Origin of the sequence: Mycobacterium sp. 852002-51163_SCH5372311 (assembly GCF_001667115.1) — a bacterium.
Lineage (GTDB): Bacteria > Actinomycetota > Actinomycetes > Mycobacteriales > Mycobacteriaceae > Mycobacterium.
The window spans coordinates 54,578-99,388 of sequence record NZ_LZIJ01000188.1; the positions used below are offsets into that span (position 1 = coordinate 54,578).

The 44,811-nt window shown below is 66.0% G+C and carries 36 protein-coding genes and 2 riboswitches (1 of these 38 running past the window's edge); of the genes, 16 read left to right on the top strand and 20 right to left on the bottom strand.

Annotated elements, in window-relative coordinates; all coding sequences use genetic code 11:
• From A5791_RS22695 to A5791_RS22715, 5 genes are all read right to left on the bottom strand, one after another.
• A protein-coding gene (locus tag A5791_RS22695) for a YoaK family protein (RefSeq protein WP_067241703.1) crosses the window boundary here: on the bottom strand, positions 1-531 show its 5' portion. 177 nt of this gene lie to the left of the window's left edge; only the first 531 of its 708 coding nucleotides appear in the window; the start codon lies at positions 529-531; its stop codon lies off the left edge, out of view.
• A gap of 9 nt (positions 532-540) precedes the next feature.
• A complete protein-coding gene (locus A5791_RS22700) occupies positions 541-1,902 on the bottom strand; it encodes a maltokinase (protein ID WP_067241706.1) in 1,362 nt (453 codons plus the stop codon).
• Positions 1,903-2,035: 133 nt separating this feature from the next.
• Entirely contained in the window at positions 2,036-3,835 is a 1,800-nt protein-coding gene (treS, locus tag A5791_RS22705) for a maltose alpha-D-glucosyltransferase (RefSeq protein ID WP_156661556.1), read from the bottom strand.
• A 102-nt stretch (positions 3,836-3,937) separates the two neighbouring features.
• Entirely contained in the window at positions 3,938-4,999 is a 1,062-nt protein-coding gene (locus A5791_RS22710; RefSeq protein ID WP_067241710.1) for a S1C family serine protease, read from the bottom strand.
• A gap of 130 nt (positions 5,000-5,129) precedes the next feature.
• Entirely contained in the window at positions 5,130-5,591 is a 462-nt protein-coding gene (locus A5791_RS22715; protein WP_067241712.1) for a nuclear transport factor 2 family protein, read from the bottom strand.
• Positions 5,592-5,720: 129 nt separating this feature from the next.
• On the opposite strand from A5791_RS22715, the gene A5791_RS22720 reads away from it, so the two are divergent.
• Positions 5,721-6,128, top strand: a complete 408-nt coding sequence (locus A5791_RS22720; protein WP_067241714.1) for a TIGR03668 family PPOX class F420-dependent oxidoreductase — start codon at positions 5,721-5,723, stop codon at positions 6,126-6,128.
• A gap of 237 nt (positions 6,129-6,365) precedes the next feature.
• Positions 6,366-8,525, top strand: a complete 2,160-nt coding sequence (locus tag A5791_RS22725) for an elongation factor G-like protein EF-G2 (protein WP_067241716.1) — start codon at positions 6,366-6,368, stop codon at positions 8,523-8,525.
• Between the two features lie 17 nt (positions 8,526-8,542).
• Here the strand turns inward: A5791_RS22725 and A5791_RS22730 are convergent, their stop codons facing one another.
• On the bottom strand, positions 8,543-10,087 hold the full coding sequence (locus A5791_RS22730) for a FadD7 family fatty acid--CoA ligase (RefSeq protein ID WP_067241718.1): 1,545 nt from the start codon (positions 10,085-10,087) through the stop codon (positions 8,543-8,545).
• 180 nt (positions 10,088-10,267) lie between these two features.
• On the opposite strand from A5791_RS22730, the gene oxc reads away from it, so the two are divergent.
• Together oxc and A5791_RS22740 are read left to right on the top strand one after the other, a co-directional pair.
• Positions 10,268-12,016: an oxalyl-CoA decarboxylase gene (gene oxc / locus A5791_RS22735; RefSeq protein ID WP_067241720.1), complete on the top strand. Its 1,749-nt coding sequence runs from the start codon at positions 10,268-10,270 to the stop codon at positions 12,014-12,016.
• A 173-nt stretch (positions 12,017-12,189) separates the two neighbouring features.
• Positions 12,190-12,945 (top strand): L,D-transpeptidase family protein, encoded by a 756-nt coding sequence (locus A5791_RS22740; protein WP_067241722.1) that lies wholly within the window; start codon positions 12,190-12,192, stop codon positions 12,943-12,945.
• Between the two features lie 112 nt (positions 12,946-13,057).
• Here the strand turns inward: A5791_RS22740 and A5791_RS22745 are convergent, their stop codons facing one another.
• Complete coding sequence (locus A5791_RS22745; RefSeq protein WP_067241724.1) at positions 13,058-13,648, bottom strand: hypothetical protein; 591 nt, start codon at positions 13,646-13,648, stop codon at positions 13,058-13,060.
• A 138-nt stretch (positions 13,649-13,786) separates the two neighbouring features.
• On the opposite strand from A5791_RS22745, the gene A5791_RS22750 reads away from it, so the two are divergent.
• Positions 13,787-14,725: an NADP-dependent oxidoreductase gene (locus tag A5791_RS22750; protein WP_067241727.1), complete on the top strand. Its 939-nt coding sequence runs from the start codon at positions 13,787-13,789 to the stop codon at positions 14,723-14,725.
• A 15-nt stretch (positions 14,726-14,740) separates the two neighbouring features.
• Here A5791_RS22750 and A5791_RS22755 read toward each other — a convergent pair whose 3' ends face one another.
• Entirely contained in the window at positions 14,741-14,962 is a 222-nt protein-coding gene (locus tag A5791_RS22755) for a hypothetical protein (protein WP_156661557.1), read from the bottom strand.
• Positions 14,963-15,224: 262 nt separating this feature from the next.
• A riboswitch (M-box (ykoK) riboswitch) is annotated at positions 15,225-15,398 on the bottom strand.
• A gap of 135 nt (positions 15,399-15,533) precedes the next feature.
• On the opposite strand from A5791_RS22755, the gene A5791_RS22760 reads away from it, so the two are divergent.
• Positions 15,534-16,193: an O-methyltransferase gene (locus A5791_RS22760; protein WP_067241732.1), complete on the top strand. Its 660-nt coding sequence runs from the start codon at positions 15,534-15,536 to the stop codon at positions 16,191-16,193.
• Between the two features lie 3 nt (positions 16,194-16,196).
• Here the strand turns inward: A5791_RS22760 and A5791_RS22765 are convergent, their stop codons facing one another.
• From A5791_RS22765 to A5791_RS22795, 7 genes are all read right to left on the bottom strand, one after another.
• On the bottom strand, positions 16,197-18,296 hold the full coding sequence (locus A5791_RS22765; RefSeq protein ID WP_082967080.1) for an acyltransferase family protein: 2,100 nt from the start codon (positions 18,294-18,296) through the stop codon (positions 16,197-16,199).
• A 266-nt stretch (positions 18,297-18,562) separates the two neighbouring features.
• Positions 18,563-19,732: a CaiB/BaiF CoA-transferase family protein gene (locus tag A5791_RS22770; protein WP_067241740.1), complete on the bottom strand. Its 1,170-nt coding sequence runs from the start codon at positions 19,730-19,732 to the stop codon at positions 18,563-18,565.
• A complete protein-coding gene (locus A5791_RS22775; protein WP_067241742.1) occupies positions 19,725-20,660 on the bottom strand; it encodes an SDR family NAD(P)-dependent oxidoreductase in 936 nt (311 codons plus the stop codon). The genes A5791_RS22770 and A5791_RS22775 overlap by 8 nt, the downstream gene beginning before the upstream one ends.
• Positions 20,660-22,501 carry an NAD(P)/FAD-dependent oxidoreductase gene (locus tag A5791_RS22780; protein ID WP_067241744.1) on the bottom strand — a complete coding sequence of 614 codons (1,842 nt, stop codon included), beginning with the start codon at positions 22,499-22,501 and terminating at the stop codon, positions 20,660-20,662. The genes A5791_RS22775 and A5791_RS22780 overlap by 1 nt, the downstream gene beginning before the upstream one ends.
• Complete coding sequence (locus A5791_RS22785) at positions 22,498-23,685, bottom strand: LLM class flavin-dependent oxidoreductase (protein ID WP_067241746.1); 1,188 nt, start codon at positions 23,683-23,685, stop codon at positions 22,498-22,500. The genes A5791_RS22780 and A5791_RS22785 overlap by 4 nt, the downstream gene beginning before the upstream one ends.
• Positions 23,682-25,049: an SRPBCC family protein gene (locus tag A5791_RS22790; RefSeq protein ID WP_197504759.1), complete on the bottom strand. Its 1,368-nt coding sequence runs from the start codon at positions 25,047-25,049 to the stop codon at positions 23,682-23,684. The genes A5791_RS22785 and A5791_RS22790 overlap by 4 nt, the downstream gene beginning before the upstream one ends.
• Positions 25,050-25,062: 13 nt before the next feature.
• Complete coding sequence (locus A5791_RS22795; protein ID WP_067241750.1) at positions 25,063-25,929, bottom strand: SDR family NAD(P)-dependent oxidoreductase; 867 nt, start codon at positions 25,927-25,929, stop codon at positions 25,063-25,065.
• 121 nt (positions 25,930-26,050) lie between these two features.
• On the opposite strand from A5791_RS22795, the gene A5791_RS22800 reads away from it, so the two are divergent.
• Genes A5791_RS22800 through A5791_RS22815 form a run of 4 tightly spaced genes read left to right on the top strand, consistent with a single transcriptional unit; the run spans position 26,051 to position 30,872 of the window.
• On the top strand, positions 26,051-27,688 hold the full coding sequence (locus tag A5791_RS22800; protein ID WP_067241753.1) for an SMP-30/gluconolactonase/LRE family protein: 1,638 nt from the start codon (positions 26,051-26,053) through the stop codon (positions 27,686-27,688).
• 13 nt (positions 27,689-27,701) lie between these two features.
• Positions 27,702-28,457 (top strand): GntR family transcriptional regulator, encoded by a 756-nt coding sequence (locus A5791_RS22805; RefSeq protein WP_067241755.1) that lies wholly within the window; start codon positions 27,702-27,704, stop codon positions 28,455-28,457.
• Between the two features lie 14 nt (positions 28,458-28,471).
• A complete protein-coding gene (locus A5791_RS22810; protein ID WP_067241757.1) occupies positions 28,472-30,088 on the top strand; it encodes an AMP-binding protein in 1,617 nt (538 codons plus the stop codon).
• A gap of 1 nt (position 30,089) precedes the next feature.
• On the top strand, positions 30,090-30,872 hold the full coding sequence (locus A5791_RS22815) for an SDR family NAD(P)-dependent oxidoreductase (protein WP_067241759.1): 783 nt from the start codon (positions 30,090-30,092) through the stop codon (positions 30,870-30,872).
• Positions 30,873-31,005: 133 nt separating this feature from the next.
• On the opposite strand, the gene A5791_RS22820 is transcribed toward A5791_RS22815, so the two are convergent.
• Positions 31,006-31,470: an SRPBCC family protein gene (locus A5791_RS22820; protein ID WP_067241762.1), complete on the bottom strand. Its 465-nt coding sequence runs from the start codon at positions 31,468-31,470 to the stop codon at positions 31,006-31,008.
• Positions 31,471-31,569: 99 nt separating this feature from the next.
• The gene (locus A5791_RS22825; protein WP_082967081.1) at positions 31,570-32,430 is read right to left on the bottom strand and encodes a rhomboid family intramembrane serine protease; all 861 of its coding nucleotides are present in this window, start codon (positions 32,428-32,430) and stop codon (positions 31,570-31,572) included.
• An 85-nt stretch (positions 32,431-32,515) separates the two neighbouring features.
• Here A5791_RS22825 and A5791_RS22830 point away from each other — a divergent pair, with 85 nt between their 5' ends.
• The 3 genes from A5791_RS22830 (at position 32,516) to A5791_RS22840 (ending at position 35,336) form a co-directional block, all read left to right on the top strand.
• Positions 32,516-32,923, top strand: coding sequence for a nuclear transport factor 2 family protein (locus A5791_RS22830; RefSeq protein WP_067241766.1), 408 nt, complete (start codon positions 32,516-32,518; stop codon positions 32,921-32,923).
• Between the two features lie 51 nt (positions 32,924-32,974).
• A complete protein-coding gene (locus A5791_RS22835) occupies positions 32,975-33,199 on the top strand; it encodes a hypothetical protein (protein ID WP_067241768.1) in 225 nt (74 codons plus the stop codon).
• Between the two features lie 161 nt (positions 33,200-33,360).
• A riboswitch (cobalamin riboswitch) is annotated at positions 33,361-33,542 on the top strand.
• Positions 33,543-33,665: 123 nt separating this feature from the next.
• Complete coding sequence (locus tag A5791_RS22840; protein ID WP_067241770.1) at positions 33,666-35,336, top strand: PPE domain-containing protein; 1,671 nt, start codon at positions 33,666-33,668, stop codon at positions 35,334-35,336.
• A 184-nt stretch (positions 35,337-35,520) separates the two neighbouring features.
• Here A5791_RS22840 and A5791_RS22845 read toward each other — a convergent pair whose 3' ends face one another.
• Together A5791_RS22845 and A5791_RS22850 are read right to left on the bottom strand one after the other, a co-directional pair.
• Complete coding sequence (locus A5791_RS22845; protein ID WP_067241772.1) at positions 35,521-36,261, bottom strand: DUF899 domain-containing protein; 741 nt, start codon at positions 36,259-36,261, stop codon at positions 35,521-35,523.
• Positions 36,262-36,277: 16 nt separating this feature from the next.
• Positions 36,278-37,045 carry an SDR family oxidoreductase gene (locus A5791_RS22850; protein WP_067241775.1) on the bottom strand — a complete coding sequence of 256 codons (768 nt, stop codon included), beginning with the start codon at positions 37,043-37,045 and terminating at the stop codon, positions 36,278-36,280.
• Between the two features lie 80 nt (positions 37,046-37,125).
• On the opposite strand from A5791_RS22850, the gene A5791_RS22855 reads away from it, so the two are divergent.
• From A5791_RS22855 to A5791_RS26195, 3 genes are all read left to right on the top strand, one after another.
• Positions 37,126-38,142 (top strand): sigma-70 family RNA polymerase sigma factor, encoded by a 1,017-nt coding sequence (locus A5791_RS22855; protein ID WP_082967083.1) that lies wholly within the window; start codon positions 37,126-37,128, stop codon positions 38,140-38,142.
• A 105-nt stretch (positions 38,143-38,247) separates the two neighbouring features.
• Complete coding sequence (locus A5791_RS22860; protein ID WP_067241780.1) at positions 38,248-43,059, top strand: cation-translocating P-type ATPase; 4,812 nt, start codon at positions 38,248-38,250, stop codon at positions 43,057-43,059.
• Positions 43,060-43,289: 230 nt separating this feature from the next.
• A complete protein-coding gene (locus tag A5791_RS26195) occupies positions 43,290-43,757 on the top strand; it encodes a hypothetical protein (RefSeq protein WP_082967082.1) in 468 nt (155 codons plus the stop codon).
• 8 nt (positions 43,758-43,765) lie between these two features.
• Here A5791_RS26195 and A5791_RS22865 read toward each other — a convergent pair whose 3' ends face one another.
• Positions 43,766-44,569, bottom strand: a complete 804-nt coding sequence (locus A5791_RS22865) for a L,D-transpeptidase (RefSeq protein WP_067241782.1) — start codon at positions 44,567-44,569, stop codon at positions 43,766-43,768.
• Positions 44,570-44,811: the final 242 nt, after the last annotated feature.

Consider the following 44,811-nt stretch of genomic DNA (forward strand, 5'->3'; position numbering starts at 1 on the left):
CAGCAGAAAGTAGCCGAGCCAGTCCGCCGCCTGTCCGCCGGCGATGTGACGTTCGATGCCTTGGCCCATTTTCACCAGCGTGCCGGTGACATAGCTGAGCGGCACCGAGACCTCGCCGTTCTTGACGAACGACGTGTTCAAGGCGCCAACCCCGAAGACCACGACCATGATCGGGATGAAATCAAGCTGAGTCTGGCTCCACTTGCCGACGATGATGTCGATCGCGGTGGCGAGCAGCAGGCTGAAGGTGGTCAACACCGTCGGGCCGTGCGGGTGCGCCACCCAGAAATGGCGCCGGCACACCGAGGCGACCACGACGCCGGAGACGAAGCACAGCAGCAACAGCCCCGCCGTCACCGACAACACCACGTCGTTCCGGAAGTAGCCGAGGATGGCGCGTTGCGCGTTGCCCGTCATGAACGTCACGAAATAGCCGGCGGAGTGGGTGAACGCGGTGGCCCCGAGTACCCCCGCCAGGGCTGCCAGCACCCAGGACAGCCGCGACTCGCTGTTGAAAATCTCGTTAGCCACCCTGCCACCCTAAGCAGCGGTGAGGCGTGCGATCGACCGCAGCGGGATCGGCAGCCATCCGGGCCGGTGCCGCGCCTCGTAACCGGTCTCGTAAACCGCCTTGTCCAACTCGTAGGCGGCCAGCAGCAACGCCGAATCGCGTGGGTCGACGCCGGAGGCCGCCGCGTAGCCGTCGCAGAACGCGGCGTGGTTGCGCTGGACCCATTCCCGGGCGCGCGCGGCGCGCTGTTTGTCGCCAGTGTGGTCGACCAGGGGGCCATAAGCGGCGTACTCATAGGAGCGCAAGACACCGGCTACGTCGCGCAACGGTGAATCCGGCGCCCGCCGCTCGTCCAGCGGCTGACCGGGTTCGCCTTCGAAGTCGATCAACAGCCAACTCTCCGGGGTGCGCAGCACCTGCCCCAGGTGCAGATCACCGTGCACCCGCTGGACCATGATCCGCTCACCCGCGAGCTTGCGGAATTGCTCTTCGATCGTGGCCGCGTACTGGCCCAGATCCGGGACCGCCGCGACCGTCGACGACAGGCGCGCGAGCATGGTGTCCACCGGAAAGTCCGCCTGAGCGGTTCCGAGGCGATCGGCGAGGGTGGCGTGGACAGAGGCGACGGCTTCGCCGAGCCGGTACGACTCGCCGGCGAAATCGCCACCGACCTCGTGGGCATACAGGTCGCCTTCCGCAAACAGGTCACGGACACTGGCGGTTGCCATCGCCCAGCCCTCGGCGGCGTTGGGTTCGTATTCGGTCACCATGCCCAGCGGGCAAGCGTCCTGATCCGATGGGCCCGGTGCGGTGAGCTCATAGATGCCGAGCAGACGCGCCACATGCGGATTGCCGGCGCGGCCCAGCACCCTGCTCAGTTCGATATCGGGGTTGATGCCGTGGCTGACCCGGCGGAACACCTTGAGGATCGCCTGGGGGTCGAAGATCACGCTGGTGTTGCTCTGCTCGGCATCCAGCACGCGCGGATATGCCTCCACCGGGAGCTCGACGTCGGGTTCCGGGGCAAACCGCACTTCGATGCCCGACGACTCTCGCACGGCCGACGAATCGATCAGCGACAACAGATATTGCGGCGCGCTCACGTCATACAGCGCGTCGAAGCCGGTGCGATCGTCGGCCGCGCCAATCGTGGCCACCGTGCTGAACTCGAAGATGGGCGCGGAATCCCAGCCCACGATTACCTGGTAGCGCTCGGACGATCCGTCGGTATAGGCGACGTCGACCAGTACCAAGTCGAGGTTCTCCCGCAGTGGGACGACCACGGCCGCCTCGGCGGTCTTCAGTTCGCGACTGCGGCCGGCATACCAACGTTGCTGCGGAAGCCACTCTGACCAGGGCAGCTTCGCCGCCAACTGGACTGCAGAAGTCATTTGACGCTGCTCCTCATCGCTACGCCCAGCATCGTCGCCAGCGGAGCCATATGGCGCTGCTCCTCCGCATCGCTAACGTCCCCCTCGCCGCTGCGCGGCTGGGGGCGCCCCCACTGCATCGTCGCCAGCGCGGTCACGGGTGCTGCTCCTCATCGGATTCTGACAACTGGAACCAATAAAACCCATGTCCCGGCAGCGTAAGCAGATAGGGCAGGTGCCCAATGCGCGGGAAATTCACCTGTCCGGTCAGCTCGACGGGCGTGTAGTTGTTCCAATGCTGCAGGTTCAGTTCGATGGGCTGCGGAAACCGCGACAAGTTGTTGACGCACAGGACCGTGTCGCCGTGCTCACCCGGCGCTTGCCGCACGAAAGCAAGCACCGACGGGTTGGATCCGCCCAACTCCTGGAACGCCCCGACGGCGAACGCCTCATGCCTGCGGCGCACCGCCAGCATCGTCCGGGTGAAGTTGAGCAGCGACGTCGACGTGTCGCGCTGCGCCTCGACGTTGACGGCCTGGTAGCCGTACACCGGGTCCTGGCTGGGCGGCAGGTACACGCGACCGGGGTTGGCGGTGGAGAAGCCGGCGTTGCGGTCGGGCGTCCACTGCATCGGCGTGCGGACGCCGTCGCGGTCCCCCAGCCAGATCACGTCGCCCATGCCGATCTCATCGCCGTAATAGAGCACCGGCGAACCGGGCAGCGACAACAGCAACGCCGTGAACAGCTCGATCTGGTTGCGGTCGTTGTCCAGCAGCGGGGCCAACCGGCGGCGGATGCCGACATTCGCCTTCATCCGCGGATCCTTGGCGTACTCGGAGTACATGTAGTCGCGTTCTTCGTCGGTGACCATTTCCAGCGTCAACTCGTCGTGGTTGCGCAGGAAGATCCCCCACTGGGCCATGTCCGGGATGGGTGGCGTCTGGGCCAGGATCTCCGATATCGGAAAGCGCGACTCGCGGCGGACCGCCATGAAGATTCGTGGCATCAGCGGGAAGTGAAACGCCATGTGGCACTCGTCGCCGCCGGTGGTCGCATCGCCGAAGTACTCGACCACATCGGCGGGCCACTGATTGGCCTCGGCGAGCAGCACCCGGCCGGGGAATTCGTCGTCGACCACTTTGCGGACCCGCTTGAGGAACGCATGCGTCTCGGGCAGGTTCTCGCAGTTGGTGCCTTCGCGTTCGAACAGGTAGGGCACCGCGTCCAGCCGGAAGCCGTCGATGCCCAGGCCCAGCCAGAACCGGATGACGTCGATCATGGCTTCCTGCACAGCCGGGTTTTCGTAGTTCAGGTCCGGCTGGTGGGAGAAGAACCGATGCCAGTAGAACTGGCGGCGCACCGGGTCGAAGGTCCAGTTCGACTCTTCGCTGTCGACGAAGATGATCCGGGCGTCGGTGTACTTCTCGCTGGTGTCGCTCCAAACGTAGTAGTCACCGTATGGACCGTCGGGGTCACGGCGTGACTCCTGAAACCACGGATGCGACTCCGATGTGTGATTCATCACCAAATCGGTGATTACCCGGATTCCGCGCTGGTGCGCGGCATCGAGCAGGGCCACGAAGTCGTCGACGGTGCCGAACTCGTCCAGCACCTTGTAGAAGTCCCGGATGTCATAGCCGCCGTCGCGTAGCGGCGAGTCGTAGAACGGCGGCAACCAGATGCAGTCGATGCCGAGCCACTGCAGGTAGTCCAGCCGCTCGATCAGTCCACGCAAGTCCCCGGAACCGTCCGCGCTGGCGTCGAAAAACGCGCGGACCAACACCTCGTAGAAGACCGCGTGCTTGAACCACGTGGGGTCGGCAGGCAGCTTGGTGGCGTTGCCGAAGTCCTCCACATTGGGGTGCTCGACGACGCCACCCTCAACGTGACTGCCCTCTCCGGAATGGTGGGAATGGTGCTCGACAACGTGGACAGCGCGGTTTGCGTCGTTCATCAATTCCACGATGCCACGTGTACCCGACGGGCGGCCTCGGGAATCACGCCGGGAATCATGTGCGGCCACAATCGAATTGGGCGGCCGGCCAGTATAGCGACGTCAGGCTGGCGGCCCATCAGCCAACGCGACGGTCACCGTGCGGTTCTCGCCGGTCTTGGTGCGCAGCGTCACAGCGATGGTGTCCCCGGGGTGATGCGGGACGAGCACATCCGTCATCGCGGTGGCCGAGTTGATCCGGACACCGTCGACCGCGGTGATGACGTCGCCGACGGAAATTCCGGCTCCCGCGGCGGGGCCGGTGCCGACCACGCGTTCGACCCGCGCACCGCCGTTACTGTCCACCACACCGATCCCGAGGAAGGCCGTCGGGCCGATGTGCACGGTGTTGGAGCCGGCGCCGCCGCGGATCGCGTTGGCCGCGCCCATCGCCTGACCGATCGGAATCGCGAAGCCCTGCCCCCCGGACATCTTGTAGCTCTCGGTGGCCGCGGTGTTCACGCCGACTACTTGCCCGCCCTGGTTGACCAGAGGCCCACCGGAGTCACCGGGCTTGATCGGCGCGTCGACCTGGATCAACCCGCCCAGCGTCTCGGTGGCGCCGGTCAGCGTGTCGGTGGCCTGCACGGTCTGGTTGAGCGCGACGACGCGCCCGGACACCGCCGTGGGCGCTCCGCCGGCACCACCGGCATTGCCCAGCGCGACCAACGGCTCACCGACGGTGACGCCGCCGCCGATCGCGGCAGCCGGAAGGCCGCCGGCCCCGCGCAGCTGCAGCACCGCGACATCCTGGGTGCGGTCGTAGCCGACGACGTCGACGCCGTAGGTGCGGCCGTCGGCGACGCTGAACGCGCTGATGTCGGTGGCGCCGGAGATCACGTGATTGTTGGTCAGCACGACGCCGTTGGGGTCGATGACGATGCCGGTTCCGGCGCCCACCGCGTTGTTGTAGCCAAACCTGGTGCTGATGTCGACAACCTGCGGCGCGACCATCGACGCTGCGTCGAGCGGTAGCGGAGGTCGGTCGCCGAACCGGTCGAGCGCCAGCGTCCCAGGGGTCCCGGCGTGGGCCGGCGCGGTGATCAGGCCGAGGCCCAGCCCCACCGCGGCCAGCAGGCTGACCCGCCATGACCACCTGAGGGAGCGGTGGTGCGCTTTGCTCATGCCGTAACCTCCTGCGTCGGGGAAAGAATCAAAATTGTCTCAGCCTTTGGTTCTGGGCCTTCAGCCTGGGCCGGACACCGTCTAGTTCACCGTAGTCCAGGTAGCCAACTCGTCGGTTCTAATCCCAGCGTCAGCCGGCCGTGGGCGCAATCGGACGAGTGAGGTGGTGACTCACGTCACCGACCATGTCGATGAGCGTGAGGTCGCGGTAGGAGTACCGCCATTGGCCTTCTACGCGTTCGAAGCGGTCGTGGTAGCGGCCGGTGACGATGGTCTGCAACGGTAACTCGTCGGTTTGCTGCAGCACCGTGTAGTAGCTGCGGCAGTCGGCCGTACCGGCGTGCTCGTCGACGTGGATGATCGGGTTGCTGACCACGTGCTTGGTCCGGGGCGTCCCGTCCGGATAGAGCCGGATCAGCGACTTCCAGATACCCAGCAGTTGGGTGGCATCGACCGTGTCGCGGCCGGGGTCGGGGCCGCCGACGCGGATGCGGGCGTGCTCGAACAGCTCGGCCGCTGCCGCCAGGTCGCCGGTGTCGATGCATTCGGCATAGCGGTAGAGAAGGTTTGCGATCTGCGCCTCGGCCTGCATGCAGTTAAGTTAGCGCGGCACCACTTGTGCGGGTTGTGCGCGAGCAGACGCGGAATCGCACAAATCGCGGCCGCCCAGTGCGATTCTGCGTCTGCTCGCGTCCGCACGACGGGCTTCTAAGCTGGTCCGGTGAGCCAATTCGACCCGGCGGTCAGGTTCGCACAGTCCCCGGTGGCGCGGCTGGCCACCGTCACTCCCGAAGGCACACCGCACGTCGTTCCGGTGGTGTTCGCGGTCGATCAAAATCGGATCTATACCGCCGTCGACGCGAAGCCCAAGACCACGCAACGGCTGCGCCGCCTGACCAACATCGAGCACAACCCGCACGTCAGCCTGCTCGTCGACCACTACACCGACGATTGGGCGCAGCTGTGGTGGGTCCGCGCCGACGGTGTCGCCACGATCCACACCGACGACGAGGCGATGCGCACCGGATACTGGCTGTTGCGCGCCAAATATGCTCAGTATCAAGAGGTTTCGTTAGATGGGCCGGTAATCGTGGTCACGGTGCGCCGCTGGGCCGGCTGGCAGGCCTGAGCATTTCTCGGCCCGCCGTGTTCGCCGAGACTTCAGCCACTGCGACTCCCGTCGGCGCGTCATGTGCGTGGAGTAAGTGTCGCGACGCGGTCTACCCGCGATACGAGCCGACCGACCCTTGTGCTGAGCCGCTGTTCGGGGAAAAGTTGCTTACTGCCTTCTGTGGTCTGGGACACACCGGAGGGACCCTGCACGCTCGCGGGCCGAGCGACTACCTGGGAGAACTGGAGGACAGCCATGGCGGACAGAGCGGGTGCTTCCCAGGGAGCGGGAGCTGCTCCCACTGCGGACAGCCCAGCGGGCGTTCGCAACGTGGTTCTGGTGGGGCCCTCGGGGGGCGGCAAGACGACCCTTGTCGAGGCCTTGCTGGTCGCGGCCGGTGTGCTGAACCGCCCCGGTTCGGTCACCGAGGGCACCACGGTCTGCGACTTCGACGACGCCGAGATCCGGCAACAGCGTTCGGTCGGGCTCGCGGTGGCCTCGCTGTCGCATGACGGCACCAAGATCAACCTCGTCGACACCCCCGGGTACGCCGACTTCGTCGGTGAGCTGCGGGCCGGGCTGCGCGCCGCGGATTGCGCGCTGTTCGTCATCGCCGCCAACGAAGGAGTCGACGAGCCGACCAAATCCCTGTGGCAGGAATGCAGCCAGGTAGGCATGCCCCGCGCGGTGGTGATCACCAAGCTCGACCACGCCCGCGCGAATTACGCCGAGGCGCTGGACGCGGCGCAGGACGCCTTCGGCGACAAAGTCTTACCCCTCTATCTGCCGACCTCCCAAACCAACCCCGACGGCCTGATCGGACTGCTGTCGCAGACCCGCTACACGTATTCGGGCGGCAAGCGGACCGTGGGCCCGCCGGACCCCGCGGATGCCGACCGCATCGAAGAGGCCCGCGGCACCCTGATCGAAGGGATCATCGAGGAATCCGAGGACGAGTCGCTGATGGAGCGCTACCTCGGCGGCGAAACCATCGACGAATCGGTGCTCATCGAAGACTTGGAGAGGGCCGTTGCCCGTGGTTCGTTCTTCCCCGTCATTCCGGTATGCAGCGGCACCGGTGTCGGCACTCTGGAACTGCTCGAGGTGGCCACCCGCGGCTTCCCCTCGCCGATGGAACATCCGCTGCCGGAGGTCTTTACGCCGGCGGGCGCTACGCATGCCGAGCTGGCCTGTGACCCGGGTGCGCCATTGCTGGCAGAGGTGGTGAAGACGACGTCGGATCCCTACGTCGGCAGGGTCAGTCTGGTCCGGGTGTTCTCCGGGACCATCAGGCCCGACGCGACGGTTCACGTGTCGGGCCATTTTGCGTCGTTCTTCGGAGGATCCAACGGCTCGGGCAGCACCCACCCCGACCACGACGAAGACGAACGCATCGGCGTCCTGTCCTTCCCGCTCGGCAAGCAGCAACGCCCCGCACCTGCCGTGGTGGCCGGCGACATCTGCGCGATCGGCAAGCTGAGCCGGGCCGAAACCGGTGACACGCTGTCCGACAAGTCCGAGCCCTTGGTGCTGAAGCCCTGGACCATGCCCGAGCCGCTGCTGCCGGTCGCCATTCAGGCCCACGCCAAGGCCGACGAGGACAAGCTGTCGGTCGGCTTGGGCCGGTTGGCCGCCGAAGATCCGACGCTGCGGATCGAGCAGAACCAGGAAACGCACCAGATCGTGCTGTGGTGCATGGGTGAAGCCCATGCCGGGGTAGTGCTCGACGCGCTCGCCAACCGCTACGGGGTAAGCGTGGACACGGTGGACCTTCGGGTTCCGTTGCGAGAAACCTTCGCGGGCAAGGCAAAAGGCCACGGCCGCCACATCAAGCAGTCCGGTGGTCATGGCCAGTACGGAGTCTGCGACATCGAGGTGGAGCCGCTGCCGGAGGGTTCCGGATTCGAGTTCGTCGACAAGGTGGTCGGCGGGGCGGTGCCGCGCAACTACATCCCCAGCGTGGAAAAGGGCATTCGCGCGCAGATGGAGAAGGGGGTACACGCCGGCTACCCGGTGGTCGACCTGCGCGTCACGCTGTTCGACGGCAAGGCCCACAGCGTCGACTCCTCGGACTTCGCGTTCCAGATGGCCGGCGCGCTGGCACTGCGGGAGGCTGCCGCCGCGACGAAGGTTGTCCTGCTGGAGCCGATCGACGAGATCTCGGTGCTGGTTCCCGACGACTACGTCGGCGCGGTCATGGGTGACCTGTCCAGTCGTCGCGGCCGGGTGCTCGGCACCGAGACCGCCGGCCACGAGCGCACGGTGGTGAAGGCCGAAGTGCCTCAGGTCGAGTTGACCCGGTACGCCATCGACTTGCGCTCACTGGCGCACGGGGCCGCGTCGTTCACCCGTTCGTTCGTCCGCTATGAGCCGATGCCGGAGTCCGCCGCGGCGAAGGTGAAAAGCACTGCGTGAGGGCGCAATTCGCCCGCTCATACCGACCGGAACTGCTCGGCGACGGCACGTCGGTCCAGTGAGCCTTTGGCCGTGTGCGGCAATTCGCTGACCTCCTGGAAGCTGGCCGGCACCTCGAAGGGCGCCAGCCGATCGCGGCAGAACTCGGCGAGCTCGGCGGGCGCCGGCGCGGGCGATACGCGCGGCACAACCACTGCTGCCACGGTCTCCCCGTACATCTTGTCCGGCATACCGAAGACCGCTACCTCCAACACATTTGGATGACAGGCCAGCACACCCTCGACGCGTTCGGGCGAGATTTTCTCGCCGCCGCGGTTGATCAGTTCTTTGATCCTTCCGCGGATGCTCAGGTCGCCGGCCGCCGACAGCGTCCCCAGGTCGCCGGTGCGCAGCCATCCGTCGGTGAAGTTGGCGGCGGTTATCTCCGGATCGCCGAGATAGCCGCGCACTACCGTGGGGCCGCGCAACCAGACTTCTCCGACGGCGTCCACAGGCAGCGGGTTCCCGTCCGGCCCGGCGATACGGATCTGCGGGCCGGTGGACCTGCCGACCAGACCAGTTGCCCCAGAAGAACTTTCGTTCTGATCGATGCGGGTGGTGGTCACTTGGTGGGTGGCCTCGGTCATCCCGAACGCGCACACCACCGGCGCCGAAAACTCGTCGTGCAACGCTTGCGCGGTTTCCGGTGTGAGTGGCGCACTGCAACTGCGGATGAAGCGCAGCGCGGCTCTCCCATTCGGTGATGAATCGCTGCCGGCCCGCTCCAACAGGATCTGGTGAATCGTGGGCACCGCGGTGTACCAGGTGGCTCCGACCGCGTCGACGTCGTCCCAGAACGTGTGGGCCGAGAACCGCCCCCCGGCGGGCAGCAACACCGTCCCCCCGGATGCGAGGCTGGACAGCAGTGCGGCGACCAGCCCGTGACCGTGGTAGAGCGGCATCACCGCGACGGTCGCGTCCTGCGGACCGAGGCGATACCCGGCGATGATGGCCCGGATCGAGGTGGCGAGGTTTTCGTGGGTCCACGGGACCATCTTCGGCAGTCCCGTCGTCCCGCCGGTGAACATGATCATCGCGTCGTCGTCGCGCAACCCGGTAGGCGGCGGCGTCACCTGGCCGGGGGCCGTCTCAGCGTCGAGTTGGACCGCCGGGCCGTTTTCGTTGTGGCCGGTGTCCACTGAGACCCGCCAGCAGGGCAGCATCGGTTCGCGCTGGTCGCCGGCCACGCCTGCGTCGGCCAGCACTACCCGTACGCCGGCCGCCTCGGCCCGGGCGTCCTGGTCGCTGACGGGCAACGCGGGGTCGAGGGGAACGACGACCATGCCTGCCTGAGACGCCGCCAACAAGCTGACGACGAACTCGGCGTTGCTGCCGGCGCGCAACGCAATCCGGTCACCCGGCTGTAGGCCACGCCGCTGGAACTGGCCGGCCAGGTCGTCGACCACACCGGCCAGGTCGGCGTAGCTGATGGCGCTGCGCTCGGAGGTGACGACGAGCGCCGCAGCGTCCGGCAACCGGCTTGCTGTCACCTGGACCAGGTCGGCTATGCGCGGGTGTTGCATTCCGTGGGCACCTCCGCCTTCTTGCTCGCTGTCATCGACCGTGCCTCTTTTACTCCCCTATGAAAAGCACTTCTCCGCACCCTGCCCGAAGGACGGCCCTGCGGTCCAATATCGGTTGAACTTGGACACCGGCGAGAACCCGGGCCAGAGTGAGGACGAACGATCAGAAGGAGCCGGCCCATGTCCAGCAGTTCGGCACCTCCCGGTGCAGCGTTGACCGACGGCTTTCACCTCGTCGTCGACGCACTCAAGGCCAACGATGTCGGGACCATTTACGGCCTGGTCGGCATCCCGATCACCGACCTCGCCCGAATCGCCCAGGCATCCGGCATCCGGTACATCGGTTTCCGGCACGAGACTTCCGCCGGCAACGCTGCCGCCGCCGCCGGTTTTCTGAACCGCCGCCCGGGTGTTTGCCTGACGACGTCCGGCCCGGGTTTTCTCAACGGCCTGCCCGCACTGGCCAACGCCACCACCAACTGCTTCCCGATGATCCAGATCTCCGGTTCGAGCCGGCGGTCGATGGTGGACCTGCAGCAAGGCGACTACCAGGACCTCGATCAGCTCAGCGCCGCAAGGCCGTTCGCCAAGGCGGCTTATCGCATCGGCCGCGTCGAGGATATCGGGCGCGGTGTCGCGCGAGCCATCCGTACCGCGAGCTCCGGCCGTCCGGGTGGTGTGTACCTCGACATCCCGGGCGAAGTCCTCAGTCAAGCGCTGGAGGCCACGGCCGCCGCCGACACGATCTGGCGCGTCGTCGACCCGGCCCCGCGGCAGCCGCCTGCCCCGGAGGCGGTTGAGCGCGCGCTGGAACTGTTGGCGCGAGCACAGCGGCCGCTGATCGTGCTCGGCAAGGGCGCTGCGTACGCGCACACCGACGGGGTCGTTCGGGAATTCGTGGAGGCCACCAAGATTCCGTTTCTGCCGATGTCGATGGCAAAGGGCCTGCTGCCCGATTCGCACCCGCAGTCCGCGGCCGCGGCGCGCTCGCTGGCGATAGCCCGCGCGGACACTGTCTTGCTGGTCGGCGCCCGGCTCAACTGGCTGCTCGGCCACGGCGAGCCACCGCAATGGTCGGCCGACGCCAAGTTCGTCCAAATCGACCTCGCCGCTGCGGAATTCGACAGCAACCGGCCTATTGCCGCGCCGCTGAGCGGCGATATCGGCTCGGTGATGTCCGCGCTGCTCGACGGCGTGCACGCGCGTTCCGTCGTCGCGTCCACAGAATGGGTCACCGAGCTCGCCGACCGCAGGGCAGAAAACGATGCCAAGATGCGCAGGCGGCTGGCCGAGGATCCACAGCCGATGCGGTTCTACAACGCGCTCGGAGCCATTCGCTCTGTGCTGCAAGATAATCCGGACATATATGTGGTGAACGAGGGGGCCAACGCGCTGGACCTCGCGCGAAATGTCATCGACATCGAGCTACCGCGGCATCGGCTGGACACGGGGACGTGGGGCGTGATGGGCATCGGTATGGGCTACGCCATCGCCGCCGCGGTCGAGACCGGCAGACCGGTCGTCGCAATCGAGGGCGACAGCGCATTTGGCTTCAGCGGCATGGAGATTGAGACCATCTGCCGCTACCGGCTCCCGGTGACCGTCGTCATCCTCAACAACGGCGGGGTTTATCGCGGTGACGAAGTCGCGGCCACCGGGGGGGTCTCGGCCGGCGACCCAGCGCCCACCGTTTTGAACGCGCGGGCTCGACACGAGCTGCTCGCAGAAGCATTCGGCGGCAAGGGATACCACGTCACGACCCCGTCCGAACTGCGTTCGGCGCTGTCCGAGGCGCTCGCTTCGCAGGGACCGGCGATCGTCGACTGCGTACTCGACCCGGCCGCCGGGGTGGAAAGCGGCCACCTGGCAGGCCTCAACCCGGCCAGTACGGTCAGGCCTGCGCCTGCAGCGGCCAGCTCCGCCGGGTAAGCAACGCGCTTTCGTTCAGCGCATGTCAAGTGAGAATTTTCGCGGCGAAGAGCAGGCGGAAACCGCTAATATGGCGGCCAAGCTAACGGACGAGTGTTTGCTGGAGATATCTATAGAGTGGAGCCGACTAGAATGGCTTCATGTTGATCGCACCATCTCGAAGGGCGGACCCGATGCGTCGAGCAGTTCGTTATCTGTTCGTTATGGTCGCGATCTCGGCGCTGAGCATGGCAGTATCGGTCACCCGCAGCGTCGCGGCTGTTCCGGTGGACCAGCCGGTTCCCGGCGTGGAGTCCGTTTTGCCGGCCAACGGTGCGGTGGTCGGGGTGGCCCATCCGGTCGTGGTGACGTTCACCGCGCCGGTTGCCGATCGTGCCGCGGCCGAGCGCTCTATTCGCGTGGTCTCCCCCAGCAACCTGACCGGACACTTCGAGTGGGTCGAGAACAACGTCGTGAAATGGGTTCCGAGCCACTACTGGCCCAGCCACACCCGCGTCTCAGTCGAGGTACAGGGCATGGGGACCGGCTTCGAAACCGGCGACGCGTTGCTGGGTGTTGCCAGCATCTCCGCGCACACCTTCACCGTCAGCAGGAACGGGGAAATACTGCGCACCATGCCGGCTTCGATGGGTAAGCCCAGCCGTCCGACGCCGACCGGTAACTTCACCGCATTATCGAAAGAGCGCACCGTCGTGATGGACTCGCGGACCATCGGAATCCCGCTGAGCTCTCCGGACGGATACAAGATCACCGCTTCTTACGCGGTCCGTGTCACCTGGAGCGGTGTGTACGTGCACTCGGCCCCCTGGTCGGTTGACTCGCAGGGCTATGCCAATGTCAGTCACGGCTGCATCAACCTGAGCCCGGACAACGCCGCGTGGTACTTCAACACGGTGACCATCGGCGACCCGATCAACGTGGTGGCGTGACGATCACACGTCGAATGTTTTGAACCCTAACGGCCACAAGCGATTCCGCGATCCCGCTTAGCCGCGACTTTCCGCGTAGAGCCTAGCCAGAGCCAAAAGTGTTGCAGCCGTGTCAGTTTGGCAATCGGCCCTTCAGCGCCGCGTCTTGTTTGCGGCCGATGTCCTTTGCGAACTCGGGATCCGTCGGGTCATTGGGCGCGCTGTCGAATTCCAGGCTGACCAGAGCTTTGCCCTCGGTGAACAACAAGACGGTCACCGCTTGGGAATTGTCCGGCGCAGTACCGGAAATGATCGCCCCGCCGTCGCCGACGTCGACCGGCTGCCAAGTACCGGTGACCTTGCTGCCGTAGTTGTTCTTGGTGTTGTCGAGGCCCACCTTTGCCGTCTTGGCTTCGTTGACGAGCATGATCATGTCGCCGATCCGTCGGCTGTTGTCCCCGTTGGTGAACAGCTGCGACACACCGGGGGCACCATTGGGATTCTGCACGGGGGCCGAAGCGGTGAAATCCGGCCCGATGTCAGTCGCCTGGATCAGCAAATTCGTATAGTCGGCAAGCGGCGGATACGGCGGTCCGGCCGAAGTGCTCGGGCCGACAGACGGCAACGACCCCGGGCTCTCACCGGGGCCGCAACCGGTGGTCGCGGCGCCCACCACCACAGTCGCGACCGCCCAGCCGGCAACTGTTTTCCGAGAAAGCTTCATAGCATTCCTTCCGCCACTTCCACCAGTGTGCCGCGGCGCCTGACGCTACTGGCAATTGCGGACGGGAACAAGGGCAACGTTCACGGTGTTGCGCACCAGCATGGGCTGCGGTAGCAGGATTCACCGGAGGAGTTCGAAATGACAACTGCAGCGGCGCGCGCCGTGCGGTTCGACCGCTACGGGGGCCGTGAGGTGTTGTATGTGGCGGACATAGACATGCCGACGCCAGAGCCGGGTGAAGTGGTGGTCGAAGTTCGCGCCGCCGGGATCAACCCGGGCGAGGCGGGCATCCGGGTCGGGGCGATGCACGAGATGTTCCCCGCCACGTTCCCGTCCGGCGAAGGCAGCGACCTGGCCGGCGTCGTGACCGCGGTGGGCCCCGGGGTCAGCGAGTTCTCGGTCGGCGACGAGGTGCTCGGGTTCAGCCTGCGCCGGTCCAGCCACGCCACCCACACCGCCGTGCCAGTGGGCCAGCTGATCCGCAAACCACCTCAATTGAGTTGGGAGGTAGCGGGTTCGCTGTACGTGGTGGGTGCGACGGCTTACGCGGCGGTGCGTGCCGTCGCGCCCCGGCCGGGTGAGACCGTCGCCGTCTCGGCGGCTGCCGGCGGAGTCGGCAGTCTTGTCGTGCAGCTGCTGGTTCTGCGCAAGGCAGTGGTGCTGGGCATCGCGGGGCCGGACAACGCGGACTGGCTGCGCGCGCACGGCGTGACCCCGATCGCCTACGGGGACGGGCTGGCGGAACGGCTGCGCGAGGCGGCGCCGGACGGAATCGACGCGTTCATCGACCTATTCGGCCCGGACTACGTTCAGCTGGCCGTCGACCTCGGGGTGCCGCCCGAGCGGATCGACACCATCATCTCGTTCCAGAAGGCCGGCGAGGTCGGCGCCAAAACTGAAGGCAGCATGGACGCGTCGACACCGGAAGTGCTCGCCGAAATCGCCGACCTGATCGCCGGCGGTGCCGTCGACTTCGACATCGCAGCGACCTACCCGCTCGACCGGGTCGCCGACGCGTTCGAAGAACTCGAACGCCGGCACACGCACGGCAAAATTGTTCTGCTGCCGAACAGTTGACCCGGCGAGCAGACGCTACCCGAACGCGTCGGGGTCAAACGGGTGCCCGCCGAGCGACGCGGTGATCACCGCGATCGGCATCCGCGACACATACAGGTTGGCCCGCTGCTCGGGAGTCGGTGTGTGCCATCCACACAACCTGTTCGCCAGCAGCCGACCCGTCCGCAGCAGCGCGCGGCGGGGCGTCCGGACAACCCTTTCGACATCGGTAACACGGTGTGCGACAACAAAAGCCATGATCTTCTCCTGCCTGAACGCCGACCGGTTCATGGCATCTCACAACGCATACCGGAGCGCACCCGCACGAGCGGGCAGGTAAGCATTCGAGGAAGCTCAGCCGTTGGCAAGAATGCCGGAACCGGATCGGAACAAGATGGATTGCGGATAGGGACAATCGCTAGGACTCATCTCGCCCTCACCTCCTCACGGCCAGGACACACGCGGGTGTCACCACATTCGGCTGCACGGAAGAGGCAGAAGAACCGGCTATTCCGCCGGACCTACACCTCTCTCATCGGAGCTTCGGCACTGCACGGCGTATCTGGACCACCGCCCAGAAGCCACTTGGGCTCGACCCTTGGTCCGGGAAGAGCTGTCCTGACCCGGGGCGTCTCTCGACGTTCGAGGTCAGTGGCCTATATCCATGCAGACGCCTCACCTAACGAGGTGCATGCAAAGGCCATGCTCGCACCATGACCCGCTGCTCGTCAAACGCCGTATGCGGGCAGGCCGATCGGCGTGTCGCGACTTGCCGCTCGGGAAGTTCCGGTCACGGCCCACTGAGCCGCAAGGCTTACGCTTCCAGATCATGGCGATTACTTTGCAACACCCGAAAGTCGCGACCACCCTCGACCGGATGTACAGCGAGGCGAAGAACCAGATGTCGCTGTTGCGCGATAGACGCGACGAGCTGGGCCGGCCGATGACAGCTCAAGAACGCAGCGAGGCGATGAGCGAGTTCTACATCCCGGTGACCCCCGAAGCCGGCCGGTTACTGTACGCGCTGGTGCGTGCCACCCGCCCTGCCACCGTCGTCGAATTCGGGATGTCCTTCGGCATCTCCGCCATTCACCTGGCCGCGGCGGTGCGCGACAACGGCAACGGCCGGGTGGTGACCACCGAGCTCAGCCAGGCCAAGATAGCCGCTGCCAGAAAGACATTCGCCGAGACCGGTTTGGATGATGTGATCACCATTCTCGAAGGAGACGCGCTCTCCACGCTCGCCGATCTGGACGGCCCGGTCGACTTCGTCCTGCTGGACGGTTGGAAGGACTTGTATCTGCCGGTGATCGAGCTGCTCGAACCGCGACTGTCGACGGGCGCGCTGGTAGTGGCCGACAACACGAGCGCAACGGACACCCAACCCTATCTCGATCTGGTGCGCAACCCCGACAACGGTTACGTCGGCTTCAACTTTCTAGTCCGCGACAGCGACAGCATGGAAGTCAGTTGTCGCGCAGGCGTTTAACCGCTATCGCAGCGATTCCTCCAGCCAGGGCGTAAGCCATTTCACGCCTTCCGGAGTGAGGTGGACGCCGTCACTGCGCACCTTGATGCCGTCGACCTTTGCGGTGTAAACACCGTCCGGGCAGAGCTTTTTGTTCAGGTCGAGAATCTGGACATTCGGGTGATGGCCAACCGTGTTGCGCAGCATCGTGTTCCACTGGTTGACGCGATCGGGTTGGTCCTCCGGATACAGGCGGCCGTCCGGCTTCTCACCACCCCGGCTGTAGGGGACGGTGGCAACCATCACGCGAACACCGGTGGAGCTCACGATATTCAGCGCCCGCTCCAGCTCGGCGTTGAGGTATCCGTCGAAGGTAGGGTCGCCGATGTGGGTCCATTTCCCTTCGTTGACGCGGTCCACGGTCTCCCAGCGGCCGATGATCAGCAGCGCGACATCAGGCTGGTCGGTGTTGATCTGCGTGGACCACCGACCCGGCCAGGTGTCGCATTCCGGTCGCTGCTCCAACGTTTGGCCGATGTAGCGATACGGAGTGCCGCGCACCAGACTGCATCCGATGACCGTGTGGTCGAGGAACGTGAATCCCGGTGTCGGCGGCAGATAGTGCATCCAGGTCCACCCGATCGAATCACCGAATACCGAAACGGTGAACGGGCGGTTGGGATCCCGGGGCCGGGGCGCAGGCTGAACGGCTTTCGGCGGCGACGGCGAGACGGCCGCGACGGCCGAAACGCCGGGCGGCAGGCCAATCTCCCGTAGGCCGGTGCCCGTTCCAACCGGAACGACCAGGATGGTCGCCGCCGCGGCGGAAGCCACAGTGGCCGCGGCCAGCGGCAGCAATTGCACCCGAGCCGGGCGCCAACGGCGGATGGGTTGTTCGAGCAACCACCACGACGCGGTGGCCACTGCCACCGTCGCGGCGCACCGGACGGTGAACAATCCGGCTCCGGACCATCCGGTGCGTTCGCCGTTGAGCGCCAAGAAGATCGGCCAATGCCACAAGTAGACGCCGTAGGAAATGCTGCCCAGCCCCACCAGCGGACGCCAGGCCAGAGCCCGGGCGATGATGCCGCGCTGCTCCATCGCCACCGGGGCGATCACGATGACAGCCGCGACGGCCACCCCGAGCAGCAGGCCATGCCGGAACTCGCTCGCGCTGCCCGTGGCGTAATGAGCCGCCGCTGCCAACCCGGCCAGGCCGAGGATAGGCAGTATCCGGGCGATGCGCCGCCCCCAGCGGGTCCGGATGAGGCACCAGCCTCGGTTCAGCGACGACCAATCCCGTACCACCAGAGCCGCTGCGGCCGAGCCCGTCAGCAATGCCTGCGCACGGGTATCGGTCCCGAAATAGATCCGGTCGCGGGTGGTGTCGTGGGCTTGGAGAACGGCGACAGCTGCCGACGCAAGTGCCCCAAGCGTGGCAATCAAGAAGGTGGCGAACCGAACTCCGCCCACGGTGGCCCGTCGGAAGTAGCGCCTGGCGCGCGCCGCGAGCAGCAGGGTCACCCCGATCAGCAGGACGGGCCAGACAAAGTAGTACTGCTCCTCCACGCCGAGTGACCAGGTGTGCTGCAGCGGAGAGGGCGGGGCGCCCTGCGTGAAATAGTCTGTCTTCTGAGCCACGAACCGCCAGTTCGCCATCCACATGAACGCGGCGATCGCGTCACCGCGCAATCCGGCGAGAGACTGCGCCGGAAGGAGCTCTCGGGCCGCGCCCACGGTGAGGACCATCAGCACCAGTGCCGGCAGCAGCCGTCGGGCCCGTCGAACCCAGAACCCGGTCAACTCGATACGACCGGTGCGGGCGAGTTCGTCGAGCAGCAGTGAGGTGATCAGGAATCCGCTGAGGACGAAGAAGATGTCGACGCCGATGAACCCGCCGCCGACCCCGGGGATGCCGCCGTGCCCGACGAGCACCAGCGCGACCGCTATGGCACGGATGCCGTCCAGCGCGGGAATGCCGTCGCGGCGCTCGGGCCGATCGCAGACAGAACGCCGTCCAACCCGGCGTACCGGGGCGACCCACCGGCGCCGCGGAGCGGAACGTGCCGGCGCGGGGTGACTCCCGCCCGGCTCAGTGCTCGCTGTTAGCGCGCCCTGACCAATTTGTCGTCCGGCGCCGTCGTTGCTGCCGATACGTCGCTGCCCCTCCTCGTGATATCAGCCAGCTTAGGTGCGACGCAGCCGGATTCACGGGAGACACGCGCAGGCGTGCGAAGTGACGCCTTTGCCGTCCGGCCGTATCGGGTGTGAAGCGACGGCTTTGAGTGTGAAGCGACGGCTTTGAGTGTGAGGCTAGGGCGGTGAATCGGCGCGGACGTCCGCCCAGGATTCATGCGCAAAGCCCAGGATTCACGCGCAAAGGTTGGGAATCAGCGCGGCTCGACCGCGACATCCGCGGCGGCGAGCCCGAGCTCTTCGAGCACGTCCGCGGTGTCGGCGCCCAGCTCCGGAGCGGGTCCGGCGACCCTGCCCGGCGTCCGCGAAAACCAGGTCGGCACCCCGGGGAAGCGCACCGGGCCGTGGGGGGTGTCGACCGTCTCGAAGAAGCCGACCGCGTTGAGGTGCTGATCGTCGAATAATGTTGCGGGACTGGACAGCGATGCAGCAGGAATTTCCAGCTCACGGAACAGTGCGAGCCATTCCTGCGTGGTTCGCTGCGACAGGGTTTCGGCCAGCAACGCGTACACGGTGTCGATCTGGCGCGCGCGACGCTCGAGGGTGGCGTACAGGTCGCTGGCCCAGGGCGGCCGGACCGCGTCGACGAAAGCGGCCCAATGCTTGTCGTTGTAGATCAGTGCGGCGATGTAGCCGTCGCTGGTCCGGTAGGGCCGCCGATTGGGCGCCACCGTGCGGGGATAGACCGCGGTGCCCAACGGCGGATCGAACATGGCGCCATTGGCATGCTCGACCAGCATGAACGACGCCATAGTCTCGAACATGCCGATCTCGACCTCTTGGCCCTCACCGGTGCGCTCGCGATGGAACAAGGCCATCATCGTGGCGTAGAGCGCGGTGAGGCCGGCGACCTTGTCGGCCAGAATCGTTCCGACGTAATTGGCCTCACCGGTCAACTGTTCCTGGACGAACGGCAGGCCACAGGCGGCCTGAATCGTATCGTCGTATGCCGGCAGGTCGCCGTTGGGCCCTCGTCGCCCGTATCCGTAGCAATTGGTGTAGACGATTGCCGGGTTGATCGCCGCGACCTCGGGATAGCTGAATCCCAGCCGCGCGATCGCCTTGGACCGCATCGAGTGGATGAAGATGTCGGCCTGCTCGATGAGCGCTCGCATGACGGTCTTGCCGTCATCGGAGCGCAGGTCGACGGTGATGCCGCGCTTGCCGCGGTTGACGTTGACGAACACACCGCTCATACCGCGTGCCGGCCCGACCGAGACATACCGGGTGTCGTCGCCTTGCGGCGGTTCCACTTTGATGACGTCGGCACCCATGTCGGCCATGATCTGGGTGCAGTAGGGCCCCATCACCATCGCGGTGAGGTCGACGACACGTATGCCCGACAGCGGGCCGGAGCTAACCATGCTGCGCTCCTTGCCGGCCGGCTGCTGCCGCGACCTCAAAGCTGTACCGGATGTGGTCCGCGTGACCGTCCGGCACTACCGGAAAGACCAGTGGCGCAGCGAGATAGCGGATGGCGTCGATCTGTGCGGCCACGTCGTCGATCGACCACGCCGGGCGGTGCACACCGGGCGTTTCAACAACCACGGCTCGGGCCACCCGGCCGGCGATCGCGATCAACATCTCGCCGTTGACCGGGCACGATTCGTGCGCCAGCAAGCCCACCACCGGTGCGACCAGCTCGGTGCCCATCGGCGGGTATGCCGAAATATCAAGCCCGTCGGCCATTCTCGTGACCGCCGACGGAACGATGACGTTGCAGAGCACCCCCTCGGCGGCACCTTCCAGCGCGACGACATTGGACAGTCCGACTACACCCGCCTTGGCGGCGGCGTAGTTGGCAACACCGTGGTTTCCGTACAGACCGCCGATCGACGACGTCAGGACGATGCGGCCGTACCCGGCGTCACACATGAGCGGAAACGCCGGCCGGACCACGTGGAAGGCGCCGCGCAGATGCACATCGATGACCGCGTCGAAGTCTTGGTAGCTCATCTCTTTCAGTGAGCCGCGGCGAACGGTGCCGGCGTTGTGGACGAGGATGTCGACGCGGCCGTAGTGGTCCAGCGCGGTCTGGATGATCGCCTGGCCGCCCGCGGGCGTGGCCACCGACTCGACACACGCGACCGCTTGGCCACCGGCCGCCGTGATCTCGGCCACGACCTCGTGCGCGGGTTGGGTGTCCGTACCGTCCCCGGTCAGCGCGCCACCCGTGTCGTTGACGACGACCGCGGCACCTCGGGACGCCAGCAGCTGTGCATACGCGCGGCCCAGTCCCCGGCCGGCACCGGTCACTACCGCTACCCGATCGTCGAATCTCAGTTCAGCCATCACGATTCCAGGATCAGGCCGTCCAGGTCGCCCTTGTCGCGCCACGCGGCCAGCAGGTCGCCGAAGGCGTAGAAGCCGGGACCGTACGGTTCGCCGAGGTAGAACCGGATGCCTTCGCCTCCGCCGCCGCCTTCGTTGTTGTAATAGCCCGGCGTGCATTCCCCGATGAACGCAGTGTTGTCAATCGCGGTCTCGCGGACGGTTTTACACCATTCGTCTTGGGCCTGTTGGCTGGGTTCCACCGTTGTAGCACCGCGTTTCAGGGCTTCGGAGATGATGTAGGCGATGTGCTCGCCCTGCAGTTCGTAGTTGGCGGCGATGTTCGCCGAAATGCCGACCTGGGTGAACCCGGTGTAGAACTGATTGGGAAATCGCCGGCTGGTCATGCCGTGCAGGGTCTTGTATCCGTCGTGCCAGTAGTCGAAGAGCGAAAGCCCTTCGCGGCCTTCGATCGCGTCGATCGAGTAGCGACGGCTGATCTCCGTCGAGATCTCGAAGCCACTGGCGTAGATGATGCAGTCGACCTCGTACTCGATGCCGTTGGCGATCAAGCCGTTTTCCGTCGCCCGCTCGATACCCTTCGTGGACGAAACGTCCACCAGTGTGACGTTTGGCCGGTTGAACGTCGGCAGATAGTCGTCGTTGGTGCACGGTCGCTTGCACAGGAACCGGTAGTAGGGCTTGAGCACCTCTGCGGTCTCCGGGTCTTCAACCAGGCCCTCGATGCGGCGCCGCAGGCGCTCCATCAACTTGTAGTCCTCTTCCTCGTTGATGGCCATGAACTGCTCCGGAGTCATCGCCCCCGGGTCCTCCAGCGCAAGGACCCGCGCGGCGGTGTTGCGGCCGAGTTCGGTCCAGAAGTCGCAGACGTAGTCGGGTTGTCCCGGTGCCATGCCCTCGAATGTCCAGGAGTGGAAGTTGCGCTGCCGCTCCTTCTGCCAGCCCGGCTTCAGCGTTTTCACCCATTCGGGATCGGTCGGCCGGTTGTTACGTGCGCCGACTGACGACGGTGTGCGCTGAAAGACGTACAGGTGCTTGGCATCCCGGCCCAAGTACGGGACTATCTGGACGGCGGTGGCCCCGGTGCCCACCACCGCGACACGTTTGTCGGCGAGCTTGTGCAGTCCGCCGTTGCTGTCACCGCCGGTGTACTCGTAGTCCCATCGCGACGAATGAAAGCTGTGCCCTTTGAAGTTCTTGATCCCTGGGATGCCCGGCAGTTTCGGGCGGTGGAAGGGTCCCGACGCCATCACCACGAACCTGGCGCGGATGTCGTCGTCGCGGTTGGTGCTCACCTGCCAGCGCTTGATCTCCTCGTCCCAGTGCAAGGCCCGGACCTGGGTGGAGAAGATCGCGGAATCGTAGAGACCGTAGTGCTTTCCGATGCGGCGGCAATGCTCGTAGATCTCAGTGCCGTCGGCGAACTTCTTGCTGGGGATGTAGTTGAGCTCTTCGAGTAGCGGTATGTAGCAGTACGATTCGTTGTCGCACTGCAGGCCGGGAAAGCGGTTCCAATACCAGACTCCGCCGAAGTCGCCGCCCAACTCGATGATCCGGACGTCCTCGACTCCTGCCTTCTTCAGGTAAGCGGCACACAGCAGGCCGCCGAAGCCGCCGCCGAGCACGGCGACGTCGATGTCTTCCGAGATCGGGTCGCGGACCAGCGGCGGCGAGTGCGGATCGGTTTCGTAGTAGTCGGCGAAGTCGTCGACGAGCTCGATGTACTGCTTGGAACCTTCCGGGCGCAGCCGCTTTTCGCGCTCTTGGCGGTACTTTTCGCGTAGCGCGTCCAGGTCGATGTCGTCCGGCGTTTCGGTCGGCGGGCAGTTGGGATCGGTCATGCCAAAGCGTTCTCCGGAAGCGCCGCCGGGTGCAGCGGCGCGTCCATCTTGTGGACCGCGGGGAGCACCTCTTTCGCGAACAGCTCCGTGCTCGCCATCGCCTCCTGATACGGCATGGTGCCGAATTGGGGGACGATTGTCAGTTCGCAGAATGAGCAGGCCTTCTGGGCGGCGGTGATCCGGTTGTAGATCTCTTCCGGCGTGCCGATCAGGAGATTCGAGGCGTGGTAGCCGGGCGTCTTGGACGGACCACCTTTGGCCGACCCGGCCTCCGCGCCGGTTACCGACGAGGCGAGCACCGCCGTCGCGCTGGCCTCGCGCGCCGCGTAGGCCTCATATCCCTTGACGCCCTTGAAGTTCGACGCGTCGGCAAACCCGTAGTGCACGGTGACGTCGCGGTTGGCGGTCCAGATCCATTCCTCGGACTGGGCCGGATCCCCGGTCGTGCAGTACATGAACATCACGTTCTTCGGTTGGCAGGGCGGCAGACCCTCTTCCTTCCGGAAAATGTTCACCTTCTGCACTTCTCGCCCGGCATCCTCGATCGGCTTGTTCCCCACGAAGAGCGGAACCATGCCGCGACGCGCCAAGATCTCCAGGGACTCAGCCGTCGACGACGAGCTGTAGATGCGGGAAAAGAGGTCGCTGCTCTGGGGTTCGGGACGAAGCGACATCTCGGGGACGGTGAATATCTCGCCCTCGTAGGAGAACCGCTCACCGGAGAGTGCCAGCTGCAGAATGTCGAGCGTTTCGTTGAACCGTTGCCGGCTCTCCTCGCGCGGCACGCCCACCGCGTCGAACTCGCCTTTCGACACACCGCGGCCGATGCCAATCGTTGTGTACCGGCCATTGGAGAGGATATCGAGATAGGCGATCTGGTGCGCCAACCGGACCGGATGCCACCACGGCGCGACGACCACGAACGTGCCGAGGCTGACCCGCTCGGTGCGGCCGGCGAAATAGCTCAGCGCCTGAATCGGGTTGGGCGTCATGCCATATGGCGTGCCGCAGTGCTCCGGCATCCAGATGCCGTCGTATCCGAGCGGTTCGGCGAGGTCGGCGATTGCCAGCGTGGCCTGGACGCACTCCCAGTCCGCCGTTGCGGGTGGGCGGCTGAAATCGCCGGCCAGCACACGGTCCCAGTCGTGGGAGTTGTGCGCCCCGAACCCAAGATTGACCTTCATCGTTTCATCTCCGTCGCTAGTTCCTTGGGGGCACCAGTCCCCATGTATTCGGCCAGGTTTCGGTGCAAGTTTGCGGTGGCGCGTTCCATGTACGGGTTGGGCTTCGGACCCCGGAAGCCAAGCGATTTCATGCCTTGCTGAACGGCGGCCATGTTGGAGAAGTCCTGCGGTAACACGCTGCGCCAATTCGGATCGTCCGGCGGCGCATATACCCATTCGGTCTGCGGCTCTTCCCCTTTCGGGTACAGCTCGTAGCAGGAGGCTTCGAAGATGCACTTGTCCGGGTCGTACCCGTACGGCCGGGCGCTGTAGCACAGCGCGGTGGTCAGGCCCTGCCCGATCTGGAAATTCGGGAAGATCTGCCACGCTGTCCCGCTCTCCGCCAGATGCTGCGGGTCGATGGTCGGCCAGATCACCCCCCGCGCAGCGTCATCCTGCCGCGCCGAGGTCAGCCAATGGTTGAGCACCTGATCGGCGGGGGCGTCCTCGGGCAACTCGTCGACAAGCCGCAGCGCCGCGTCCACCAGCGTCTTGGTGGTGGTGGCGTTGGTTTCCTCCAACGTGTAAAGCTGCATCTCGGCCGTCGAGAGCCGCGGGTCCGCGCCGGTGCCGAGCCGGATCTTCGACTTGGTCTCCGTCAAGTCTTTTGGCGCGTCGTAGCCGATATTGCTGTGCCTGCCGTGCGCGGCCGCCCAGCCGCGAAAGTTCCCGAATTTGTTGAACTGCGGATGCGTGGTGGCGACGTGGTAGGTCTCGTTGAAGGCCTCCATCGCGACCTTCCAATTGCACTCGAAATGTAGCCACTTGCGCCATTTGCAGCGCATGTCAGCCAGATTGAACGGGTCGAGCATGGTGGCGGCGGGCTCGAGGTAGTCGCGCAACGGCTCGGCTGCCGGATCCATGTTGATCCAGATCCAGCCGCCCCAGGTGTCGACATTGACCGTCGCCAGATGGGTGTTCTCCGGCGTCAGCGCTCCCTGCCAGTCCAATTGCTCGGGTATGTGGATGCAATTGCCGTCCTGGTCATACGTCCAGCCGTGGAAGCCGCAGACGAACGACTTCTTGTGGCCGCAAGCGCTTTTCGCCCCTGCAGGGATATCCACCAGGCGACGGCCCCGGTGCATACAGACGTTGTGGTGTGCTTTGAGTGTGTCGGGCCCGGTACGCACCACCACGATTGAGTCGTCGAGAATGTCGTAGGTGAGGAAGCTGCCCACCTTGGGCAGGTCTTCGACGCGCCCGACCTGCTGCCACACCTTGCGCCACAACCTGTCCCGTTCTGCGCGGGCGTACTCCGGCGAAATGTATGCGTCGACACCGATGGTCACCGGGTCGGTCAAGTCGTCAGCGCCGTTCTCGGACATCGCATTCTCCATCTCATGCCTCCCAACGCTTTATCGCCGTTCGGAATGACTCGTCCTTGAGGAACATCGAGGTGTTGTCGCCGCCCAGGTGCGTCCATCGCAGGTTCACCCCACCGTCCACCAGCAGTGTCTGCCCGGTGATATAGCTCGATAGATCGGACAGCAAAAACATGATGGCGCCGGCGATTTCGTCCGGACGTGCCCGCCGTCCCATCGCAATGGCACGACGGTCGCGTTCGGGGTCCTCGTCCACGTATGTGCGCGACGCCGGTGTCTCGGTAATCCCAGGTGCCACCGCGTTGACGCGGATGTCGTGTTGGGCCAGTTCGAGTGCCATGGTCCGGGTCACGGCCGCGATCGCGGCTTTGGCCGTGCCGTAGGCGACGTGGAAAGGTGCGGTGTTCATCCCGCTGATCGACGAGATCGAAACGATCGAGCCCGGACGGTCGCCACGCCTCAGCTCGGCGGCCACCGCCTGGCTCATAAAGAACATCGTCTCCAGATTCCGGGTGAACAACTCACGCCAATCCTGCCGCGTTACCCGGGTCGACGGCATCCAGGTCGACGGCTCCGCGCCGCCGGCGACGTTCACCAAGCCGTACAGGTCGCTCTCGGTCCTCCTTGCCGACTCCAGCGCTGCGTTCACCCCGTCGTCGGTGGAGACATCGGCGACGACGGGCAGGACCGGCAGCCCCTCGCTCACCAGCGGGCCGACGTGCTGGTCCAAGTTGTCCTGACTACGGCTCACCGCAACGACGGTGGCTCCGGATTGCGCAACCAGGCGCGTCACGGTGGTACCGATGCCACCGCCCGCGGCACCGGCCACTATCACAGCGCGTCCTTGGAGGCTCAGACGCCGGCTCAGGGTTTCGGAGCTCATTCAGCCAATTGTCCGGACAAGATAATGACGTGCATTCATTGAAGAGCATGATTCTCTTTAGGTGGCTTGCACGTCAAGGTCTCATCTGAAACTCCGGCTTTTCTATTGTCTGGACTATTGCATGGTTGATATCGTGCGACCGGTGACCGCCGTATCGTCCCCGCGGCCCGCTCGCTACCTGGCCGCGCGAGCGCCCAGTCTCGCCGAAGGGTGGAGCCTGCAGCGCCTCACGCCGCCCAGCCGGATATTCGGCGCAAACGGGCTGCGCACCGGTCCAGACGGCCGGGTCTACATCGCTCAAGTCACCGGCAGCCAGATCAGCGCGCTCGACGTCGCGACCGGACAACTCGAAACCGTCAGCCCCAAGGGCGGAGACATCGTCGCGCCCGACGACGTGGCCTTCGACTCCAGCGGCAACCTGTACGCCACTGAGGTCATGAATGGGCGGGTGAGCGTGCGAGACGCCGCGGGCCGCACCCGGGTGTTGCGTGACGACGTGCCGGCGGCAAATGGCATCACCTTTCACCGCGGCCGGTTGTTCATCGGCGAGTGCCGGGCCGGCGGTCGCCTGCTGGAACTCGATCTGAACGGCGGCGAGCCGCGAGTGCTGCTGGACAATACGCCGTCACCCAATGCCATGGAGGTCGGCCCCGACGGCTTGCTGTACTTCCCGCTGATGGGGTCCAACGAAATCTGGCGCATCGACCCCGAAGGCGGTGCACCCGAACGTGTTGCCGGCGATCTGGGTGTGCCGGACGCGGTCAAGTTCGATTCCAGCGGCTGCATCGTTTCCACGCAGGTACACAGCGGCCAGGTGCTGCGCATCGATCCGCGCAACGGCGAACGCAGCGTGCTGGCCAACCTGAATCCAGGCCTGGACAACTTGACCTTTGTGGGCGATCGGCTGTTCGTTTCCAATTTCACCGGCGAGATCACCGAGATCCTCAGCGGCGGCGAAACCCGGACGGTGCTACCGGGCGGGCTGAACTGGCCGCTGGATTTGACGGTCGGCGGCGACGGCAGCCTCTATATCGCTGACGGAACCTACTTCTACGCCCTGCCGCCCATCGGACCCAGCCACCCCGCGCTGCGGACCGCTGGAATGTTGTTCAGCCCTGGCTATCCGGGCTTTCTGCGTGGCGTGACGAGCGTTGGCGCCGGCGAGTTCATCGTCACGACGTCCAACGGCCAAGTGGCGCGCTACCGGCCGGACAGCAACGAAAGCGAGGTGCTGGCAGACGGTTTCGACCAACTGTACGGGGTGGCGGTCACAGCAACCGGCGCGGTCGTGGTGGCCGAACTCGGAGCGGGACGGGTGCTGTCCATTCAGCCGGGCGGCGTCGAGGTGCTGGCGTCCGGCCTCAGCGAGCCGGTCGGGGTGGCCATCGCCCCCGACGGGACCTGCCTGGTCGCCGAGGCCGGCGCTGGGCGAGTGGTCAAATCGGACGGCTCGGGTCCCATCGTGGACGGATTGCAGTGTCCCCAGGGCATTCTCGTGCTCGACAACCAGTTGTATATTGTCGACGCCGGCGCGAAAGAGCTCATCGCGTTCGACCTGGGCGCCCGGACCAGGCACACCATCGCATCGCAACTGCCGGTGGGCGCACCGCCGGGCGTAATCCCCAAGCCGCTGCTCGGAATGCCGCCGTTCTCCGGACCGCAGGGACCGTTCGCCGGCATCGCGGCCGGGCCGGACGGGACGATCTATGTTTCCGCAGATGCCGAGGGCAGCGTGTTGGCATTGCGACGGGAATCCTGAAGGGCCGTTGCAGATGCCCAATAGTGCCGATACCAAAGACCCGAAAGTAGTCGATCATCGCTACCTTCAGGTGGCGCGCGCGCTGCGCAAGGAGATTGTGGACGGCGTCTACCCGGTGGGATCGCATTTGCCGACCGAACATGAGCTGTGTGAGCGGTTTGCGGTCAGCCGCTACACAATTCGGGAAGCACTGCGCCGGCTGCGAGAAGACAACCTGGTGTCGTCGCGGCCACGTACCGGAACGATGGTGGTACCGCGGCCGTCGTCGGAGTCCTACGTTCAGCACGTCATGTCGATCAACGACCTGGTGGCGTTCGCAGCCGGTGCGCGCTTCGCGATCGAATCCATCACCATGGTGACGATCGACGACGAGCTCGCCGATCGCACCGGACTGAAAAGCGGCGAGCAATGGCTGACCGTGCGGGGCTACCGTGCGGAGTCGTCCGGACCCGCCCTGTGCCGCACGGAGTACTACATCAACCGCGCGTTCGCCGCCGTCGGCAGGCTGCTGCAGCGGCACGAGGGTGCCGTCTTCCCGCTGATCGAAGACCTGTACGGGCTGAGTATCGTTGAGGTCCATCAGGAAATCGCCGCGGTACTCATCCCACCGGCGCTGGCCAGCGGTCTCGAAACAGAGGCTGGAGCGGCAGCGCTGCAGGTGCGACGCACCTATACGACATCCGACGGGCAGGTTGCCCAGGTCACGATCAACACCCATCCCGCGTCCCGCTTCCGTCACTCGATGACCATGCGGCGCATCAAAAACTGACCGGCACCGCAGCCATGCCAACACCTCGGGACCGAAAGCTGATCGGCGGGCGATGGATTCGCTGGGACGACGAACGTGCCGCTGACGCCTACGCACGCGGCTGGTGGGTACCTGCCACGCTGGCCGACGCGTTGCGCGAGGCCGCAGAACAGACTCCGCAGCGGGTGGTACTGGTCGACGGTGACCGCCGAGTGGAGTGTCAGGAGCTCCATCGGCAGGCCATGACGTTGGCCCAAGCGCTGCACACCCGCATTCCCCCGGGCAGCGTGGTGTCGTTCATGTTGCCCAATTGGTATGAGGCCGTGGTCATATACTTGGCGGTCACCCTGGCCGGAATGGTGGCCAACCCGATCTTGCCCTCCTTACGGGACCGGGAACTGCGCTTCATCCTCGAAGACACCGACAGCCGGATGGTGTTTGTTCCTTCGCATTTCGGCCGGCACGACTACACGGCGATGCTGGACCGGGTGACCGCACAGCTCGAATCGCCGCCGGACGTCGTCGTAGTGCGCGGTGATCACGACGCGGACTGCATCGGGTTTGACTCATTGCTCGAGCCCCCACCCGCGGTCCGGCAGCTGCCTACGCTGAACCCCGATGCCGTGCGGATGATTCTCTATACCTCCGGAACGACCGGACGTCCGAAAGGTGTTCTGCATAGTCACAATTCGATCCACGCCCTGATCTGCCAGATCCGCGAGCACTGGCTGGTCGAGCAGGGCGATGGCTTCCTGGTCGCCTCACCGATCGCTCATATAGGTGGTTCCATCTACGCGTTCGAGAGTCCACTGCTGCTAGGCACTACCGCGGTGTTGATGGATCGGTGGAATGCCGACGAAGCGGTACAGCTCATGCGAGCCGAACAGTGCACCCACATGGCGGGCGCGACGCCGTTTCTGGAACAGCTGCTGGCCGCCGCTCAGCGCGCCGGTACCAGGCTGCCTGATTTGAAGCTGTTCATCTGTGGCGGTGCCAGTGTTTCGCCACCGCTGATCAGCAGGGCGACAACGTATTTCGAGCGCGCCGTCGTCACCCGCGTCTATGGCTCGACAGAAGTGCCGGTCACCACCGTCGGGGCACCGCAACATCGTGAACATGCCGCCGACACCGACGGCCGCGTCGGCCTGGCCGAGGTCAAGCTGGTCGGCGGCGAGATCCATGCGCGGGGACCACAGATGCTGGCCGGCTATCAGCACCCCGAAGACGAAGTCGAGTCCTTCGATGGCGAAGGGTTTTTCCGCACCGGCGACTTGGCGCGCTGGGTCGACGGCGACTACCTGGTGGTCACCGGACGCGCCAAAGACATCATCATCCGTAACGGCGAGAACATCTCGCCCAAGGAAGTCGAGGACATCCTGGCCGGCCATCCCGGTATCGCCGAGATCGCCGTCGTCGGACTGCCCGACGATCGCACCGGAGAGCGCGCCTGCGCCGTCGTCGTGCCCGCGGCCCCGGCTGCGCCCGGCCATGACCTGGATATAGCGGAACTGCGCGCATTTCTGGAGGCATCCGGCGTCGCCCGGTTCAAAGTGCCTGAGCAAGTGGTTATCTGGGATGACCTTCCGAAGAACGACGCGGGCAAGGTTTTGAAGCATCAGATCAAGGTGACGCTCATGAAGGCAGGCCGGTAGCATGCAGGTGGCGATCGTAACCGGGGCAAGCGGAGGGATCGGAACAGGTTGCGCGACAAAGCTTGCCGAGATGGGTATGGCGGTGCTCGCAACCGGACGCAGTCCGGACAAGCTGGCCGAATTGGCGTCGGCCATCGGCGATTCGGATGCGGTGGCCACACTCGCCGTCGACCTCACCGACGATAACGCGCCCAACCTGATCACTGACCTCGCCGTCCACCGGTGGGGACGCGTCGATTTTCTGGTCAACGCGGCCGGGGTGGGCAGTCCCAAACCGGTGCACGAGACCGACGACGAATCATTGGACCACTTCCTCGGTTTGATGCTGCGCGCACCGTTCCGCCTGATTCGCGAGGTGCTGCCGCATATGCGGTCCGGCTCGGCCATCATCAACGTCACATCGACCTTCGCCGTCGTGGGCGGCCTTCGCGGCGGCGCCTACTCGGCGGCCAAGGGCGGGCTGACAGCGCTGACCACCCACATCGCCTGCCAGTACGGGGCGCAGGGAATCCGGTGCAACGCAGTCGCTCCCGGTGTCATCCAGACTCCGATGACCGAACACCGGTTGGCCGACAAACGGTTCAGGCGGATCAACACCGAGATGACGCCGCATCAGCGTTTGGGCACCGTCGAGGACGTCGCCAGCACCGTCGCGTTCTTGTGTTCTCCGGGCGGGGCCTTCATCAACGGCCAGACCATCGTCGTCGACGGAGGCTGGAGCTCGACGAAGTATCTGTCTGAGTTGGCGCTGACCTCGGAGTGGACGCCAAAGCCAGCCGAATAGGGACCGCTTCTCCCAACCGGCGCCCAGCCACATTCATCGCGCGCCGAACGTGTTCTCACGGCGATAAATTGGTGATTTTTTGACCGTGAAAACGCGCTCGGCGACGGCCTGGCACAGCATGGCGTCGCGTTGATCAGGCGGATTCGAAGTGACGCCGGATGCCCGCCAGCATCGCGATGTGTGCTTTGACCGCCTCGCGGGTGGTGAACGCCGCCAACGGCCGGGGCGCGGCTATGCGGACCAGCTCGGTGAGGCGGGTGCCGCCGTCGACCGGCGCAAAGCTCACCGTTCCACGCAACCGTACCCCGGGGGACTGGTCGGCCGCGGTCAGTACGTCGCCGTTGTCAGGGACCCGCAGCCGTGCCTGGTACGCGGTCCGGATAGTGAATGGACCCAACGGTATTCGGTCGACCACCCGATAGGTCTGGAGATAACCGCCCTCCGGGATGTCGCTGCGTGACAAGACTTTCACCGACACGATGAGCGGATGCACCAGCCTGATGTTGTTCAGGTCGACGTAGAAATCGCGGACAACCTCGGGCGGTGCGGGTACCTGTTCGGTCAGCATCCGCTCGGCGTGGGCGAGCCACCAGCTCATAACAGACAAGGTAGTGAGGGCCGCACTTTTCCGCGCGAGCAGACGCAGAATCGCGTCAAATCGACCGTTCAGTGCGAGTCTGCGTCTGCTCGCCACAACTTAGTGGCCGAGAAGAACACCGGTTCGCCACCAGATGAGTCCGGCGAACACGGCGACGATGGCGACCGTCACCCCTGCCTGGATCAGATTCCGGCTGGCTTTGGGCGCATATACATAGGCCGCGGCCACCAGCGCCCCGGTGACGAGCCCCCCGATGTGCGCCTGCCAGCTGATCCGGTGCGAACTGACCGCGGGAACGACGAAGGTGAAGACCAAGTTGAAGACGATCACCGCAACCACGCCGCGGACGTCGAGACTCAGTCGCCGAGCCACCACGAAAATGGCCCCGAAAAGCCCGAAGATCGCGCCCGATGCGCCCGCGGCGGCCGAGTTGGGTGCAGCGAGCAGGTCGACCAGTACCGAACCACCCAGCGCGCTCAGCGCATACAGCGCGCCGTACCGCAGCCGGCCCAGCCACATCTCCAGCGGCGGACCCACCACATAGAGCGCCCACATGTTCAGCAGCAGGTGCGCCGGGCCCGTGTGTACGAACGCGGAAGTCAACAGGCGGTACAGCTCGCCTCTGGCAGCAACGCCCCACGGCCACATGGCCAGTGTCGTTTCCAGATCTTGCAACGACAGCTGCAGGATGAAAACCGCGACGTTGACCGCGATCAGCGCGTAGGTGAGCACCGGGGTCCCCGCCCGCTCGCGACCGCCGAACTGGGTGCGCGGCTGGCGAATCGTCTTGGCCCCGGCACGGACGCACTCCACACACTGATGACCGACGGCCGCGCTGCGCATGCAGTCCGAGCAGATGGGCTGTTCACAGCGGGTGCAGCGCACATAGGTGACGCGGTCCGGGTGCCGGTAACAGGTCGGCGCCCCGGCAGGGGACTGCGGCACGCTGGGTCCAGTCATCGCACCATTCTGTCCTGCGCGATCCAGCCGACGCCGTTCAGCAACCGTATTCCCTTGTGCAGGACGTTGACCTAGCGTGTCTTCCGTGGCTGACCACAGCGGCCCCGACGGGACAGTCGAGCGTTATCTTCAGTGCCTGGCCGCACACGATTGGGACGGTCTGGCGACCACGATTGCCGACGAGGGCCTGACCCGGGAGGGCCCGTTCTGCGACCGCATCGAAGGCAAGCAGCGCTACTTGGCGTACCTGCGCAAGGTTCTGACCGAACTCAAAGGCCACCGGTTGGACGTGCAGCGGGTCTCGCACGTGAACGACCGGCTGTCCTACGTCGAACTGACTGAGGCCTTCGAGATCGACGGCGCCCCAGCGGCGTGGCCGGAATGCCTGCTTTTCGAGCGCAACGACGACGGCCTGATCACTTTTGTCAGCGTGTTCTTCAAGCAGCGCGGCACCAACACGGCGCGCCACGGAGCAACGCGCACTGATTGGTAACGATCCCGCGAACTATTCCCTCACCCGCTGAGTTGACCTACTGTGTCTTGGGTGGAGGCAGACGGAACACCCGAGTTGGTGCCAGTCGAAAAATTGCACTCTGGCGACCCGATCACCGATTGCGGTCAGCGGTACATAGTTCTCGAGTCAAAGGCCGTCGGCGACAGTTGCGTCGTGCTCGAACTCGAGTCCCGAGTGGACCACCAATTGCAGGTCATCGAGAAGTCTTTCCCCGCCGGGTACCACGTCGGCCGGGCGAACCACCGATACCTGTAAGGCAATTTTTCGGCTGAATATCGCGACGCGTAGCCGTTCGGCGGCTACCGCTGTTCCACGTATTTGATCTGCAGACGGTCCAGCTCTTCCTTTGCTCGGCGCTCGCAGATCCACAGCGGGTACCTGAACAATGCAAGAGACTTGCAAGAGCGTGCGCGCAACCGCAGTCGGGATGCGACAATATCGCCCGTAAGGCGATGACGACGCAGGAAGCCGGTGCAAATCCGGCGCGGTCCCGCCACTGTCATCGGGGAGCGACCCTCATATGCCACGGCCATTGGTTGGAAGGCGAGGCGAGCGGCGATCCGAGAGCCAGGAGACTCGCGTCATCGTGTCCTGCTAGCCCGGGGCGGATGTACCCCGGAGAGAGCTGACCTGCGATGACGCTGCAGTTTTCGTCCTGCGGTCCAACCGCCACCATCCCCGGCAAAGCATGTTTATCAGCCGTGCTCGCGGGGGGTCGGCAATGACCGCTCCGATCTGGATGGCTTTGCCCCCGGAGGTGCATTCGGCCCTCTTGAGCAGTGGGCCGGGCCCCGGGCCGCTGCTGGCGGCGGCCGCGTCGTGGACCTCGCTGAGCACCGCGTACACGGCGGCGGCCGAGGAGCTGGCCGCCCTGGTGGCGGGCGTGCAGACCGGAACGTGGAACGGTCCGACCGCTGAAGCGTATGCGGCTGCCCACGCCCCGTATCTGGCGTGGCTGACCAAAGCCGCTGCCGACAGCGCGACGACGGCCGCACGGCACGAAACGGCGGCCACCGCCTATGCCACCGCCGTGGCCGCAATGCCGACGTTGGCCGAGCTGGCTGCCAACCACGCGACGCATGCCGTGCTGGTGGCCACGAATTTCTTTGGCATCAACGCCATTCCGATCGCGGTGAATGAAGCTGACTACGTGCGGATGTGGATCCAGGCCGCCACCGTGATGAGCGTCTATGAGACGGTCTCGTCGGCGGCGGTCGCCGCGGCGCCGGAGACCACCGCGACCCCGCAGATCATGAAAGCCGACACGCTGGCCGCCGCGTCCGACGACCCGTTCGCGTTGCCCCCTGACCGGCAGAACGAGATCTATCAATGGTTGGAGCAGAGCGGCTTTATCGACTTCTACAACGACAGCCTTCAACCGCTGATAGATGCGCTGTACAACAGTCCTTTCTTCCAAGAAATGTTTGGTGGATTTGACCCGTGGCTGCCCATCCTGGGTAACCCCCTCAGCTACCTGAGCCCGTTCAACATCGCGTTCGCTCTTGGCTATCCGATGGACATCGGTACATATGTCGCGCTGCTGTCGCAAATGTTCAGTTTTGTGGCGCTGGATCTGACGGCGGCGTTTGCTTCGGGTAATCCCGCGACTATCGGTTTCACCATTCTGTTCACCACCGTCGAAGTTATCGGCACGGTGATCACCGATACCATCGCGTTGCTCAAGACATTGCTCGAGCAAACGCTTCTGCTCCTGACGATTGTGTTGCCGTTGCTGGCGACCACGTTGTTGCCGCTGGCCGCCGGCGCCGTTTTGGCACCGATCGGCGTGAAGGGCCTGGCGGCGCTTGTCGCCGTGCCGCCTGCGCCGCCCGTCGCACCGCCCGTCACGCCGCCCGTGGTGGCCCTCGCGCCGCCCTCCGTCCCGACCTCCACCGCGTCGCCGGCGCCGTCTCCGGTGGAAGCGACTACGTCGGCTCCGGCAGCCGCACCGCCACCCCCGTCAGCCGTACCTCCGACGGTGACCGGCGCGGGCGTGGGCGCGGGCATGGAAGACTTCGCCTACCTGGTGGGTGACCTGAATTCGGCGGTCAGCGTCGCCGCACGTAACGGCGCCCGAAAAAGGGCGGCGGAACCCGACAGCGCCAAAGTCGCACCGCTCGCGACGACACCCAAGGAAGAGAATCAAACGCAGCGGCGACGACGGACGAAGGCACAGCTGCTCGGGCGTGGTTACGAATACATGGATCTGGAGCCGACGGCGGCGTCGGACCAGGGCGCAAGCCCGCAGGGATTCGCCGGAACCGCCGCCAAAGCCGGCGCCGCACAGCCGGCCGGGTTGATCACACTGAGCGACGAAGCGTTAGGCGGTCCGCGTATGCCGATGATGCCGCGCACCTGGGAGCCCGACGCAGGAGACGACCACAGTAGGTGACCCGCGGATTGCAGAACACCGACCACTCGCATCCCTAAAAACCGAGCCATGTTGCAGTCTTCAATCCGCTAGCGCCGCTGCTAGCACATTGCAAAATCGCGGGCCGGCCATCGCAGAGACGGATGTTGCTGTGGTGACACGTGTGGTTCCCTACTCGTCCGACAGCCCCCGACATATGCTCGCGTCAGCCACTGTTCCTCGGCGGCCGGATGTCATTGGGATCGTCCGGGTTGGGCTCACCGAACCAACGCGACGGCTCGTGCTGGCCGTAGGAGTCGTGCCAGTCCCACCATTCGTACGGCGCGGTCTGCGGATAGCCCTCCGGCGAATCCTCCCAAAACTCCTGACGGCCCAACGCGGTCATGTCGAGGTAGCTCCAGGTGTTGCCCAGCGCCTCGTCACCCCGGTTGTTGATGAAATAGGTGCGAAACACCCGAGCCCCGTCGCGAATGAATGCGTTCGTACCGTGCCACTCGGCCACGCCGAAATCGGCATCGAAAATGTCGGTGATCGAGTACCATGGCATCCGCCAGTCCATCCGCGCCTTCAGCCGTTGAATATCCGCCTGCGGTGCACGCGATACGAACACCAGCGTGGTGTCACGGGCGTTGAGATGAGCCAGGTGTCCGACGTGGTCGGCGATCATCGAACAGCCCGGACAGGCGTGGTCGGGCCAGCCGTGGACGCCGGGCTCGAAGAAGGCGCGGTACACGATCAGCTGCCGTCGGCCCCCGAACAAGCCGAGCAGGGTCACTTTGCCGTCGGGCCCGTCGAACTCGTAATCCTTGTCCACCGCCAGCCACGGCATCCTCCGGCGCAGCGCCGCCAACGCGTCATGGGCTCGCATCACCTCCTTCTCCTTCACCAGCAACTGCTGATGAGCTGCCTGCCACTCCTGCGCCGACACGATCTGAGGTCTGCTCATTGCGATCTCCTCCCTTTCAGGCCAGCGGTGACAAGCCGGCGGATGTGAGCAGGTATGCGTCATGAGGCCGGAAATCGCAGGCGATCTCGAGTACCGCCTTGCCGACCTGCTCGGGGCTGAGGACGGGTCCCGACGACCTTACGAACGTGTCGACGTCGACGCCCTGCCGCTCGGCGTAGGCCGCGACGGCGTCGGCGCCGAGGTCGGTAGCCGGCGTAAGGCGCGGCAGCACCGACACGAAACCGATGCCCAGAGCGGCCCGTTGCGATTCGATAGCCGCGTAGCTGGCGATGAATCGGACGGTGGCCTTTGCCCCCGCGTAACCTCCGCTCAGCGGCGACCCGTTGACGGCGGCGCCGCTGGACAGAGCGATCACCGCGCTTCCCGGCGCCAGCGGATGCCGCAACGCTTCTCGGCACCAATGGAACGCCTGCGCGACGTCCACGTTCCAGTTCCGGCTGAAGGACTCCCACGTCTGTTCGTGCAGCGGACGCATTTGCGGAGCGGCCCCGGCGCACAGCACCAGGGTGCGCGGCCGGTAGTCGTCGAGCAGCCGACTTGCCGTGGCCGGATCGGCGGCGTCGGCAACGACGGGGGTGAATGCGTCACCGAGCTCGTCGTGCAGCTCTTCGAGTCGCGCGGAGGTACGTGCAATGCCGACGACGTGCGCGCCGGCGGCCGCCAGCGCCAGAGAAATGGCACGGCCGAACCCACGACCTGCGCCGGTAACGATCGCGGTGTCGCCGACGAGGCCGTCGGGTCGTGTTGAAGCTGGCTGGTTCATGCTGGTACTCGCTTTCCAAAACTTTCCGAGAGTGCTGGTGGGTCACTAATTCGGATACGGCGAACGACCCGGATTCATCGCTGCGGACCGATGAATTTCCACCCGCGGCTGAATCCGTATTAAGTGAGGAAGGGAGAACGACCGTGCCGGCTCAGCAGGAGTTCATCGAGCAGGCTGCGCCGTTTCGTGCCGAGTTGATCGCGCACTGTTACCGCATGCTCGGCTCGGTGCACGACGCCGAGGACCTGGTCCAGGAAACATACCTGCGCGGCTGGCGTGGGTACGAGGCGTTCGAGCAACGAGCGGCACTGCGCACGTGGCTGTACCGGATCGCCACGACCGCATGTCTGCGTGCGCTGGAAAACCGCGCCCGTCGGGTGCTGCCCGCCGGAGTCGGGGATGCTTCGACCGACCCGGACACCAGCCTCGACGGAGGTGGTGGCTACAACTGGCTGGAACCGATCCCCGACGACCTGACCGTCCAGACCCCCGAATCAGCTTTCACCGCAAGGCAAAGCGTCCGTCTGGCCGTGATGACGGCTATGCAGGAGCTTCCGGCGCGCCAGCGAGCCGTGTTGATCCTGCGCGACGTCGTACAGTTCAGCGCCGCCGAGGTTGCCGAACTACTGGAAACCACCCCCGCGGCCGTCAACAGCGCGCTGCAACGCGCCCGTGCACACCTGGCCGCGGTAGCGCCCACCGAGGAAAGCGTGGCCGAGCCCGACGACGCCGAGCTCCAGGCGTTGCTCGACCGCTACTGCGCGGCGTTCGAAAACGCCGACATGGCCGCCCTCACCGAACTGCTGCAAGCCGACGTGAAGCTCGAAATGCCGCCGATGCCATTGTGGTTCACCGGACGCGATGCGGTCACCGGCTTCCTCGCCGCACGTGCCTTCACCAGTCCCGGTGACATGGCGCTGATCCCGACGGCAGCGAACGGGCAACCCGCTGTCGCCGAATACCGGCGCGCCGACGACGGCGTCATGCGGGCCCATTCGATTCACGTCATCACGGTCGGCACCAGCCGGATTGCTGCCCTCACCGTCTTTCTCGACCCGGCGCTCTTCGCCAGTTTCGGCTTGCCTCCAAGCCGATAGGCGCGCGCTGCGCCTACCCTCGAGTTCACATCTGGTTCAGATGTGGACAGGGTGGTAACACACCATGAGTATTAGGCGCGGTACTGGTTGTTGAAGGGTGACTGAGTGAAAATTCCGGGTATCGGCCTGGTGGGCAGTTTGGCCGATGGTGTCGTGCAGGCCGGTGCGCAGGCTGCGTCTGGTGCCGCGGGCACCGTGCAGATGCTGGCCAGCCCGGTAGTGGAGTTGGTTGGACCGGTAGCGCAGGCCGCGGCTCAGTCGACCGGGCGGGTGCTGGGGATCTCCAACGGCTCGGCCACCCGGGCCACACCACCGGTGCGTTGGCAGAGCGGCCACCGGGTGCATCTGGATTTGGATCCGCTGCTGCCGTTCCCACGCTGGGATGAGCATGCGGCCGTGGTGGAGGAGCCGGTGCGCCGCATCGCCGGGGTGGCCAAGGCTCACGTCGAATGCGCGTTGGGCCGGCTGGTCGTCGAGCTCGATCAAGACGCCGACGCCGACGCGGTCTTGGACGAGGTGCGCGACGTGGTCGGCGCTGTGGCCGAGGACCTGACGCTGGTGGGGGCCGGGTCGGCGCCAACGGTCGCGGCGTTCGCCGACCCGGGCAACCCGTTGGCAATCCTGGTGCCGCTGACGGCTGCGGCGATGGATCTGGTCGCGATGACTGCCGCCATCACCGGCTCGGTCGCCAAACTGCCGGCCGCACCGCAGACCACCCGGGCCGTGGTCGCTCTCATCAACCATCAGCCGCGCATGGTGTCGGTGCTGGAGTCGCGGCTGGGTCGAGTCGGGACCGATATCGCGCTCAGCGCCGCGACGGCCGCGGCCAACGGGCTCACCCAGGCATTCGGCACCCCGATGCTCGATCTGGTGAGCCGTGGCCTGCAGCTTTCCGAGGCGGCCGCGCATCGCCGCGTATGGCGCGAGCGCGAGCCCCACTTGGCCTCGCCTCAGCGGCCGCAAGCCCCGGTGGTCCCCGTCATCTCGTCGGCCGGGACCAAGTCGCATGCGCCGCGGCACGCGTGGGCGGCCGCGGCGACGGGTGACGAAGCACATGTCGTGGTCGGCGGAGCCATCGATGCCGCTATCGACACCGCGAAGGGCTCGATGAAGGGGCCCGTGGAGAGCTATTCCGATTCGGCCGCGAACGGCTCGCTGATCGCCGCGGCGAGCGCGTTACTCGCCGGCGGTGGCACCGAGGATGCGGCCGGCGCGATCCTGGCCGGGGTACCGCGCGCGGCCCATATGGGCCGGCAGGCATTCGCGGCCGTGCTGGGTCGCGGCCTTGCCAACGCGGGCCAGCTGGTGCTCGACCCGGGTGCACTGCGCCGCCTGGACCGGGTTCGGGTGGTCGTCATCGACGGCGCCGCGCTGCGCGGCGACCACCGGGCCGTCCTGCACGCCGAAGGAGACGAGCCCGGCTGGGACGACGACCGCGTCTACGAGGTCGCCGACGCGCTGCTGCACGGCGAGGAGGCACCCGAGCCCGACCCCGACGAGCTGCCGGCGACCGGCGCGCGGCTGAAATGGCTTCCGGCACAGGGGCCGTCGGCGGCGCCCGCTCAGGGCCTGGAACGCGCCGACCTGGTGGTCGACGGCCAGCGCGTCGGAGGTGTCGCCGTCGGCTGGGAGGTCGATCCGTACGCGATCCCGCTGCTGCAGACCGCACACCGAACCGGAGCGCGCGTGGTGTTGCGCCACGTGGCGGGCACCGAAGACCTGTCCGCGAGCGTCGGCGCGACGCACCCGCCCGGCACCCCGCTGCTGAAGCTGGTCCGAGACCTTCGTACCGACCGCGGACCGGTGTTGCTGATCACCGCCGTACACCGGGACTTCGCGTCGACGGACACCCTGGCGGCGCTGGCCATCGCCGACGTCGGGGTGGCTCTCGACGATCCGCGTGCCGCCACACCGTGGACCGCCGACATCATCACCGGCACCGATCTGGCGGCCGCAGTGCGGATACTTTCGGCGATCCCGGTGGCTCGCTCCGCCAGCGAATCGGCGGTGCACCTCGCCCAGGGCGGCACGACCCTCGCCGGGCTGCTGCTGGTCACCGGCGAGGAAGGCAAATCCACCAACCCAGCCACTTTCCGTCGCTGGCTCAATCCGGTAAATGCCGCGGCCGCAACGGCTTTGGTGTCGGGAACCTGGTCGGCCAGCAAGGTGCTGCGGCTGGCCGATCCCACGCCGCAGCCGCTGACCGCGTGGCATGCGCTGGACCCCGAGATCGTCTATTCGCGGCTGGCCGGTGGCGCGCGCCCGCTGGCCGTCGAGGCCGGGAACGCGCCCTGGCGCCGCATTCTGGACGACCTGTCCTACGAACCGGTGGCGGCGCCGCTGCGCGGCCCCCTGCAGGCACTGGGCCGGCTGACGGTGGCCACCAGGCACGAGCTCGCCGACCCACTGACGCCGATCCTGGCTGTCGGCGCCGCGGCGTCGGCGATCGTCGGCAGCAACATCGACGCCCTTCTGGTTGCCGGCGTGATGACCGTCAACGCGATAACCGGTGGGGTGCAGCGGTTGCGGGCCGAGGCGGCGGCCGCAGAGTTGTTTGCCGAACAGGACCAGCTGGTGCGCCGTGTGGTGGTCCCGGCCGTGGCGACCACACGGCGGCGGCTGGATGCCGCCCAGCACACCACGCGCACGGCCACGGTGTCCGCGAAGTCGCTGCGGGTCGGCGATGTCATCGACCTGGCGGCGCCGGAGGTGGTCCCGGCGGATTGCCGCCTGCTGGTGGCCGAGGATCTCGAGGTCGACGAGTCGCTGCTCACTGGTGAATCGCTGCCGGTGGACAAGCAGGTCGAACCCGTTGCGGTCAACGATGCCGACCGGGCCAGCATGCTGTTCGAGGGCAGCACGATCGTCGCGGGACACGCCCGCGCGATCGTCGTGGCCACCGGAGTCGGCACCGCCGCGCAGCGGGCGATCTCGGCGGTCGCCGACGTGGAGACGTCGGCGGGAGTGCAAGCCCGGCTGCGCGAGCTGACCAGCAAGGTCCTTCCGCTGACGCTGGCCGGGGGTGTCGCGGTGACCGGTTTGGCGCTGCTGCGCCGCGCGTCTTTGCGGCAAGCGGTTGCCGACGGTGTCGCGATCGCGGTGGCCGCCGTGCCCGAGGGACTGCCGCTGGTGGCCACGCTGTCCCAGCTCGCCGCGGCGCAGCGCCTGACCGCTCGGGGCGCACTGGTCCGCGCTCCTCGTACCATCGAGGCGCTGGGCCGGGTGGACACCATATGTTTCGACAAGACCGGCACCCTGACCGAGAACCGCTTGCGCGTGGTGCGGGTCGTGCCTGCGAAGACCAATACGCAGGGTCCCTATCCGGACGCCACCGATGCGGACGCCGCAGTCGTGCTCCGGAAGGCCGCATGGGCGTCCACCCAGCCCCACGACGGGCAGGGCCATGCGCACGCCACCGACGAAGCCATCCTCACCGCGGCGAGTTCGCTTAACGGCCAGAGTGATTCGGGTTGGACCGTGATCGCCGAGGTACCGTTCGAGTCGAGTCGTGGTTTCGCCGCATCCATCGGAACGTTGAGCACCGACCCCGGCACCCCGATGCTGATGCTCAAAGGCGCTCCCGAGACGGTCCTGCCGCGTTGCCGGTTCCCCGACCCCGACGCCGATCACGAGCACGCGGAATCGTTGGTACACCACCTCGCCGAGCAAGGCCTGCGGGTGCTGGCGGTGGCGCAGCGCCGATGGGAGCACGACACCGATGACGACGACGACACCGATGCCGACGCCGTCGACGAGGCGGCGCACGACCTCGAGCTGATCGGTTACGTGGGGCTGGCGGACACCGCGCGGCCGTCCTCGCGCCCATTGATCGAAGCTCTGGTAGACGCCAAGCGCCAGGTGGTGCTGATCACCGGCGACCACCCCGTCACCGCACGGGCGATCGCCCGCCAGTTGGGCTTGCCGCCGGATGCGCGGGTGGTGACCGGGGCGGAACTCGTCGGCCTCGACGAAGACGCGTCAGCCAAACTCGCCTCCGACGTACAGGTTTTCGCCCGCGTCAGCCCCGAACAGAAGGTGCAGATCGTGGCGGCGTTGCAGCGCTGCGGGCGGGTGACCGCGATGGTCGGCGACGGGGCCAACGACGCCGCCGCCATCCGGATGGCCGACGTGGGTATCGGGGTCAGCGGTCGGGGTTCTTCGGCCGCGCGGGGGGCTGCGGACATCGTGCTGACCGACGACGACCTGGGCGTGCTGCTCGACGCTCTGGTCGAGGGCCGCACCATGTGGGCGGGCGTGCGTGACGCGGTGACGATCCTGGTCGGCGGCAATGTCGGCGAGGTGCTCTTCACGATCATCGGGACGGCATTCGGCGCCGGCCGGGCGCCGGTTGGGACTCGCCAACTCCTGCTGGTGAATTTGCTCACCGACATGTTCCCGGCGCTCGCCGTCGCGGTGACGTCGCAATTCGAAGAGCCCGACGACGAGGACTATGCATCCGAGGCGGACGCCGACGAGGCGCGTCGCGCATATCAACGCGCGGTACTGACCTCGCCGACGCCATCACTCGATGCGCCTCTGATGCGCCAGATCGTCAACCGCGGTGTGGTCACCGCTGCCGGCGCCACTGCCGCCTGGGCCATGGGACGCTGGACGCCTGGAACCGAACGCCGCACGGCGACAATGGGATTGACCGCCGTGGTGACGACGCAGCTGGCGCAGACCCTGCTGACGCGACGGCACAGCCCACTGGTTGTGGCCACCGCCCTGGGCAGTGCGGGGGTTTTGGTCGGCATCATCCAAACACCGGTTCTCAGCAACTTCTTCGGGTGCACGCCGCTGGGCCCCGTGGCCTGGACGGGGGTGATCACCGCGACGGCGGGGGCTACCGCGGTGTCGGTGTTGGCGCCGCAGTGGTTGACCAAGACGATCGGCGCCGTGGTACCCGATCAGGAGTAAAGGATTCCGGGCGAGCAGACGCAGAATCGCGTATTTCGACACGAAATAACGCGATTGTGCGTCTGCTCGTGATCTGTCGGGTCACCATTCGGCAGAGTCGTGATTACGACGTGGCCCGTTGTCCGCATCGGTTCTGTAACCAATTGCGTTGCCCACCTAGGCAAAAGCCTCCAGTCACCGATACGGTTCCGCAGGGGGTGATAACGGACATTGCTGATACCAAAGGAAGAATGTTGACTATCTTGGCTCGGTTCAACATCGCGATCGCTGTCGGCGCCGGGTTGTGCGGAGCCGCTGTGGCATTCGGTCCGGATGCGGCAGCCGCCCCGGTGCCGACCGGCGGACCCAGCTGCCTCGAGCAGATGGCGGGCCCGGTAGTTCCGGCAGGCGCACCCGCACCGGCGCCGATGGCGTTACCCGGCCCTCCTGTCGTCGCGGCACCGCCGCCTCCGCTCGACGTGCCCGCACCTCTCGTGCCGGCCGGAGCGGGCGCGCCTGCCGCTGCTCCCGCGGCAGCGCCGCTGGAAACCATGGCGGGGGCCGTCCCGCGAGCGGGTAAGGGCGTTCCCACTGCACCGGCGGCGCCGGTGTCCGTGCCGGTCGTGCTGCCCGGCCCGTTGCCTGCGCCGTCAGAACCTACGGCTGTTCTGGTGGGGGCCGTTGCTCCGGATACCCGTGCGGGTTGCGCGGGAGGATGACGAAAACCCTATTCCTGCACGATTACCGGGTCACCGACGTTGACCGTGTTGTAGTACCACTCCGCATCGGCTGGACTCAGGCTGATGCAGCCGTGGCTGACATTCTCGGCCCCCATCGATTGGACCGCCCACGGAGCTGAATGCACGAAGAGGCCACGGCTGCTGATACGGACGGCGTAGTCGACCGTGACCCGGTAGCCCTCGGGATCGTCGACGGGAATACCGACGCTGCTCGAATCCATCGTGACCGAGCGGTTTTTCGACATGACGGCGTAGGTGCCGACCGGCGTCGGAAATTCGGCCTTGCCCATCGACGCGGGCAACACTCCGTCTTCGCCCCAGTGCGGTCGATGGTGCGCCGACGGCAGTGGCGGCGCTGTTCCCGGTTCTGCTCCGTCGATGCTGACCGTGAACGTGTGATCCGAGATTTTGGCGACGCCGAGCACAGCGGGACCGGTTTTGAAATCCGTGGCCAAGGCGCCCACCGATAGCCTCACGTCGCTGTGCGCCGGCCAGAATCGGTCGGGTACCCACTGCACCACATCACGGTCGAGCCATTCGAACTTCCCGGTCATCGCGGGCGCCGATTTCACTTGAATGGCGTGTTCGGCCGCCCGCCGATTGGCAATAGGCCCAGTAAAAGTCACCACGACGGGGTGGGCGACGCCCACCACCTGCCCCCGCGCCGGCAGCACCGATGCGATGGCGAAGTCATGCGACTGACTGGCCGCCAGGGTTACCCGTGCTGGCGGCGCAACCAACGTCGCGCCGATCCCGATCACCACCAGAACAGATCGAAGTGCCGCTCGCATCGCTTCCCGTCATCCTTTGCGCCGAATCGAAACAACCCCGAGGAAACCTTGTCGTTGGTCGATGGTAGGGGTGACAAGACGCAGCGGACGCCAGCGCGCGCGGGCAGCTCGATCAAGTCTCGGTCAAGTTTTGGTCACGGCGAACAGACGCGAAAGCTCCTGTTTCGGGCGTTGTCAAGCTGTCCGGAGTCGTTCGGGTTTGGGAAGATTGATGCCGACGGTGTCGCTGGGGGCGGGGGTTC

What these genes read in the sequence shown, in the direction of transcription:
- A5791_RS22700 (WP_067241706.1), bottom strand. Translation starts at nt 1,902, where the DNA reads ATGACTTCTGCAGTCCAGTTGGCGGCGAAGCTGCCCTGGTCAGAGTGG.
- treS (WP_156661556.1), bottom strand. Translation starts at nt 3,835, where the DNA reads ATGAACGACGCAAACCGCGCTGTCCACGTTGTCGAGCACCATTCCCAC.
- A5791_RS22710 (WP_067241710.1), bottom strand. Translation starts at nt 4,999, where the DNA reads ATGAGCAAAGCGCACCACCGCTCCCTCAGGTGGTCATGGCGGGTCAGC.
- A5791_RS22715 (WP_067241712.1), bottom strand. Translation starts at nt 5,591, where the DNA reads ATGCAGGCCGAGGCGCAGATCGCAAACCTTCTCTACCGCTATGCCGAA.
- A5791_RS22725 (WP_067241716.1), top strand. Translation starts at nt 6,366, where the DNA reads ATGGCGGACAGAGCGGGTGCTTCCCAGGGAGCGGGAGCTGCTCCCACT.
- A5791_RS22730 (WP_067241718.1), bottom strand. Translation starts at nt 10,087, where the DNA reads ATGCAACACCCGCGCATAGCCGACCTGGTCCAGGTGACAGCAAGCCGG.
- oxc (WP_067241720.1), top strand. Translation starts at nt 10,268, where the DNA reads ATGTCCAGCAGTTCGGCACCTCCCGGTGCAGCGTTGACCGACGGCTTT.
- A5791_RS22740 (WP_067241722.1), top strand. Translation starts at nt 12,190, where the DNA reads ATGCGTCGAGCAGTTCGTTATCTGTTCGTTATGGTCGCGATCTCGGCG.
- A5791_RS22745 (WP_067241724.1), bottom strand. Translation starts at nt 13,648, where the DNA reads ATGAAGCTTTCTCGGAAAACAGTTGCCGGCTGGGCGGTCGCGACTGTG.
- A5791_RS22750 (WP_067241727.1), top strand. Translation starts at nt 13,787, where the DNA reads ATGACAACTGCAGCGGCGCGCGCCGTGCGGTTCGACCGCTACGGGGGC.
- A5791_RS22755 (WP_156661557.1), bottom strand. Translation starts at nt 14,962, where the DNA reads ATGGCTTTTGTTGTCGCACACCGTGTTACCGATGTCGAAAGGGTTGTC.
- A5791_RS22760 (WP_067241732.1), top strand. Translation starts at nt 15,534, where the DNA reads ATGGCGATTACTTTGCAACACCCGAAAGTCGCGACCACCCTCGACCGG.
- A5791_RS22770 (WP_067241740.1), bottom strand. Translation starts at nt 19,732, where the DNA reads ATGGTTAGCTCCGGCCCGCTGTCGGGCATACGTGTCGTCGACCTCACC.
- A5791_RS22775 (WP_067241742.1), bottom strand. Translation starts at nt 20,660, where the DNA reads ATGGCTGAACTGAGATTCGACGATCGGGTAGCGGTAGTGACCGGTGCC.
- A5791_RS22780 (WP_067241744.1), bottom strand. Translation starts at nt 22,501, where the DNA reads ATGACCGATCCCAACTGCCCGCCGACCGAAACGCCGGACGACATCGAC.
- A5791_RS22785 (WP_067241746.1), bottom strand. Translation starts at nt 23,685, where the DNA reads ATGAAGGTCAATCTTGGGTTCGGGGCGCACAACTCCCACGACTGGGAC.
- A5791_RS22790 (WP_197504759.1), bottom strand. Translation starts at nt 25,049, where the DNA reads ATGTCCGAGAACGGCGCTGACGACTTGACCGACCCGGTGACCATCGGT.
- A5791_RS22795 (WP_067241750.1), bottom strand. Translation starts at nt 25,929, where the DNA reads ATGAGCTCCGAAACCCTGAGCCGGCGTCTGAGCCTCCAAGGACGCGCT.
- A5791_RS22800 (WP_067241753.1), top strand. Translation starts at nt 26,051, where the DNA reads ATGGTTGATATCGTGCGACCGGTGACCGCCGTATCGTCCCCGCGGCCC.
- A5791_RS22805 (WP_067241755.1), top strand. Translation starts at nt 27,702, where the DNA reads ATGCCCAATAGTGCCGATACCAAAGACCCGAAAGTAGTCGATCATCGC.
- A5791_RS22810 (WP_067241757.1), top strand. Translation starts at nt 28,472, where the DNA reads ATGCCAACACCTCGGGACCGAAAGCTGATCGGCGGGCGATGGATTCGC.
- A5791_RS22815 (WP_067241759.1), top strand. Translation starts at nt 30,090, where the DNA reads ATGCAGGTGGCGATCGTAACCGGGGCAAGCGGAGGGATCGGAACAGGT.
- A5791_RS22820 (WP_067241762.1), bottom strand. Translation starts at nt 31,470, where the DNA reads ATGAGCTGGTGGCTCGCCCACGCCGAGCGGATGCTGACCGAACAGGTA.
- A5791_RS22825 (WP_082967081.1), bottom strand. Translation starts at nt 32,430, where the DNA reads ATGACTGGACCCAGCGTGCCGCAGTCCCCTGCCGGGGCGCCGACCTGT.
- A5791_RS22840 (WP_067241770.1), top strand. Translation starts at nt 33,666, where the DNA reads ATGACCGCTCCGATCTGGATGGCTTTGCCCCCGGAGGTGCATTCGGCC.
- A5791_RS22845 (WP_067241772.1), bottom strand. Translation starts at nt 36,261, where the DNA reads ATGAGCAGACCTCAGATCGTGTCGGCGCAGGAGTGGCAGGCAGCTCAT.
- A5791_RS22850 (WP_067241775.1), bottom strand. Translation starts at nt 37,045, where the DNA reads ATGAACCAGCCAGCTTCAACACGACCCGACGGCCTCGTCGGCGACACC.
- A5791_RS26195 (WP_082967082.1), top strand. Translation starts at nt 43,290, where the DNA reads ATGTTGACTATCTTGGCTCGGTTCAACATCGCGATCGCTGTCGGCGCC.
- A5791_RS22865 (WP_067241782.1), bottom strand. Translation starts at nt 44,569, where the DNA reads ATGCGAGCGGCACTTCGATCTGTTCTGGTGGTGATCGGGATCGGCGCG.